The organism is Erythrobacter sp. SD-21 (genome assembly GCF_000181515.1).
Classification (GTDB): domain Bacteria; phylum Pseudomonadota; class Alphaproteobacteria; order Sphingomonadales; family Sphingomonadaceae; genus Qipengyuania.
Window position 1 is genome coordinate 1 of sequence record NZ_ABCG01000012.1, and the last position, 43,404, is coordinate 43,404.

The window sequence follows — 43,404 nt, forward strand, 5'->3', positions numbered from 1 at the left end:
CCCGCCCTTCTTTCGTGCGTTTTGAATATGGTTGAACCTAACTGACACGCGTGTAAACAAGCGCGCAGAGCCTGGCGGTCCCGCTCGAAAGGGACCGCGTGCAAGACAAGGAGAATACGCATGTCCGTAGCCGGTACTTATGACACCGTCGTCAAGAGCCCGATGGGCGACCAGAAGGGCACCTTCACCGTCGTCCCGGGTGACGATGGCAACACCTTCACCGGTTCGATGGCCGGTGGCATGGGATCGATGGACGTCAAGGACGGCAAGATTAGCGGCAACGAACTGACCTGGGCGATGGACATGACCGTCCCGATGCCGATGACGCTCAACTGCAAGGCCACCGTTGACGGCGACCAGCTGACCGGCACCGTCAACGCAGGTGCGTTCGGCGACATGGCGCTGACCGGCGAACGCCAGGGTTAAGCGCACCCAGCGAACGACGATGCAAAAGGGGCCGTCGGAGCGATCCGGCGGTCCTTTTTTCGTGTCCAAAATCACAGACTTGATAATGATGCGAATTGATGATGGCTTTGCAGCCCAACGGGTCAAGTCCTTCACCGGTACCTTACAAAAGGGCCATGGTGATCTTGAGAGGAGCTTCGTCGTGTCCAAAGCAATAACGAAACTTGCCGCCGCCTGCGCCGCTACTGGCCTCGTCGCAACGCCGGTTCTGGCGGAAAAAGCCAGCGAACTGACTTATATCAACGGGTCGCTTGGACGCGACGCCGAGGGCCAGCTTCAAGAACGCGGTTTCGCGCATATCTCCACGCACAAGAACAACATGGGCTATGTTTACAGCTATTGGTGGGATGGGGCCGACGACGATTGCGTCAGCGTCGAGGTATACAATGGCCGCGTCGAGACGATCACGGATGCGAGTGACCAAGATTGCGGTCATCACAAGGGCGATGCCGGCGCCGCCGTCGCGGCCGTCGCCGGCGCGGCGATCCTTGGCGCTTTGTTGACACACAAATCGCATCACCACGAAGACAAAAATCACTTTAGCAACAGCGATGCTGAACAGCTCTACGAGCGCGGATACAAGGATGGTCTGCACAATTACCCATTCCATAATCCGGAGAAAGAACAGGCCTATGTCGACGGTTACCATGCCGGTGTGAACGAACGCACGGCTAACGGCGATCATCACTACGGCCGCGGCGGACACGCGCAGGTTGCGCGTTTCAAAGACCTGAAAGATGCGCGCGCGGCGGGCGGGATGAGCGAGTTGGAACGCCGTGGCTTCCGTCAGGTGGACAATTTCACTTCCGGCAACACGCGCTACTCGATCCAGTGGCAGCCGCAGTCGCGCCAATGCGTGCAGGTGACGATTGCGGACGGTCGCTTTTATGACGTGCGCGACATCGGCAACCATCCGAAGTGCCGCTAAGGCCGGAGGGAGCCATGATTCCGATCCTCATCGTGGCGGGCGTTTCGGCGCTCGCCCTCTCCGCCTGCAGTGAAACGGCCGACGCGGACGCCTCTCCGGAAGGGCCGGACGCTGCCGATACGATGGTCGCGATCCCCGAGAGCCTTGCGCCTTTCGGGGAAGGCTATCCCAACGCCGGCGATCCCTGCCGCAACCTCGGGGAAAGCGCGGCGACTTCGAACTCTCTCAACGACAGCGCGGTCCTTGTCGGCTGCCCGAACGAGGCCTCCGCAGAGGCGCTGGGCGGGACGATCGTCGACACCATCGACGGCGTGCGGCTGGTCAGCGTGCCCATGGGCGATGCCAACGTCGGGATGAGCGAGAATGGGCCCATGTCGTCGAGCGATGCCATGGTTGCCGGTACGGACTACAACGCCACGGCTCCGATCAACTGCGGGTTCGGCGGATCGCCTCCGAACCAGTCCTGCAATGCCGGGGTGAAGCGCAACTGGGGTGAAGACGGCACGAACCTCGTCGAAGTTACCAAGCCCGATGGCCGCAAGCGCGCCATTTTCTTCAACGGAACCACCCTCTATGGCGCCGACGGTGCGCAGGCCGATGGTTCGGCAGGCTGGGACCTGAAGCACACGCGTGACGGGGACCGAGTGACGATCACATTCGGGCCGGAAACCTATGTGATCGTCGATGCGCTTATCGAAGGCGGCTGAGACGGTCTCGCGGCTACTGGCAAGGGGGCTGGCGGCATCGATCTTGCTGGCGCCATGCGGCCTCACGGCGCAAGAGGGGGGGCGCCAAGACGCCATGGGACTTCATCGAGTTCGAAGTGAAGAGCTGGGACTCGCCCATGGCCTCCTGGCGGATCCTCCCGAACGGAGGCGGAAGCTGGGCCGAAGCGGTGCGAGCCGACGGGGATCCGCTCAACCAGCCGGCTGCAACCGAATGGCACGAAATCGCGCCCGACAAGGCGAATTACGCCGCCCTCGTCGCCATTCTCGCCGGGCTGCCCAACCCCGCCCCGGACTTCCACGCCTGCACCAATTTCATGACCGATGCGCCCTACGGCACGCTGTGCCTGACGAAGGGCGCAACGACTACCAAGATCGCGTGGAACTCGGGCTGCATGGATGAGGAATACCGCGCCTTTCTCGACGTGCTGAAAGCCGCTGACCAGCACATGAAGGCGCTGGGAGAGGCCGCGCCGGTTTCGCGGACCGAACCGCCCGCCGGCGGCTGAGCGGCGCTCAGCGCTTCCAGAGCCAGTAGAGGATGCCCGCGTTGATTGCGGGCGCGAGAATGGCGAGCAGCGGACCGCCCAGCCCCAACCGGTCCCCCAGCAGGTTCCACGGCAAACCCAGTGGCATCAGGAACACGCCGGAGAGCGGATCGCGCTCCTGCCCGAACCAGCCGAAGCTCCCGATCGCCAACAGCGAGAGCGCCAGCGCGTAAAGCACGAGGAAAACGAGGAACACCCACTTCATATCGCAATCTCCCCTTGGCGCGCAGCCTAGGCCGGGAATGCACAAACGAAAAGGGCCGCCGGTCGACACCGACGGCCCTTCCTAAAGTCGCATTCGACGTGGCTTATTCGACCACGTCCAATTCGGCGATCAGGCCTTCCGCGCCATCGACTTTGTCCATCACCCACAGCATGTAGCGGGTGTCGACGTGGATCGTGCGCGTGGTGCGCGGGTCGAAGTCCCAGTCCGAATTGACGCTCTCGAACGTGCCGTCGAACAGCAGGCCGACCAGTTCGGCGCGGGCGTTCAAGGTGGCCGAGCCACTGTTGCCGCCGGTGCTGTCGAGATCGGACAGGAAGTTCACCGGCACAGAGCCGACTTCTTCGGAGTAATACTTGCCGTAATCCTTCTCGCGGATTTCCTTAAGCTGGCGCTCCGGAGCGTTGAACGGATCTTCGCCCGTGTCCTTCTCGGTGATGCCTTCCAGTGTGGTGAACGGAAGATAGGCCATGCCGTCCTTGGGCGATCCGCCCAGCACCGTGCCATAGGTCACACGCAGCGTGGAGTTGGCGTCGGGATAAGTCAGCAGGCCCTGGCTCGACTGCCATTCGGTGATCGCCTGCATATAGGCAGGACGCAGCGCGAGGGCACGGCCCGAGCGTGCATCCGAAGCGTCTTCGAGACCGCGCTCGTATTCATAGAGCGCGACGGCCAGCTGCATGAAGGGATCGTCCATTTCTTCAAGCTGCGCAGGCGTGGCGTCCATCAGCGAAAGGCGGGTTTCCGCATCGTCCAGCGTGGTGCCTGCGTAATAGGCGTCGAGCGTGGCCTCGAGGGCGGCATCGCTCATCCCGTCGGTCAGGCCCAGCGCGTTGTCGAAGACGGCAACGCGGTTGTCCTGGTCGAGATAGGTGTCGAGGAACAGCAACCACTGCGCCTTGTCGACGCCCGCGTCATAACGGCGGTCGAGCGCCTGCAGGCCTTGGCGGAAGAAGGTCATGTCGCGCTCCTGGAAGCCGGGCGCGCGCAGCGAGTCTTCCTTCTGCCGCTCGTGCGCAAGCCGATAGAGACGCTGGGCGGCCGACAGCAGGGCCGGACGGGTCGCGAAATTGTACCAGAAGCCCTTGCGTGCCTCGGCAGCGCTTTCCTCGGTCAGCGCCTGCAGCCCGGTGATCGCTTCGCCATAGGCGGCGCGGCTGCGGTCGGCGGCTATCCAGGCGGCAAGGTCGGCCTCGCGCTGGGCACGGCGGTCGACGAGACCCACGCGGCGTGCGCCTTCGAGCTGGCCGCGGGTGTTCTTCTCGAAATTGTTGAGACTGGCGAGCAGCGATTCATACTTCACGCGTGCATCCGAACCTTCGGGCGCCGCTTCCTCGATCGTGTCGATCCAGTCGTTGATGAGCTTGACGTAGGTCGGATAGGTCCAGCTGAAGGTGTTCTCCACCTCGGCCAGCGTGGCATAGCGCGAGGTCGAACCGGGATAGCCGGCCGCCATCACGAAATCGCCTTCCTTCAGACCCGATGCGCTCACCTTGAGGTGGTGCTCGGGCGCGTAGGGAATGTTTTCTTCCGCATAGTCCGCAGCCGAGCCGTCGGGCGCGACATAGGCGCGGTAGAATGCGAAATCGCCAGTGTGGCGCGGCCACATCCAGTTATCGATGTCGCCGCCATACTTACCGATCGAATCCGCCGGAGCGTAGACGAGGCGCACGTCGCGCACTTCGAGACGCTCGATCAGCGTGTATTCCTTGCCGCCGTAGAAGCTGGCGACCTGGCAGCGGTAACCGGCCTTGGCTTCGCACTCGGCGGTGATGTCCTTCATGCGCTGTTCGACCGTGTCGTAACGCTCGGTCGGCTCCATCGCCTCGGTGCCGGCGCGCATGCGCTGGGTCACGTCGGTGAGAGCGGTAGTGACATAGATGCGCGATCCGGGCGCAGCGGGCAGTTCGTCGCCCTTGGCTTTCGCGAGGAAGCCGTTTTCGAGGTAATTGTTCTCGGCGGTCGAATTGTACTGCACCGAACCGCGCGCGCAGTGGTGGTTGGTGACCACGAGGCCTTCGGGCGAGACGAAACTGGCCGAACAGCCGCCCAGCGAGACGATGGCGCCCATTGGGAAACCGGTGAGATCGCTCAGCGCTTCGGGATCGAGTTCGAGACCGGTAGCGCGCAGGTCCTCGGCGATTTCGGGAAGCTGCTGCGGCGTGAACATGCCCTCCTTGGCGGCAAGCGGCGCGGATGCGGCGCACGCCAGCAGGGCGGCGAGAGTAGCGGATTTACGCATAGTGTAAGATGACCCCTTCCAGATGGCGCGAATAGGATTGCGCACAGCGACGGGCTAAGCAGGAATCCGCCGCCGATCAAGCGAGGAGCATGTCGTTGGTCGAGCGGGTAAGTAGCCTGCCTACTGGAAACGGACCTTATTTGAAGCGCGCGTTGTCCATCATGGCGCGCACGCCGGCGATGTAGCGGTCGAAATAGTGAAGGCGCGGCGCTTCGAAGCTGATGAGGTAGAGCTTCTCGTCGATGATCGCGACGCGCGCCTCGCCCAGCCGCGCGACATTGTCCCCGCCGGTGTAGCTGTAGCGCAAATGCACGCCGGGATAGCCGGCCAGCGTCGCAGGCGTGACCTCGACGATCTCGAATAGCGATCCGCCCAGCACGATATTGGCGGTGTCCTCGTACCACTCGACGAGATCGGTGGGCAGCATGTCCTTGTCGAATTCCGGCAGGGGATTGCGCTTGCCCTGGCGGCGCTTGAACAGCGTCTCGCCGTCCTTGATCTTCGCGTAGAAGGTGAGTTCGGACAGGGCGATTCCGTCCTGCGTCCACACCTCGCTGCGGCTGCTGGGACGTTCGGTCGCGCGGTTCCATTCCTCCGGCGCGGTGACCACGAGCGTGCTGCGCGCGACCTTGCGCGTCTCGCCCTGGTCGACGAGCCGCCATGCGGCAGCCGCAGGCACGGGAGCAAGCGCGGCGGCGAGCGCCATCGGCGCGGCCAATTTCAGATAGGTCTTCACGAGGCAGCCTCCCCGGCCATGGATGCGAGCAGCGCCGCGTCGGGCGCTTCGGGGCGCAGCTCGAGGTAGCTGCGCAGCGCCGCCTGACCTTCGGGCTTCTGGCCCGCGCGCATCAGCGACAGGCCGAGCCCGCGCCAGCTTTCCGCCGGGAATTCCCCGGTCGCGATTGCCTGGCGATAGAAGTCCGCGGCCTGCGCGAAATCACCGTCTTCGGCGCGAGCGCGATAGAGCTCTCCGCGCGCGTAGAGGAGATCGCCGGTCCAGCCGAGCGGATCGTCCCCGGCAAGCGTGGCGAGCAGATATTCCGTCCCGCCGAAATCCTTGAGCGCGATCTGGTCCTCGATCAGCTGGGCCCACCAGGGGCCGATGGCCGCGCGGTATTCTTCCGCCCCGCGATAGAGCTCGCCCGCCCCGTCGCCGGCTGCCTCGCGGGCGAGATAGGCTAGCCGCCCCATCCGGTCTGTCGAGCGCGGATGGGTGGCGAAAAGGCCGCCGTTGCGGTTCTTGTCGCTGCGATGGCCGCGCTCTTCGGCGGTGGCGTCCATTTCCGCGCCCAGCTGCGACCAGATCGCCGAGGCTGCGCGCGGATCGTATCCGGCGCGCACCAGTTCCTCGATCGAGCCGGCGTCGGCCTCGCGCTCCATGTCGCGGTTGAAATCGTAGACGCTGCCCAGCACGGCCAGCTGGGTCGCCATACCCGCCGGATAAGGAAGCCGCACGGGCACGACCGAACGCCAGCTCAGCAAATCGGTCTTGGTCCGGATCTGGCGGAAGATGCGCAGCGAATGCTGTTTTTCGAAATGGGTGAACTCGTGTCCCAGAACGGCTGCCAGCTGCGCCTCGTCGCGCATCCTGAGGAGCAGGCCCGAATAAACCAGCACCACCCCGTTGGGTGCCATGCTGGCGTTGAACTGCGGCGTGCGGAGCAGATAGAGCCGCGTCGCGGCGCAGCGCTCGTCTCCTACCGTTTGGCACAACACCGAGCGCACATAGGCGTTGAGCGCCGGCTCCTCGATCAGGAAGCGCGATTCCTTGAGGCTCTTCTCCGCCTCGTCCATTTCGTACCACAGGCCCTTTTCGAGATCGTCCTGCGGCTCGTAACCATGCGCGCTAGGCAGCGGTTTCTCCTCAGGGGTTTCGTCACCGGTCTCCTGCGCAAGGAGCGGCTGGGCGAACAGGCCGATCAGGGCGGCGCTGGCAAGAAGACGCTTCACTGGCCCTCCTCCACATCCTCGGCTGCAGGTTCATCGTCGGGAGGCAGCACGCTACCATCCTCGGCCGTCGGCGGCGGGAGCACGATGACGCGGCCTTCCGGATCCGTACCCGGCTGGCCTGCCGCCTTGCGCGGGAATTCCTCCATCAGCTGCGCCACCCGCTTCTGGGCGCCTTCGACCGTGCGTGGGTCGCCGCCCATCGAAGTATCGACATTGAGCCAGACAAGCTCGCCCGTTTCGAGGTCGACCAGGCCGGCATAGCCGACATGGACGCCCGACGGCACGAAGCCGCCGCCCAGCACCAACGCAAGGCCCTGCAGCACCTTGCGCCCGGTCGAACCATAGCTGTCGTAGGTCAGGAAGAAGAGGCCGTAATCGCCGCCTAGTTCCTTTAGCCGCGCCGCCTCCTCGCCAAGCGTCCAGTCGAACCGGTCCTTCTTGGTCGGCAGGCGATTGCCATAGGTCATCTTGTGCGCCAGCACCGAGCCCGCGACCGTGCCGAACAGGGCGGTGTACTCCTCGACCAGATCGGCCATCTCGCCTTCCTGGTCGGGCACCATGACAAGGTTCGTGCCCTGCGCCCCGTGGACATCCTCCAGCGCGGCGATGAGGTTGGCCTTTGCCGACCCGGTCCATTCCGCATTGGGTTCGTGTATCCCGCCTGTGGTCTGCGCACCCACGCGCACGCTGGGCCGGAAGACCAGGATATTCGTCTCGCCCGCGCGGATCTCGTAGCCTTCCTTGACCTCGGTCCGTTCGAGTCCGCCGAACTGCGCATGCGCCGGCTGGACGCTGACAAGTGCCATCGACATCGCGGCACCAACCGCAAGAAATCTTCGCATGAGGAGCGACCCTCCGTGAATGGGGAGCGAAAACAGTCGCATAATAAGGATGAACCGCCGCTGACACGCGACGGTTCCCCGGTTCGGCGATGCAGGCGCTCCGCAAACGCGGATTGGCTCAGCCGTCGAGCTTGGCCTTAAGCAGCTGGTTGACCACGGCGGGGTTCGCCTTGCCCTGCATGGCCTTCATCGTCTGGCCAACGAAGAAGCCGAACAGCTTGTCCTTGCCACCGCGATATTCGGCCACCTTGTCCTCGTTGGCCGCGATGATCTCGTCGATCTTCGCCTCGATCGCGCCCGTGTCGCTGACCTGCTTGAGACCGCGTTCGTCCGCGATGGCTTCGGGCTCCCCGCCCTCCTTGAGGACGATTTCGTAAATCTCCTTGGCCTGACCGCCGGAGATTTCGCCCTTGTCCTGCATGGCGAGAATGCTGGCCTGCGCCCCAGCCGTGGCGTTGGCCATGTTGGCTTCCTCGCCGAGCGACTTAACCACGCCCGGCGCGACCGAGAGCGCCCAGTTGGCGACCTGCGTAGCGACCTTGGCTTCGGGCTTGCCGATCTTGGCGGCCGTGGCGGCGAGCAGCGTTTCGAAGCGTCCGAAAATCTCGACCTCGGCCGTCAGCTCGCGCGCGTTGTAGGGCGTGAGGCCGAGCTCGTTCTCATACCGGGCGCGCTTGGCGTCGGGCAGTTCGGGAAGCGAGGCGCGGCATTCCTCGATGAAGCTGTCGTCCAGCTCCAGCGGCAGCAGGTCGGGGTCTGGGAAGTAGCGATAATCATGCGCGTCTTCCTTGGAACGCATGGTCCTCGTGGTGCCGGTGTTCGGGTCGAACAGGCGCGTTTCCTGGTCCACCGTGCCGCCGTTCTCGATCACATCGACCTGGCGGTTGGCTTCGTATTCGATAACCTGCATCACGAAGCGCACCGAATTCACGTTCTTGGTTTCGGTTCGCGTGCCGAATTCCTCGCCCGGGCGGCGGACACTGACGTTCACATCAGCCCGCATCGAGCCTTCTTCCATGTTCCCGTCGCACGATCCGACATAGCGCAGGATGCTGCGCAGCTTGCGGACATAGGCGCCCGCTTCCGCAGGGCTGCGCATGTCGGGCTTCGACACGATTTCCATCAGCGCGATGCCGGTGCGATTGAGATCGACATAGGACATGGTCGGATGTTGGTCGTGCATCAGCTTGCCCGCGTCCTGCTCGACGTGGATGCGCTCGATACCGATGACCTTGTCCTCAGCGATACCGGCCTTCTCGTCGGCCTCGATGTGCAGCGCGCCCTCGCCCACAATCGGGTGGTAGAGCTGGCTGATCTGATAGCCTTGCGGCAGATCGGCGTAGAAGTAGTTCTTGCGGTCGAACCGGCTCCACTTATTGATCTGCGCTTCGATCGCCATGCCGGTGCGCACCGCCTGGCGGATGCATTCGCGGTTAGGAACGGGCAGCATGCCCGGCATCGCCGCATCGACGAGGCTGACCTGCGTGTTCGGTTCCGCCCCGAAGGCGGTCGAGGCGCCGCTGAACAGCTTGGCGTTCGAAGTCACCTGCGCGTGGACTTCAAGGCCAATCACGACCTCCCATTCGCCCGTTGCGCCCTGGATGCGGTATTCAGTCATCGGTTTTCTCGCTTTGCGTGACAGTCACGCGCCAATCTTTCTCTTCGACCGGAGGCTCATACGGCGGAATCTGGCCATCGGGGCCGAACCGCGCCTCCCCGTGCTCCACATTGCGGGAGATGTAGAAGGCGAACGCCCCCGTCAGCACTACACCCGCAACGATGATAAGCACCATCAACACTACCACCATTTCTCCGGCTGGGCCTCGAACCCGACGCGCTGCTGGATCGCGAGGCCTGCGTTGAGCACGCCCTGCTCGTCGAACGGACGCCCGACCAGCTGCAGGCCGAGCGGCAGGCCGTCCGGATTGACCGTGGCGGGCACGCTCATCGCCGGGAGACCGGCGAGCGATGCGGGAACGGCGAAGACGTCGTTCAGATACATGGTCAGCGGGTCTTCGTTGAGCGAGCCCAGCGGGAAGCTGGCGGTCGGCGTGGTCGGCGCGAGGATCACGTCGCACTCAGCGAAAGCCTTTTCGAAGTCCTGCGCCACCAAGGTGCGAATCTTCTGCGCCTGCGTGTAATAGGCGTCGTAGAAGCCGGCGCTCAGCACATAAGTGCCGATCAGTACGCGGCGCTTCACTTCGTCGCCGAAACCGGCGGCGCGGATGGCGGCATACATGTCCTGCAGGCCAGCGCCGTCGGGCAGGTCGCGCAGCCCGTAACGCACGCCGTCATAGCGCGCGAGGTTGGACGAGGCTTCGGCAGGCGCGATGATGTAATAGGCGGGCAGCGCGTATTTCGTGTGCGGCAGCGAGACGTCGACGATTTCCGCGCCAGCGTCGCGCAGCATGGCCTTGCCCTGCTCCCAGCTGTCGAGGATCGCCTGGTCGGTGCCGTCCATCCGGTATTCGCGCGGGATGCCGATCTTTTTGCCCTTGAGGTCTGCGGACAGGGTCGCTTCCCAATTGGGCACGTCCATCTGCAGGCTGGTCGCGTCCTTCGGATCGAAACCGGCCATCGCTTCGAGCATGATCGCGCAGTCTTCGACCGAGCGCGCCATCGGGCCGGCCTGGTCGAGGCTGCTGGCAAAGGCGACGACGCCCCAGCGGCTGCAGCGGCCATAGGTCGGCTTGATGCCGCAAATGCCGGTGAAGGCGGCAGGCTGGCGGATCGAACCGCCGGTGTCGGTGCCGGTGGCGGCGGGCGCAATACGCGCAGCGACGGCGGAGGACGAACCGCCCGACGAACCGCCCGGGCTCATCGCGGCGTTGGTGCCGTCCTTCTTCCACGGCGAACTGACGTTGCCGAAGTAACTGGTTTCGTTGGACGACCCCATCGCGAACTGGTCGAGATTGAGCTTGCCGAGCATGCCCGCGCCTGCGTCCCACAGCTTCTGTGAGACGGTGCTCTCGTACTCGGGCTTGAAGCCTTCGAGGATGTGGCTGGCAGCGGTGGTTTGCACGCCCTTGGTGGCGAAGAGGTCCTTCATGCCGATGGGCACGCCGCCCATCTTGCCGAGGTCCTCACCCCTCGCGCGCTTCGCGTCCACCGCGTCGGCGGCGGTCAGCGCATGATCGGGCGTGGTGACGATAAAGGCGTTGAGTTCGGCGGCCGAAGCAACGGCCGCGTTGAAGCTTTCAGCCACTTCGCGCGCGGTAAAGTCGCCGCTGGCCACGCCGTCTCGGATGTCCTTGACACCAAGCTGAGTATAGGCGGTCATTATTCGATCACCTTGGGCACGCCGAAGAATCCGTGTTCGGCCACCGGTGCGTTGGCGAGCACATCCTCGCGGCGGCCGCCCGATGTTTCGGGGATGGCATCGACCACATCGTCGCGCAGGCGCAACGTGTTGGGGATGACCGCGGTCATCGGCTCGACGCCGGAGGTATCGACCTCGCCCAGCTGTTCGACCCAGTCGAGGATATTATTAAGTTCGGGGACCATCCGATCAAGCTCCTCGTCGCCCATCTTGATGCGGGCGAGCGAGGCGATCTTGGCTACTTCTTCGCGTGTGACTGACATGGGCAAGCGCCCTAGCCGCGCGCGGGATTCGCTTCAAGCGGCGAAAGGCAGCTTGGCCCTCTCTATTCGCCCGGAGCTTCGGCTCCGGCTTCCGGCGCGCCCGGTGCACCTTGCGCGCCCATCATCGCCTGAAGCTGCATCATGCGCGCTTCGGCTTCCTGCCGGCTCATCACCTCGACAATCTCGACTTCGAAGACGAGGTCGCTGTTCGGCGGGATCACCGAACCGGGCTGCGGGCTGTCGCCATAGGCCTGGTCGGAAGGGATTTCGATGCGGTACTTGCCGCCTTCGCGCGTCTGGAGCAGCCCGTCGAGGAAGCCGGGGATGACCGCGCCTTCCTCAATCACGAAAGGCGTGCCTTCGGGGAAGAGTTCGGGCGGCAGCGGGCTTTGCTGCGAACGGTCGAACTCCGTACCGTCGGGCAGCGTGCCGACATATTTCACGAAGGCGATATCGCCCATTTCGACCGCATCGCCTTCGCCCTCGACCAGCGTCTCGACTGACAGGCCCTTGGGCACGGCGGCCCATGCAAGGCCTGCGCCCAGCAGGATGGCGACAAGAACGCCGAGCCAGAGCTTGGTCAAGGAGCCCTTCTTGATGGGCTGAAGCGGAACGCGGGTGATCTCGGTCATGCAATTTAGGTCCTGATACGCAAAGGGCGCGGATTTCTCCGCGCCCTCATGGCTTAGCTTGTATGCTGGCGCAACGGGGTTTCCTGTTATCGGCCCGTCCGGGCGCAATACCGGCCCCCGCTTTTGCTAACGGCGCCTTACTTGATGCCGTCACGCTCCATGCGCTTGCGCTCAAGCTTGCGCGCGCGGCGAACGGCAGCAGCCTTTTCACGGGCGCGCTTTTCGCTGGGCTTCTCGTAGTGGCGACGCAGCTTCATTTCGCGATACACGCCTTCACGCTGCAGCTTCTTCTTGAGCGCGCGGAGGGCCTGGTCGACATTGTTATCGCGAACCATGATCTGCATAAACTTCAATACCTCGACTTTACGGGCCAGAGCCCGCCTCTAGCGGGGTATGCCTCCTTGAATTGGGCTTCGCCTGATAAACGAAAAACGCGCCGAATCCGTTCCGGACCGGCTCGAACGGGGGCGCACATACGGATTCGCCTGCAAAAAGGCAAGCGCCAATGGGCGGGTTTCGCAAAGCCGCGCTTGCCGCTAGAGGCGAAACCCATGTCCTCCCTCTCCCCCCTCGTTGCAACCTTGCACGTCGCCATCGGCGGCGGAGTCGGGGCGGCGCTGCGTTACCAGACCGGCCGCGCGATGACGCAGTGGCTGGGGGCGCCAATCATTTCCGCCTTTCCTTTTGCCACGCTGGCGGTCAATGCGATCGGCAGCCTGCTGATGGGCGTCCTAGCCGGATGGCTGGCGCGCCACGGCGGTGAGAGTTCCGAACAGCTGCGCCTTCTCCTTGGCGTCGGCCTGCTCGGCGGGTTCACGACGTTCAGCGCCTTCAGCCTCGAAATGGTGCTGATGATCCAGCGCGGACAGTTTCTCTTCGCATCGCTGTACGCGGTGCTTTCCTTTGCGCTCGGCATCAGCGGTCTGATGGTGGGCCTAGCCATCATGAGGATCGCCGGGTGAAGACCTCCGACGAAGTACGCAATTTCACCGTGGAGGCCGATGACGACGGCATCCGCCTCGACCGCTGGTTCAAGCGGCACCTGCCGCAGATCGGCTTCGGCACGGTCAGCAAATGGGCGCGCACCGGGCAGATCCGTGTCGACGGCAGCCGCGCCAAACCGGACGACCGGTTGGCTCAGGGCCAGCAGATCCGCGTGCCCCCGGGCGGAGACGCGCCGCACAAGAAGCCCAAGCAGAAGCGCGAGCTGACCAAGGCCGAGATCGAGCAGGCCGAGGCCATGCTGATCGAGCAGACCAAGTCGGCGCTCGTCATCAACAAGCCCCCCGGCCTCGCCACGCAGGGCGGCACCAACACCTTCAACCACGTTGACGGCCTGCTCGACGCCTATATGGAAGAGGGCGAGGAACAGCGCCCTCGCCTCGTCCACCGGCTCGACAAGGACACCTCCGGCATCCTGCTGGTGGCGCGCACGCCCGGCAGCGCGGCTTTCTTCTCCAAGCGCTTCTCGGGCCGCTCGGCCAAGAAAATCTACTGGGCGCTGGTGGTCGGCGTGCCCGATATCCGGCAAGGCGTGATCGAGGCCCCGCTCGCCAAGCAGCCCGGTTCGGGCGGCGAGAAGATGCATGTCGACCACGAAGGCGGCGCGCCTGCCAAGACGAAATATCGCGTCGTCGAAAGCGCGGGCAAGAAAGTCGCCTGGCTCGAACTGCAGCCGATGACCGGCCGCACCCACCAGTTGCGTGTGCACTGCGCGGCGATGGGCCATCCGATCGTGGGCGACGGGAAATATGGCGGCAAAGAGGCCTTCCTTACCGGCTCGGTAAGCCGCAAGATGCATCTCCACGCCCGACGCCTGATTATCGACAGTCCGGATGGCGGCAAGCTCGATGTCACCGCCGAACTGCCCGAACATTTCGCGGCAAGCATGGAGCAGATCGGCTTCGACGAAGGCGCGAGCGACGCCACTCCGATGCGCGACGATCCGCCGCCCAACACGCGCGAGGAAAAGAAGCAGAAGGCCCGTCAGCACGCCAAGAACTACCGCAAGGCCCAGCGCGGCCCGCGCCGTGCGCGCGGCGGCACGGGCGGCAAGCCCAAGGGACGCGGCGGAGCGAAGCGCACGTGAGCCGCCTCGTTGTCTTCGATTGCGACGGCACGCTCGTCGACGGGCAGGCGGCGATCTGCGACACGATGGACGAGGCCTTTGCGGCGGCAAAGCTGACCGCGCCCGATCGCAACGCGGTGCGCCGGATGGTCGGGCTCAGCCTGCCGCTGGCGTTGCGCGAACTGGCTCCGCACGCCAGCGAGGACCAGCACGCCATCGCGCTCGAAGCCTACAAGGCCGGTTACCGCGAGCGGCGGGTGACGGGCGTTCTCGAAGAACCGCTTTACGAAGGAATGGCGGCGCTGATCGAGCGGCTGGCCGCGGCCGGCTGGCTGCTGGGCGTGGCGACCGGCAAGAGCGACCGGGGCCTCCACGCCTGCCTCGACACGCATTCGATCAAGCACCACTTCGTTACCCTCCAGACCGCGGACCGCCACCCCTCCAAGCCCCATCCCGCGATGCTGAAAGAGGCGCTGGCACAAGCCGGAGTAGGCGCGGCGGAATCCGTGATGGTGGGCGACACCACATTCGACATAGAAATGGCCCGCGCCGCCAATGTCCGCGCGGTGGGCGTCGCCTGGGGCTATCACCAGCCGCACGAATTGATGGAGGCGGGCGCTGACGGCGTCGCCGAGACGATGGACCAGTTGGAGGAGATGATCCGTGGCTGAAGCCGATCCCGCAATCCGCCGTTTCTACACGATCCAGATGCTGCGCCTCGGCGGTGCGATCCTCGTCGTGGGCGCGATCCTGATACTGACCCACACGGTGGAAGCGCCCGACATCGTCGGCTATCTGCTGCTCCTCATCGGACTGGTGGACTTCTTCGTCGTCCCGATTGTCCTGTCACGCAAATGGAGCAGCCGCGCGCAATGAAGCGTTTCTACAAGGATGTCAGCACAGCAAAGACCGATCTCGGCTGGACGGTCTCGCTCGACGGGCGCCCGATCAAGACCCAAGGGGGCCAGCCGCAGGTCGTCCCGAGCGAGGCGCTGGCCGAGAAGCTCGCCGCCGAATGGAGCGGACAGGGCGAGACGATCGACCCCGCGGCCTTCCGTTTCCGCGACATGACCGATTACGCGCTCGACGTGGTGGCGCGCGACCGGGATAGCCTGGTCGAAAAATTGCTCGGCTACGCGGAGACCGATACGCTCTGCTTCCGCGCCGATCCCGAAGAGGCGCTCTATCGCCGCCAGCAGGAGGTTTGGGAGCCGATCCTCGAGGGGATGGAAGCGCGCGAGGGCGTGAAGCTCCACCGGATCAGCGGCATCCTCCACCGCCCGCAGATCGAGGGCACGCGGGCCCGCCTCGCCGCGCGGCTGGAAGGGCTCGATCCTTTCACTCTCACCGCGCTGGAACAGGTTACCTTGCTCGCCGCGTCGCTCTGCATCGGGCTGGAAGCCTTGCAGCCCGGCGCCGATGGCGAGGCTTTGTGGGATGCCGCCAACCTAGAGGAAGACTGGCAGGCCGACCTCTGGGGCCGCGACGAAGAGGCCGAAGAACGACGCGCGAAACGCAAGGGCGATTTCCTTGCGGCGATGGAATTCCACCGGGCCGCAACCGCTGGCTGAACCTGCCTAAACCCTGCCCGCGCTTTAACCCTGCGCCGCAAGCCTTTGGGCAGACCTTTACTCTATGGTCCCTCCCGTCCGAAAGGTCGATTGGGAGCGTGGACGATGGCTGTGAAGATCCTTGCGAGACTGGCTGCAATCGCGGCCGCGACTGGCTGCCTAGCGCCTGCTGCCTCGGCCACTGAAGACCGCCCATACATCTATTGCGTCGCCTCGGCCTCCAGCCCCGGCGGCAAGGCCTACTTCAGCGGCGTCCATCCCGGCACATGGGACCAGTATCCGGACGACGAGGACGCCTTCTTCCGCCATGTTTCGCAGCGCGTCGACGAAGCGGTCGAGCGCAGCACCACCTATTGCTACGCACTGGACACGTTCGACGAAGCGGGCCTCGACCGTCAGGAAGGCGTCGAGACGCTGCGCAAAGGCGGCTGGGAGCCGGTCGACCTGACCTGGCGGCCTTGATCGGCCTCGGGTTTTACCCAACCCACTCCGCAACCTGCCCGGCCACATCGTTCGCGGCCTGGTTCAGCGCCGGACCGACGCTCGACACATCGGCGGGCACACCGGGAACCACGGCTTCGAAGCGGCGGGTGACGACGGCGCTTCCCTCACCCGGGCGCACGGCGTCGAAGACCACGCGCACGCTGCCGTCGCGCGCGTCGTAGCCGAATGCGCGCAGCGTGCCGGTAAGGCGGTTCTCGGCGAGCGCGCCGGGATCGTCCCCGTCGATCACGACGCGGCTGGAGCGCGTGCGGATAGTCTCGGCCATCAGGCGGCGGAACAGGCGGGCAGGCTTTTCGACCCACACCGCGTCCTGGAGATAGGCGAGCTCGGTGTCGGTCACCTGCACCGGCACGCGGGTCACGTCGAGCGAACTGGGCGCTTGGAATTCCTGCAGCACCAGCGCCGTGCCCGCCGTGCTGGTCCCGCCCGTACCCGCAGGTGCGCTGGCGGTTGGCGTAAGGGTCAGCAGGCTTTCGGGCGGTTCGCTGCCGAAGGAAAGGCAGCCGCCCAAAAGCAGGGCAGGCGCGATAATGGCGAATTTGAAGTGCTTGATCATCGCGTCTTTCCCTCGGCTCACGGCTCGTAATCGGGCAGCGGCTGGCTGTTGAGCAAAGCGCCGGCGCCCTGCTCGTCGATCTTCTCAGTCACGTCGCGTAGCGCCTTGCTGGTGGCGCGCAGGTCGCGCAGCGTGGCTTCGGCAGCGGGCAACGTGCTTTCGGTCAGCTGCTTGGTCGCGGGCCGCGCCTCGGCCAGCACGCCCTGCAGTTCTTCCGAGGCATTCCCGGCCTGCTTCAGGGTCTGGCGCAGCTGGTCGGCCAGTGCGGCGCCTTCCTGGTTGAGCAAGCGGTCGGTCGATGCCGTCACCTGCTCGAACTGGTCGAGCGCCTCGGACGCTTCACGCAAGGTCATCTGCAATTCGGCCATGGTACTTTCGAACTGCGGGGCGGCCTGCGCAAGGTCGGCCGTCATCTGGTTAGTGTTGGCAAGGATGCCGGCGATCTCGCCCTGGTTCTCGTCATCGAGGAGCTGCGTCAGCCGCTCGGTCAGCGTTGCCAGCCGTTCGAGCAGCAGCGGTGCGTTGGAGAGCAGCGCGTTGAGGCCGCCATCCTTGGGCGGGATGATCGGAACGCCTTCGGTACACGCCGTCGTTTCGCAGGAAATCGGCGGCGCGCCGCTGCGCGCGCCGTCCAGTAGGATGGTCGAAACGCCGGTAAAGCTGCCCTGTATGGTGGCCGTGGTGCCGACGAGGATGGGCACCTCGTCCTTCACGCTGATGCGTACGCGGACGAATTCCGGGTCCTTGTCCCAAAGGACGATCTGGCTGACCTGCCCCACGGGAACACCGGCGAACGCGACCTGGCTGCCGTTGGCGAGGCCCGATACGCTTTCCTTGAAGAAGATGTCGTATTCCTTCTGCGCGCCTTCGCCCCAGCGCGCGATCCACACGATGAACAGCGCCAGCGCCGCCAGCACCGCCAGGGTAACCGCCCCCACCCAAACGTAATTCGCCCGTGTTTCCATTGGTTAGGCCTTATCCTTTGTCGCGGCTGCGTTGTCCAACGCTTTGACCGCATGGGCGGCCACCGGCATATCCATGTGCTTGCGCAGTTCGTCCAACGCCTGCGCGGTGAGCGCGGCGCGGCCACGCGGGCCGTTGAAATATTCCTGGATCCAGGGGTGATCGAGTTCCATCAGGTTCGGGACCGTATCCACCGCGATCACCCGCCGGTCCGCGATCACCGCCACCCGGTCGCAGATTTCGTGCAGAGTATCGAGGTCGTGGGTGATGAGGAACACGGTGAGGCCGAGCGTTTCCTTCAGCTCGCGCGTGAGATTGTCGAAGGCGGCCGCGCCGATCGGGTCGAGGCCCGCGGTCGGCTCATCGAGGAACAGCAGTTCGGGATCGAGTGCAAGCGCGCGGGCGAGGCCGGCGCGCTTCTTCATCCCGCCCGAAAGCTCGCTCGGATACTTGTTCACCGCGTTTTCGGGCAGGCCCGAGAGCAGCACCTTGTAGCGCGCGATTTCCTCGCGCAGTGCATCCGATATTTCCGGATAGAACTGCTTGAGTGGGACTTCGACATTCTCGCCAACGGTGAGTGTCGAGAACAGCGCGCCGCCCTGGAACAGTACGCCCCAGCGATTGCGCACGCCGATGGCATCTTCGGGCTCGGTATCGATGATCGATTTGCCTAAAACCTTCACATCGCCCGCCGTGGGCGTCTGCAGGCCGATAATCGAGCGCATGAGCACGGATTTGCCCGTTCCCGAACCGCCGACCACGCCGAGGATTTCGCCGCGGCGCACTTTCAGGTCGAGGTCCTGGTGAACGGCGTGGTCGCCAAATTTGTTCTCGAGCCCCTCGACGACGATCGGGTAATCGCCCCGGAATCGCTCGTGCCGGTCGATGCCTTCGCCTTCGTCCGCCATCAGCCCCACCCCAGTTCGGTAAAGAATACAGCGAAGAAAGCGTCCAGCACGATCACGGCAAAGATCGCCGCGACCACCGAAAGCGTCGTGCGCTTGCCGACTTCTTCCGAATTCCCTTCAACCTGCATGCCGTTGTAGCAGCCGGCCAAGCCTACGATCAGGCCGAAGACGGGCGCCTTGATGAGACCGACCCACACGTCATAGGTCGGCACGACCTCCTGAATCCGCGAGAGGAAGGTCCAGAAGGGAATTCCCAGCATCAGGTCGCCCACAACTGCGCCGCCGATAATCGCCATGCAGGAGGCGTAGAATCCCAAGAGCGGCATCATCAGCACGGCGGAGAGGATGCGCGGGATGACCAGCGCTTCCATCGGAGAAATCCCGATGGTCCGCATGGCGTCAACCTCCTCGGTCAGTTTCATCGTGCCCAGTTGCGCGGCGAAAGCGCTGCCCGAACGGCCCGCGACCATGATCGCGGTCATCAGCACGCCGAGTTCGCGCAGGGTAATGCGGCCCACGAGATTGACGGTCAGCGTTTCGGCTCCGAAGGCGGCCAGCTGCACGGCACCCTGCTGCGCGATGACGATTCCGATGAGGAAGCTCATCAATCCGATGATCGGCAAGGCGGAAACGCCGACCAGTTCGACCTGGTGGACGAGCGCTACCGTGCGGAACCGGCGCGGATTGCGGATCAGATTTCCGGCCGAAATCAGGGCCGCGCCGAGGAAGCTAATTACGCCGATGGCACCGCTGCGGGCGTTGAACATCTTCTCGCCCATGGCCTCTGGCACGCGGCTCCACACGGGGAGGCGCGGCGCGGAGAGAGCCTGTTCGCTGTCCATGCCGGTCAGCGCGCCCAGCAGGCGCGTGGCCCGCTCGCTCGCCCCGGTGATTTCCGCCCCGTGCCGGCTGGCGAGCTGGCAAGCCAGCCACGCGCCGACCGTGTCGATTTCCGAGACCTCCGACAGATCAATCCGCGCCAGCGGTTCGTCGAGGCCCCGCAGGTCCTCGTCCACTGCACCTACGGTAGACACGAGATAAGGGCCGGACAGTGCCAGCACCGAGCCCCCCTCGCCCTGTTGTAATTCGAATTCGGCCAAGCGTGTCATTCGTGCCTGCGGTATGCGGGGAAACGCCTCGCTAAACAAGCGCGTATCACTTCGAACCCCCTACGGCGTTGCATCGCACAAAATCGGCTGGCATGGGCATTTGCCATGAGCACCGAGCTATCCAAGACCTTCGACCCCGCCGAAATCGAGCAGCGCTGGTACACGCATTGGGAGGAAAACGGCCTCTTCCGTCCGGAACGGAAAGGCGCCGAGCCCTTCACCATCGTGAACCCGCCGCCGAACGTCACGGGGTCGCTGCACATCGGTCATGCGCTCGACAACACGCTGCAGGACGTGGTGATCCGCTACGAGCGCCTGCGCGGCAAGGACGCCTTGTGGGTGGTGGGCACCGATCACGCGGGCATCGCCACGCAGATGGTGGTCGAACGGCAGATGGAAGCGAAGCAGGACAAGCGCACGAATTATTCCCGCGAGGATTTCGTCGGCAAGGTCTGGGAATGGAAAGAAGAAAGCGGCGGCACGATCACGCGTCAGCTGCGCCGCCTCGGCTGCTCGATGGACTGGTCGCGCGAACAGTTCACGATGGACGAGCATTTCTCGAACGCCGTGCTCACGACCTTCGTTGACCTTTACAATGATGGCCTGATCTATCGCGACAAGCGGCTGGTGAACTGGGACCCGAAGCTCAAGACGGCGATTTCGGACCTCGAAGTCGAAACGCAGGACGTGAAGGGTGGCTTCTGGCATTTCAAATATCCGCTCGCGGACGGTGTGACGACGGCGGAAGGCAAGGACTATCTCGTGGTCGCCACCACGCGCCCCGAGACCATGCTGGCCGATATGGCCGTGGCGGTGCACCCCGATGACGAGCGTTACAAATCGGTCGTGGGCAAGGACATCCTCCAGCCGATCACCGGCCGCCGCTTCAAGGTCGTGGCCGACGAGCACGCCGATCCCGAACTGGGCTCGGGCTGCGTGAAGATCACGCCGGGTCACGACTTCAACGACTTCGACGTGGGCAAGCGCGCCGGCTTCGCTCCTGCAGAGATGCTCAACATGCTCGATGCGGAAGGCAATGTCTGCCAAACCGCCGACGGGCTGGTGCCGGAAGAATTCCTTGGCCTGCACCGCTTCAAGCGGGACGGTGTCGACGGCGCGCGCGAACTGGTTGTGGCGCGCATGAAGGAGCTTGGCTTCCTCATCCCGCACGTGACCAAGGACAAGGAAGGCAACGAAGTCCTCCACGACGCCGAACCGCGCACCATCGCGACGCCCTTCGGCGACCGCGGCGGCGTGGTGATCGAACCTTGGCTGACCGACCAGTGGTATGTCGATGCCGAAAAGCTTGCCAAAGCCCCCATCGAGGCGGTGAAGGACGGCACGATCGAGATCGTCCCGAAGAGCTGGGAGAAGACCTTCTTCAACTGGATGGAGAACATCCAGCCCTGGTGTGTGTCGCGCCAGCTCTGGTGGGGTCACCGCATTCCGGCGTGGTACGATGCCGAAGGCAAGGCCTACGTCGCCATGACCGAGGACGAGGCGCAGGCGCAGGCCGGTGACGGCGTCGCCCTCACGCGCGATGCCGACGTGCTCGACACGTGGTTCTCTTCCGCGCTCTGGCCCTTCGCCACGCTCGGCTGGCCGGACAAGACCGACCTGCTAGACAAGCACTATCCCAACGACCTGCTGATTTCCGGCTTCGACATCCTGTTCTTCTGGGATGCGCGCATGATGATGCAGGGCATGCACCTGACGGGCAAGGCACCGTGGCCGCGGCTTTACCTCCACGGGCTGGTGCGTGCCGCCGACGGGGCGAAGATGTCCAAGTCCAAGGGCAATGTCGTCGACCCGCTCGGCCTCATCGACCAGTACGGCGCCGACGCGCTGCGCTTCTTCATGTCGGCAATGGAAAGCCAGGGCCGCGACATCAAGATGGATGAGCGCCGCGTCGAGGGCTATCGCAACTTCGCAACCAAGCTCTGGAACGCCACGCGCTTCTGCCAATCGAACGGCATCGGCGCAAGCACCAGCATTGCGGCTCCGAAAGCCACGCAGGCGGTCAACAAGTGGATCATCGGCGACGTGGTCGAAACCAAGGAAGCGCTCGACGCCGCCATGGCCGATTTGCGCTTCGATGCCGCCGCAAACACCATATACCACTTCGTGTGGGACCGGTTCTGCGACTGGTATATCGAGCTCATCAAGGGCAATTTCGACGAGGAAACCAAAGCGGTTGCCGGCTGGGCGCTCGACCAGATCCTCGTCATGCTGCACCCCTTCATGCCTTTCATCACCGAGGAGCTGTGGTCGAAGCAGGGAGACCGTCCGGACTATCCGTTGATCACCGCCAAGTGGCCCGAGCCTAAGGCCGAGGTCGATGCCAAGGCAACGGCGGAGATCGACTGGCTCATCGCCCTCACCAGCGCGATCCGCACGGCGAAGAACGAGCTCGGCATCGCGCCGGGCGCAAAGCTCGAGGCCTATTGCCCCGCCCCGTCGGCGCTGGGCCGCAAGGTCGTCGAAGAGAACGCCGCCGCCATCGAACGCCTCGCGCGCCTCACGCCGGTCCACTTCGCCGAAGCGCCCGGCGGCGCGGCGATGCAGGTGGCTGCAGGCGAAGACGCTTTCATCGTCCCGCTCGAGGGCGTGATCGACATCGAGGCGGAGAAGGCGCGCCTGACCAAGGCGATGGAAGCCTCGACCAAGGGAGCCAAATCGCTGGAAGGCCGCCTCGGCAACGCCAACTTCGTCGAACGCGCCAAGCCCGAAGCAGTCGAGAAGGCCCGCGCCGACCACGCGCACCACGTGGCCGAGATCGACCGCTTGAAGGGCGCGCTCGCACGCCTAGGTTAAAGCCATGAAGCTCGATCACATGGTTGTTCTGGTGCGTTCGCTCGAAGCGAGCCTACCCTGGTACGACGCCTTGCTTGGCCTCATCGGCTTCAGCAAGACCCGCAACCACGTGTGGTCGAGCGACGATGGCCTGAGCGTCGATCTCAAACAGGCCAAACCGGCCACCTCGGACTACGAACGCTACGCTCCCGGCCTAAACCATCTCGGCTTTACGGCGCCCGACGAAGCCGCGCTCGATGCAGTCCGCGACGGGATGGCAAGGGCCGGGTTCGAAGTGCCCGACAAGCAGTATTTTGACGGCGAAACGGCCACCTTCTTCCGCGACCCCGACGGGATGCGCATCGAAGTGACTGTCTACGGCTAGGTCATGCCCCTAGTTCTCGCCACCGATGACACCGGCGGACCGGAAATCTTCGCTTCGGTGCAGGGTGAAGGGCCGAGCGTGGGGCGCCCGGTCGCCTTCATGCGGCTGTCGCGCTGCAACCTTGCCTGCGTCTGGTGCGACACCGCTTACACCTGGCATTTCGAGGGCGACAACCGCCCGCACCGCGACGGCGTGACCTTCGAGCGCAAGGCCAACCAGGTCACGCTCGACGAGGAAGAAGTCGCCGCGCGCATTACACAGCTGGGGCAGGACCGGCTCGTCATCACCGGCGGCGAGCCGCTGTTACAGGCCCAGGCGCTGGCCAAACTGCTCGATTTGCTTCCCGATATCTCGGTGGAGATCGAGACCAACGGAACCACCAAGGCCCCGCCCCGGCTCGATATCCGGATCGACCAGTTCAACGTCAGTCCGAAACTGGCGCATAGCGGCAATCCCGCCGACCTCGCCCTGCTGCCCGAACGTCTCGACGCCTACGCCACCGACCCGCGTGCCTTTTTCAAGTTCGTAATCGCCGATCCTTCGGACGTGGATGAAGTGCTGGCCCTGCGCGACCGCTACCGCTTCAGGTCCGGACACGTCTTTCTGATGCCCGAGGGTACGGACAGCGAGACGTTGCGGGCCCGTGAGAAGTGGCTCGCCGAGCTATGCCTGAAACATGGCTTTCGCATGAGCGACCGTCTGCATATCCACCTGTTCGGCGATACGCGCGGGACTTAACCCTGCGAACGCCACCGCTGGACGGTGCGCAGGACGATGTCCTCCTCGCCGCCGGGCTTGTTCCACAGTTCGACGAAGCTCGGGTCTTCCGAGGCCGGGCGCTTGATTTCCTCGAGGTTGTCGAAGCTCACCCGGATCGGGATGGCGACACCCTCGCCGCAGATGATGCACTCGCGGTTGCGCAGCGCGGGGATCGCATCGAGGAAACCGCGCGCACCTTCGGGCATGGCCGCGCGGACGAATTCCTGGTCGCGGTCGTTGTTGAGACGCATCGAGATGATCGTACCGCACTGCGACAGCACGCCTTCGGCAAGGTCGGAGGGACGCTGAGTGATGAGGCCCAGCGAGATACCGTATTTACGACCTTCCTTGGCGATACGGCCGAGGATCGTGCCGACCGAATTGCCGTCGGCGTTCTTCTCATTGGGTACGTAGCGGTGGGCTTCCTCGCAGACCAGCAGGATCGGCGTGGTCTTCTCGTCGCGGCCCCAGATCGCGAAGTCGAACACGAGGCGGCTGAGCACCGCCACCACGGTCGCGGTAATATCCGAAGGCACACCCGAGACGTCGATGATCGAGATCGGCTTGCCGTTCGACGGCATGCGGAAAATCTTCGAGATGAAGTCGGCCATCGTGTCGGCCACCAGCATGCCCGAGAACATGAACTGGTAGCGCGGGTCGCTCTTCAGCTCGTCCAGCTTGTTCTTGATGCGCATGTAGGGCGCGGAATTGGTCGCCTTGTCGAGCTTGCCCATCTGGTCCTGGATCTCGTTGGAGAGATCGGACAGCAAATAAGGAATCGGCGAATCGACGGTAATCTTGCCCATGGTCTGGGCAAGCTTGCTTTTGCTGCGCGCCTTAAGCAGGCACTTGGCGAGGATGTCGGCATCGACCTGCCGTTCATTGCCATTGCTGGTCAGGATGACCTCGCAATGCTCTTCGAAATTCATGATCCAGTACGGCATCTGTAGGTTGGAGACGTCGAGGATGACACCCGTCGTGCGGAAGGCCGCCGAATATTCGCCATGCGGGTCGATCATGACGATATGGCCTTCGGGCGCGGCCTCGCAAATGCGGTGGAGGATCAGCGCGGCGCTGGTCGATTTACCCGTACCGGTCGATCCCAGCAGCGCGAAGTGCTTGCCAAGCATGGCGTCGACATAGACGCCGGCGCGGATATCCTTGGTGGGATAGACCTTGCCGATAGTGACCGCGCTGCGGCCGTCCGAGGCATAGACCTGCTTGAGATCGGGCGTTGAAGCCGGATAGACCATCGCGCCCGGCACCGGATAGCGCGTCACACCGCGGCGGAAACCGTGCAGCTTGCCGGTCAGCTTCTCCTCGACCCCCTCGCCGAGGAAGTCGATATTGGCGAGGATGCTGCCTGCCCTGCGATCCTGTTTCTGGTTGCGCACGCTGGCGAGCAGCCAGCTGTTGCCGACGCGGATCTTGATCTGCGAACCGACCTGGCCGGCCATGGCGATCGAGGGATCGTCGTCATCGGCGCATTCGGTCAGGCGCTGGGTATCGATGGCGATCATCGAGCCGGAACCGGCGATTTCGAGCACTACGCCGATGGGCTGGAGCGCGTTGTCGCTGGCCGGAACGTCTTCTTCCGGCTCGGACTCCGGCTCGGGGGCCGCCTTGGGCGCGAGATCGGAAGGACGCGGCGGGGCTTCACCCAACTTGAGAGCGGACGGCTCGGGCTGTGCAAGCGGTGCTTCGGCTTCGACCTGCGGCTGGGCAGGTTCCGGATCGGGCTGGAAGCCGGGCTGCGCTTCGGCGTCCGGTTGCGGCTGCGGCGCCTCGGGCTGAGGCTCGACCTGCGGCCGGTGCACGTAACCCGAACGCGAGACGGCCCCGGCCTGCGCCTGTTCGCCCTCGGCCGAACGACGGATACGGTCGCGCAGGGAATTGCTGCGGCCCTCGGGCTGCTCGGCTTCCATCTGGCGAGACGGATCGTGGCTGCCGAAATTACCGTTGCCGAAAGTGTTCATCGTAAAGCCCTGGCCCTTCGCAAATCGCAGACTATTGGTCGCGAAGCCTAATGGACGAAGAAGGGTTAAGATCGGGTCAACGATAGTCGGTGAGGACGCTCTCAGAGCCGTGCGAAGAGACGGCCCGCCCCCCAGCCCATCAGGACCGAAATTAGCACCGCCATCAGACCGTAGAGCAAGCCGTAATCCTGGGAGAAATACTCCACCCGGCGCTCCATGCCGACCTTGCGCACATCCACCTCGGCAACGGCAGAGGCGATCACCCGCCCCTGCGTCACCGCGAAGGTTTCGGCGGTATAGGTGCCGGTGGTGACGTTGGATGGCAGCTCGATACGCGCCTGGTAAAGGACATTGCCGGTGATCTGCACGCCGCGCATGTCTTCCTTGTAGAGGCCCTGCCGCTGTTTGAGATCGACCAGCCCTTCGGCGAATCGCAATTGTTCGTCCGGATCGAAGCTGCCGCTTGGGGAAAGTTGGATGTAGCGTAGGCCGAATTCGTAGATCGCGGCGGTTTTCTGGTCGACGATCCGCTCGATCGGCCGCGAGGAGGCGACGGCGAAAAAGCTCGGCACCGAACGAAAATCGGTGCTGCCTGCATTGGCCCAGATGCCGAGGAAGCGCTCCTTTTCGCGCAGGCGGATCGGCTCGGCCGGCCCCTTCAGCACAACCACGATGTCGTAGCCCTGCCCGGCCCGGCCGCTGGGATCGAGGACCGCGCCGAACAGCAGCAGTTCGGTCCCTGTAAAACCCTGACGCACCTGCACTTCGTGTTGCGAGACTTCGGGCACCAGCACCGGATCGCGCTGGCCCATCAGGAAGAAGGCCGCAAAGAGGATCAGCAGCGCCCTCACAGCGGATACACCGTGTAAATTTCGTCGGGCTGGTAGAACAGGCCGAGCAGCATGCGGAACGCGATGGCGAGCACGATCGCGGCAAGCACGAGGCGCAGCACTTCCGGCTTGGCCCTCACCGCAAGCTGCGAACCGAACTGGGCGCCGGTCACCGAACCGATCAAAAGCAGGCCGACCAACACGATATCGACCGCGCGCGTCGTTAGCGAATGCATGATGGTGGTCGCGATGGTGACGAAGAGGATGTTGTAGAGGCTGGTACCGACCACGACATTCGCGCTCATTCCCAGTATGTAGAGCATGGCGGGAACGAGGATGAAGCCGCCGCCCACCCCCATCAGCATAGTCAGAATACCCACCGCGACACCGACGATGGCCGGCGCGAGCGGCGAGATGTAGAGCCCCGAACCATAGAAGCGCCAGCGCCACGGAAGGTTAGCAACCAGCGGGTGGTGCCTCCGGCGCGCCGCCTGCTTGCCCCCGGTCCCGCGAAGCAATTGAAGCGATTCCTTCGCCATCAGAATGCCGATGGAGCCGAGAAGGACGACGTAGAGCGAGTTGATGACCACGTCGATCTGGCCGATCGAACGGAAGAAGCGGAACAGCAAAGCCCCGATCCCCGCCCCGATGATGCCCCCGCCGACCATCACCGTCCCCATGCGATAATCCACACCCTTGCGCCTGCTATGCGCAAGCACGCCCGAAACGCTGGCGCCCGTGACCTGCGTCGAGGCCGAGGCGGCGGCGACGGTGGGCGGAATCCCGTAGAAAATGAGCAGCGGCGTGGTCAGGAACCCGCCACCCACGCCGAAAAGACCCGACAGGACGCCCGTGAGCGCACCCAGCGCCACGATCCACAATCCGTTCACCGACAAATTGGCGATGGGCAGGTAGACGTCCATGGACCGCCTCTATCGCGGAACGTGTTCACATAAAAGCGGCCGTTCGCGCAAATGCTTCCGCCGATGCAAGAACCAGGGTCTTGCGCGCTCCAAACCTCGGGAAACTATGCATCGGCACTTGCAACGCGCTTGGCTTTGCGAAAAAGAGCGCAGCCGACATGACCGAACGCCCATCTGCCTTCCGCCTCGTTTTTGCCCCCGTCCGCGCGCTATTCGTCAGCGATGCTTCGGCCGGCATCCTGCTCATCCTCGTGGCGATCGCCGCCATGGTCGCGGCCAATTCGCCTTTCGCGGACGAATACCAGCAACTGTTTTACGGCAAGCTGCCCTGGACCCCGATTCCCAAGCTTTACGACCTGCATCTGTGGATCAACGACGGGTTGATGGCGATTTTCTTTTTCGTCGTCGGGCTCGAAGTGAAGCGCGAATGGATCGAAGGGCAATTGAGCACTGCGCAACAGCGCAAGCTGCCGATCTTGGCCGCGGTCGCCGGAATGGCGGTACCTGCCCTCTTCTATGTCGGTGTGGTCGGCGGCGATGCCGAACTGATGCGCGGCTGGGCGATCCCGGCAGCGACCGACATTGCTTTCGCGATGGGCGTTCTCGGCCTGCTCGGCAACCGCTGCCCCGCCTCGCTCCGCCTTTTCCTGCTGACGGTGGCCATCGTCGACGATATCGGCGCTGTCGCCGTGATCGCGGCCTTCTACACCGAAGAAATCAAACTGATGTGGCTCGCCGCGTCGGCGGTCGTGTTAATCGTCATGCTGGCGATGAACCGCATGGGCGTTAGCCGCTACTGGCCCTTCATCCTCATGGCGCTCGTGCTGTGGGTATTCGTGCTGTTCAGTGGCATACACGCGACCATTGCAGGCGTCGCCGCCGCGCTGACCATCCCGATGGTGGGCAAGGACGACGAGACCATGGTCGAGACGATGGAACACAGCCTTGCTCCGTGGAGCGCCTACCTGATCGTGCCAGTGTTCGGCTTTGCCAACGCCGGTGTGCCGCTTGCCGGAATTGGCATCGAGGGTGTCCTCGCCCCGCTGCCGCTGGCGATTGCGGCCGGTCTCTTCCTCGGCAAGCAGGTGGGGATTTTCTCCGGCATCTGGCTGGCCGACAAGTCCGGCTTCGCACCGCGTCCGGACAACGCGAGCTGGCAGGAAATCTGGGGTGTCTCGATCCTGTGCGGGATCGGCTTCACGATGTCGCTGTTTATCAGCGGCCTGGCCTTTGCCGGGCAGGAGTTGCTTATCAACGAGGCCAAGATCGGCATCCTGGGCGGCTCGCTGCTTTCGGCTATCCTCGGCTTCGTAGTGCTGCGCCTGTCGACCGACCATCCGGACGACGCGCGCTCGCCCTACGTGGACTGAGCGCGCTGTCGCCCCGGCGATCCGCTTACCAGCTGCCGGTGTTCTCCATGCTCGCCCAGGGTTCCTGCGGGTCGAGATAGCCATCCTGCAACAGTTCGACGGAGATCCCGTCGGGGGAGCGCACGAAGGCCATGTGCCCGTCGCGCGGCGGGCGGTTGATCGTGTGGCCTGCTTCCATAAGCCGCTGGCAGGTCGCGTAGATATCGTCGACGCGGTAGGCGAGGTGGCCGAAGTTACGCCCGCCGTCATAGGTTTCCGGCGCGCTGCCGTCCTCGGGCGGCCAATTGTAGGTCAGTTCCAGTTCGGCGACGTCCTCCTGACCCGGCGCGGCAAGGAAGATGAGCGTGAAGCGCCCCTTCTCGCTTTCCTTGCGGCGGATTTCCTCAAGGCCGATGAGCTTGAAGAAGGCGACGGCCGCATCGGGGTCGGCGACGCGGATCATGGTGTGCAGGTAATGGGTCATGCGCCTGCAGGTAGGGAGCCGGAGCGCAAAGAAAAGGGGCGCACCTTGCGGCACGCCCCTTGGTACAGCGCCAGTGAATTCTCTAGAAACTGGCGGTGATCGTCGCGACGATGGTGTCGTCCGTGAACCCGTCGATCGCGGGGCCTTCGACCCCGACATAGGCCACGCCGACTTCGAGGATCCCCGAAGACACGCTCGCGCCAAGCGACCAGTCGAGACCGGTGTCGTCGGCCGCGCCGGCGAGGAGCGGCGGAGCAAGCGCGCCGTCGGTGTACCCAAGATGCGCCGAGAGCGAGACCGGCGTGTTTGGCACGGAAAGTCCGAGATCGGTGTAGAGATAAAGATTGTCGTCCCCGCTGAGCGAATCCTGCTCGAAAGCGTAGGCTGCACCCACGGTGGCTTCTGCCGGACCGAGGTTGAACCCGACCGAGGCATAGGGCTCCCAATAGTCGGTATCGGCGCCGGTATCGCCGGAAGGATAGGCGTAATAGAGCAGGCCGACATCGACCGTGACGCCTTCCGCGACATTGCCCGACCAGCCGCCATAAATATCGAGTTCGAGCTCGCCGAAGTCGGGGCCGCCGTCGATCGAGGACGCCCAGGTGCCCACGTAGAAACCGCTGTCATGGGCAACATCGACCCCGCCCTGAATGGCCGGATCGCCGCCCGAAAGCGAGACGCCGCGGAAGCGGTAATCGGTGGTCAGGGCAGCGTTGGCGGAAACGGAAACACCGCTGTCGTCATCCTGGGCCTGGGCCATGGACGGAGCGGCGAGGCTGGCCGCGAGCGCGGCGAGCGAGACGGCAAGCTTGCCGCGAAAGGACGTTAGCATGTTCGAACTCCTGTTGGTTCGGATTGGTGCTTCGTCCCACCTGCGTTTTCGCCGGGTCCCGCTTTATCGAAGGGCTCCTCGGTCGAAATCGAAATAAAGGTGCACGATTCGAATGATCGACGCAAGATCGCTCCATAATGCATTCGCTATCGCAGCAAAAAGCGTGACTATTGTGCAACTGCGAAGGGCGCCGCTTGGGCGCGTGTGGCTTGCCGCTTGCCGCGCCTTCGCCTAAGCGCTCGCAACCCCCTGAAAGCCCTATCGCCCAGATGTTCGATTCCATCCGCCGTATTTTCTCCGCAGGCCAGACCGCCGAACGGTCGACACGCGTGCCCGAAGGCGAGCGCTGGTATGTGATCGGCGACATACACGGCCGCCGCGATCTGCTTGAGGCGCTCAAGCTCGCGATCGAGGAAGACGACGCCGCGCTGGGCGAGGCCGAGACCACGGTCCTGTTCCTCGGCGACCTTGTCGACCGGGGTCCCGACAGCCGCGGGGTGGTTACGCTGGCGCGCAAGTGGGGCAAGGAGCGCAAGGTGCGCTACCTCGCCGGCAACCACGAGGAGATGTTCCTCCAGAGCTTCGAGGATCGCGAGGTCTTGCGCCATTTCCTCAAGCATGGCGGGCGCGAAACGGTGCTGAGTTACGGCATCGACCGAAAGACTTACAACAAGATGAAAATGGGCGAGTTGCAGGAGGCGATGAAGGCCGCCGTGCCGCAAAAGCACCGCGAGTTCCTCGCTTCCTTCGAGGACATCATCATTGCTGGCGACTATGTCTTCGCCCATGCGGGTATCAATCCGAAGCGGCCGCTGGATGACCAAAAGCAATCCGACCTGCGCTGGATCCGCGACCGCTTCCTGAAGCACGAGGAGCCGCTCAGCCACGTGGTCGTACACGGCCACACGATCTTCGAGGACATGGAACACCGTGAACACCGTATCGGTATCGATACCGGGGCCTTTCGAACCGGGCGCCTGACCGCACTCGTGCTTGAAAACATCCGCCGCCGCACGATACAGGCCATCGCCAGCGACGATGGCGCCGTGGCAATTGAAAAGAGAGACGCGTAGATGAAGATTGCAATGGTGGGTTCGGGCTATGTCGGCCTGGTGTCTGGCGCCTGTTTCGCCGATTTCGGTCACGACGTGGTCTGCATCGACAAGGACCAGTCGAAGATCGATCGCCTGCACGATGGCATCATGCCGATCTACGAGCCGGGGCTTGCCGAGCTTGTCGGATCGAACGTCGCTGCCGGGCGCCTCACTTTCACCACCAGCCTTGCCGAGGGCATCAAGGGCGCGGACGCGATCTTCATCGCCGTCGGCACGCCAAGCCGCCGCGGCGATGGCCATGCCGACCTCTCCTTCGTCTATGCCGTGGCCGAGGAGATCGGCGCGAACCTTGCCAATGACGCGGTCGTCGTGACCAAGTCGACTGTTCCCGTAGGCACGGGCGACGAAGTCGAGCGCATCCTCAAGGACAGCGGCACGACCCACAAGTTCTCCGTCGTCTCGAACCCCGAGTTCCTGCGCGAAGGCGCGGCCATCGGCGATTTCAAACGCCCTGACCGCATCGTGATCGGCGCCGAGGACGAGTTCGGCCGCGAGGTCATGAGCGCGGTTTACCGCCCGTTGTTCCTCAACGAATCCCCGATCCTTTTCACCGGTCGTCGCACCAGCGAACTGATCAAATACGCCGCCAACGCTTTCCTCGCGACGAAGATCACCTTCATCAACGAGATAGCGGACCTGTGCGAAAAGGTCGGTGCGAATGTGCAGGATGTCAGCCGCGGCATCGGCATGGACAACCGCATCGGATCGAAGTTCCTCCACGCCGGTCCTGGCTATGGCGGCTCGTGCTTCCCCAAGGACACGCTGGCGCTGCTCAAGACGGCCGAGGATTACGACAGCCCGACCCGCATCGTCGAGGCGGTGGTGAAGGTCAACGAGAGCCGCAAGCGCGCCATGGGCCGGAAGGTGCTCGACGCGCTGGGCGGTGCGGACAAGGCGCGCGGCAAGAAGGTCGCGCTCCTTGGCCTGACCTTCAAGCCCAACACCGACGACATGCGCGACAGCCCGGCCATTGCGGTGGCGCAGACGCTGACCGATGCGGGTGCGGAGGTTGCGGCCTACGATCCCGAAGGCATGGAACTGGCCCGCCCGCTGATGCCGGATGTTGCCATGGTGGATGATCCCTATGCCGCTATCGAAGGGGCCGATGTCGTCGCGATCGTCACAGAATGGGACGTCTTCCGCGCGCTCGACCTGAAACGCGTCAAGGACCTCGCCAAGGCGCCGGTCCTCGTCGACCTGCGCAATATCTACCGCCCGGACGACATGCGGGCGGCAGGATTCGAATATACGAGCATCGGCCGGGGCTGAGGTTGCCTCCCATACCGGCACAGGCTTGCAAACTGGCGCAAGCTTGCGCAGTCTGGCGGAATGGATAGGGGCGCAGCGCAAAGATTGAGGAATGGGCTGCTGACCCTCGCGGCAGGCGCGCTCGCCCTGCCGCAGATCGCGCTCGCCTGCTCGCCCACTGCGGTCATCATAATCGAAACCGACAGCGAAACCGACTGCAAGGCGCTGGCGCAGCAGGCCCGTGACCTTGCGGCAAAAGCGTCACGGGCCGAAGCCTTCAACAAGCTTGTCGATGTCGCGTGGGAACTGTCGAGCGCGTCGGATGAATGCCCGGAAGAAAGCCGCGAGGCAATCCTAGCGCTCGACAAACAGGCAGGCTCCCCGCTGGCGGATCATATTGTCGGCGCGCCGGCGGCCCACCTCCTGCGGCTGGTCTCGCAACTCGAAGACGTTCCTCCCCAGCGCTTGCTCGATATTGCGCTGCGCGATTGGCTGACGAATTCGCGCTACTCGAGAGGCATTTGCAGCCCAGGTCGATACTATTCCGTTCCACCGCAAGGATGGGAAGAGCCTCAGGCTCGCAAAGCGCTGGTCCAACCCGAAAACTGGGCGTTTGCTGTCACCCAACCGGCTGGCAACCCCATGCGAGACTACATGGTTTTCGACATCCTGCTGGATCGCCATTCGCCCCTGTTCGACATCACGAGAGCGCGCGATCTGGCTCTGCAGATGCCTGGCCTTGGTCCGCGCCTGCGTGCCGCCGCCGCAATTACCGATCCGCGTTACGCTGCGCCCGATTACGAAACCGCCGCCGAACTGCTGAAAAGATGGTCGCCCTATGTCGACAACAGCCTAAGCGACGTAGAAAACCTGCAGGCGCGCAGCCTGTGGACACGCATCTCGCAGAGCCGGCTGACAAGCGAGGATGAGAAGCTCCGCAAAGATGCATTGACGCGGCTGGTCTGGGGCGATCCGGCCGCCCGCCATAGTCCAGCATTCGACTTATTCATCGATCGCCCTGTGAACTATCGATGGATGGAGAGCGCCGACCTTGCTCCGATGGATATGCGCGCCGCCCAGCGGATTGTGGAAGATTATCCGGTCAGCGCCTTTCGAAGAGGCCACGGCGGTTCAGTGCGCATCGGGGCCTTCTATGATAAGAATGGCACCTTTGTTGCGCTGCAAGTTCTGAAGGCGGCCGAACCAGTTCTGGTGCAAGCTGCAATGCGGGGTTTTCAGCGCTACTGGCGTCCTAGGCTCACGGAATTGGATGTCGGTGCGACAGCAGGAAAACGCACGATCGTGGTTCTACCGGAAATCGAATACCGCATCGGGAAGCGAGACGATGTCGCAATTTCGCCCAAGCGTATCACAATCACCCGCGCCCCCCCCGCCAGCTACGACCTTACTGAAAGGCCTTCAGCCGAACCAGTGATGGCGGTTGGCCTTAGCCTTAAGGGCCACCACGACGGCGCCGAGCACCAGCAACCCAGCGACCAGCGTAGCCAGCGCGATGGCACCGTTCTCCTGTCCGCCTCGCATATAGATGGCGAAGAGCGCCCAGGCAAAAACCAGTGCATACCACGGATTGCCGCGGCTGCGCGCGACGGCCACAGCTGCGATCACGCCGCCGACGGCGACGATCATCGCGGTGATCATCGGGAACTGCCCCGATCCGCCCACCCCGTGGTACACGATGCTGGCGCTGATATTGACGATGCTCGCCGCGGTGAGCCATGCGGCGAGCGCGCTGAAGGTGATCGCGACGATGGTGCGCTCGGCAAGGCTAAAGGGCCGCTCGAACGCCACCAGCCGGTGCAGGATGACCAGCAGCGCGGCGAGCGAAGTCACGATGATCAGCGCGGAAATCACCGTCAGATTGGCGAACTGCGTGTAGATTGCCCACACGCCCTGCATCGACAGCGCCAGCACTGATGGCCAGCCGATCTGCGCGAGCAAGACATTGTCGCGCTGCGCGGGAAGCGCCTGCCAGATTGCATAAAACGCGCTGCCGAAGAACAGCGGCCCCCAGATGGCGAAAGCCCAGCCCGCCGGCGTGATGAGTGTGCGCACGCTATCCGAGCGGTCGCCAATCGGCTCGCCATAACCCAGTTGCGGCAGGAAGGTCGCGCCGATCTGGACGACGACGGCAAGGATAATGGCGAGGCGCTGGAAGGCGGAGCGCGGCGTGGTGCTTGTCATACCAGAGCCAATCGCCCGGCCCCGCGCCAGTTCCCCTAAGCGCGTCTTTCGGCGGGGTCCCGATAGAGCCAGCCACACAGCGACGCTGGCGGGAACCCACGCTTTCGCCACCTTCAGCGTGCCGAGGATGGTGAAGAGGAGGCCAAAGGTGGCGATTCCCTCGCCCAGCCATTGGCCGCTCCCGGTGCGCGCATTCTCCGACAATTGCCATACGGGCATGTCGAACATGAAGTGCGCCGCCCAGACGCCGAGGATGCCGCCGCCGATCTGCATCAGGACGAAACCCGCTGCCTCGGGCAAGGCGATCTCGCGGCGGATGAGAAAAGCGAGCGTCACCGCCGGGTTGAAATGCGCGCCCGACAGCGGCCCGAGCATGGCTATGAGCACGGCGAGGATCGCGCCGGTCGCCACCGAATTGGCCAGCAGCGCAACGGCGGTGTTCCCACCTGCCAGCGCCTCGCCCATGATCCCCGAACCGACGATGCCGGCGAAGAGGAAGAAGCTCCCGATCGCCTCTGCGGCAAGCCTGCGTGTCACCTTTGGCCTGTGCCTTTTTCGTCGCGCCTCGAGCGCGCGTTCGCTTGCCAAGGTTACACGCGAAAGAAAAGTGCCAGGGGGCCTGTAAGCCGGGTTCTGTTCCGCACGCGGTATGCTTCCACACCAGCCGCGCGGCGGCAGCCATTCGTCTGGGCCCTGGATTGCTCCAGGGCTCGAGCAGCCAACCCGGGCGGTCGATGCGAAACGCACCTGCTGTTGCCAGCGCGCCGCCCCTATTCGGCCTTGCTCCGGGTGGGGTTTGCCATGCGGACCGCGTTACCGAAGCCCCGGTGCGCTCTTACCGCACCCTTTCACCCTTGCCTGATCCCGTGAACGGGCCATCGGCGGTATGCTCTCTGTGGCACTTTCCCTGTGGTTGCCCACGGCGGGCGTTACCCGCCACCCTTGTTTCGTGGAGCCCGGACTTTCCTCGCAATCGAAATCACGCGGCTGCCCGGCCCCCTGGCGGGTGGGGAGATAAGCGCCATCCCTCTCATTGCCAAGCGGTTCTATTGCGATCGGACGGTCCGCAGCGCTTCGTACGAGGGATAAGGAACCGCGAAGAACCCGTTCACCGACTCCTTGTGCACCCAAGAAGGATGGAACTCCGCGTTTTTGAATAGCGATCTGCAAACTCCATTGTCGAGCTCGCTACTGCCGCTTGACTGCATTACGCCGCAACCCGACACATTTCCTTCGGGATCGATCGTGAGGGCATACAAGGCCGTGCCGTTGCCACTTTCCCGCATTCTCGTTTCGAACTCTGCATCGAAAGCGAGTTCGCGCCACCTGTCCATTTCGATAGGCAATGGCGGCATAAAGCTTCGCGCCATGCCGTCGCCGTCAGGCAGGATATAGCGAACCGACTGCGTCGTGCTATCGGCAATCGGCTTGCCCGAATGATCGCGTGCAGGTTCGTAGCGGGCGTAATCGACCATCCCGCGGCATGCGGCTTGGTCGAGAGCCTCGGATTCGCTGGTTTGCGTCACCTCGCAGGATCGGACCCGACCATCGGAGCCAATCACGATCCGCATGATCACGATGCCTTGCTCCGCATTTCGCAGCGCTGCAGCAGGATAGTCCTGCTGTATTTGGCGCGCCCATGCCACGATATCCTTCGGCATGGCCCCGCGCGCTCGGCTTTCATCCTGCGCATAAGCAGGCGTAAGACTTGCGACCAGAATTCCCGCAATAGCGGCGACCCTGGTCAAAATCATTCTTGTCCCTCTATCGTGCGTGTCCCCGGTCGCGGTCCAGCAAAAGCTGGAACAGGATCGCGCGGACCTGGCCGTCGATCACGCCGTCGATCTTTTCCGGGCGCCAGCGGCGCTGGAAGGCCTCGACCGCCTTGTGCCCATCGGAAATGTCGTAGCCGAAGCGTTCGAGGGCGAGGTAGAAACTCGCGTCGTTATCGAAGGGATCGCCGCGTTCGAGCTTGGTCGGGCGCGGCAGGCACAGGCCGTATTCGGCGAGGCGGTCCCAGGGGAAGAGCTCGCCCGGATCGATCTTGCGCGCAGGCGCGACGTCCGAATGGCCGACCACATTGGCGCGAGGGATGTCGTATTGCTTGACCATGCGCGCTACCAGCGGGACCAGCGCTTCGAACTGCGCGTCCGGAAATTCGCAATAGCCGTATTTGTGGCCCGGATGATCGAGCTCGATGCCGATGCTGGCCGAGTTCACATCCTTGATGCCGCGCCAGTAGGACACGCCCGCGTGCCAGGCGCGCTTTTCCTCGGGCACGAGGCGAACGACTTCGCCGCCCTTGCCTATCAGGTAATTGGCGGAAACCTTGGCTTCGGGATCGCACAGCCGCTCGATGGCGAAGCCCTTGTCCTCCATCTCGGTGTAATGGATCACCACCATGGTGATCGGCAGCTTGCGCTCATCATGGTTGGGCGAGAGGATCTTGCGGTCGACCAGCTCGTCCTTTGCTTCGGGAAGCCCCGCACCCAGTTCGCCGAAATCCGAGCTCATCCGATCAGCCCTTCCGCTTCGGGCAGGACCGCGCCCAGCACCAGCGTCTCGTCGGTACGCGCATACTGGAGCCCTCCGCCCGACCCTTCGGCGAGCAGGTGGATCATATGCGCGGCTGCGGTGCGGCTGGAGAGTTCGGAATGCGGCAGGCTGCCGTCTATGGCCTTGCCGATGTTGTCGTCGAACGCGACCTTGGTGCCCGTGGCGCGGACCACGATCTCGCAATTGCCGTCACGCACTTCCGCCCCGATATCGAGCGTGCCGCCGCGCACCAGCGCATCGATGGCGATCTGAGCGAAGTTCAGGAGGACCTTGACCGCCGGCTTGGCAAGATTGGCCGCCTCGATTGCCCAGTGGATCTCGATCTTGTCCTTGTCCGCCACCAGCGCATCGATCAGCGCCCTGGGTTCCTGGACATCCACACGGTCGCCGAAACCCCCGGCCGCGCCGAACGCAAGACGGAAGAACTTGAGCTTGTTGGTGGAGGTGGTCGCGCTCTGTTCGAGCAACGCGATCACGTTCTTGCGCATCTCGGGGTCGTCTTCCATCGCGAGCAGCTCGAGCCCGTTGTTGAGCGCGCCCACCGGGCTCAGCATGTCGTGGCACAGGCGCGAGCACAGCATTGCCGCAAGGTCGATCGATTTACTGTCGTCCATGTATTTCCTGTCGAAACTCGAAATTTACCGCCTTCTAGCGGGGGGAGACCTCATAGGGAAGCGGCGTGAATCCCGCATCCCCTTCGCGCCAGAATGTGACGCGTCCCGCCGCGATTATCGCCCAGACAAGCCCTTGTCCCGTCGCCATGGCCTCATCCGTGGCGGAAGGACGGGCAAGACCGTCGGGATGCGAGTGGTAGTAGCCCAGCACCTGCGGCCCGCCGGACCGCGCTGCGCGGTAGGCGTCGACCAGCGCCTGCGGGTCGATCTCGAAATGGCTTTCCGGCCGGGCATGGATATTGTCCGTCCGAATGGCGGAGGTAATCGCCCCGCCCTCGCCCAACAGGATACCGCAGCACTCGCGCGGATGCGCCCCGGCCGCGGCGGCGAGCAGCGCGTCCAACACTTGGCTTGAGACTTCCTGCGTCATCGCGCATGGCCCTAGCATGTCCTCGGCAGAAGTCCTTACCGGAACACTTTCCAGCGCGGGCCGTCTCGACAAGGCGCTGGCGGACGCGACCGGTTTGTCGCGCGAGCGGGTGAAGGGCCTGATCGCGGACGGCGTGGTGGAGATCGCTGGCAAAGCGGCGAGGTCGGCGTCCGCGAAGGTGGCGGAAGGCGAGCGCTATTTCATTGCCCTACCCCCGCCAGAGCCGCTGGAGACGGTGGCGCAGGACATCCCGCTGGATGTCGTTTTCGAGGACGCGTACCTTCTGGTGGTGAACAAGCCCGCCGGAATGGTCGTCCACCCGGCGGCCGGCAATCCCGACGGAACGCTGGTCAACGCCCTGCTGCATCACTGCGCGGGCCGGCTTTCGGGGATCAACGGCGTGGCGCGCCCCGGCATTGTCCACCGGATCGACAAGGACACGTCCGGCCTGCTGGTCGTCGCCAAGAGCGATGCCGCGCACGAGGGGCTCGCGAAGCAGTTCGCCGACCATTCGATCACCCGCCGCTATCTCGCCGCATGCGCAGGCCACCCCAATCCCCCGAGCGGCACCGTTTCGGGCCGCATCGGGCGTTCGGACCGGGATCGCAAGAAGATGGCCGTGCTTCCCGACGACAGCACGCGAGGCAAGCACGCGGTCACGCATTACGAGACGGTGCGGCGCCTGAACCACGCCGCGCTGATCGAATGTCGGCTCGAAACGGGGCGCACGCACCAGGTCCGCGTTCACTGCGCGTCAATCGGTCATGCGCTATTAGGGGACCCTGTCTATGGACGCACTCCCAAGCCGCTCCGCGCGACGCTCGAGAGCCTCGATTTCCAGCGCCAGGCGCTGCACGCGGCCCGGCTCGGATTCATTCATCCTATCAGCGGCGAAAGCTTGGATTTCTGCGCCGAATTGCCCCCCGATATGAGCGAACTCATGCGGGAACTCATCGACGAAACCGCTCGTTGATATCGATGAAAGTCGATGCAATTTTCGCGTGGGCACGCTATACGTAACGAAGTGGCCCGAACGACCGGATGCCCATTAGGGGTTCGGCGCATGAGGTCGACGCAAGAAAGGTCAGGGACTACGTGAACACTACCAGAAGTTTGAGCGTTCCGGCGCTCGGCGGCGAGCAGAGCCTCAACCGCTATCTTTCCGAAATCAAGAAATTCCCGATCCTCACGCAGGAACAGGAATACATGCTTGCCAAGCGCTATGAAGAGCATGGCGACAGCGAAGCGGCTGCGCAGCTCGTCACCTCGCACCTGCGGCTCGTGTCGAAAATCGCCATGGGCTATCGCGGCTACGGCCTGCCCGTTTCGGATCTCATTTCCGAAGGCAATGTCGGCCTGATGCAGGGCGTGAAGAAATTCGAAGCCGACCGCGGCTTCCGCCTCGCCACCTATGCGATGTGGTGGATCAAGGCGAGCATCCAGGAATATATCCTTCGCAGCTGGTCGCTCGTGAAAATGGGCACCACCGCCGCGCAGAAGAAACTGTTCTTCAACCTGCGCCGCATGAAGAAGAACCTCGATGCCTATGAGGACACCGATCTTCATCCGGACGATGTGCAGAAGATCGCGACCGATCTCGGCGTGCCCGAGCAGGAAGTGGTCAACATGAACCGCCGGATGATGATGGGCGGCGACGGGTCTCTCAACGTGCCGATGCGCAATGGCGAGGAAGGCTCGGGCGAATGGATGGACTGGCTGACGGACGATCGTCCGCTGCAGGACGAGACCGTTGCCGATGCCGAAGAAAAGGAAGTGCGCCACGAAATGCTGGGCGAGGCGATGGAAGCCTTGAACGAGCGCGAGCAGCACATCCTCACCGAACGCCGGCTGACGGAAAACCCGCAGACGCTCGAGGAACTGAGCCAGGTCTACAACGTCAGCCGCGAACGCATCCGCCAGATCGAAGTGCGAGCGTTCGAAAAGCTGCAGAAGGCGATGAAGGCCATCGCCGGCGAAAGGCTGCTGCCGGGCGTGGCCTGAAGCGCTTGAGCTGAATGAAATCGAAGAGGCCCGCGTCGATTACGACGCGGGCCTTTTTCATACCTTCAACCGGCAGAAGTCGGCGGAAGTGGCAATGTCGAGGATATCGGCAGCGAGGCGGCCCGATCCGGTCTCGAGCGGATGGACGCCGGGGTCCAGGTCTGAAAGCTGGTCGGCGGGGACGAATGCCACGGGCGAGGACACCGGTACAAGCTGCGATCCGACACCGACCTGAAGGCTAGTGAGAAGTCCGTACATCCGCCCGTCATGCGTTGCGCGGCCGAGGACTATCATGCGGTATTGCCCTGCGGTGCCGGTCATCAGATAGGCATGCCCGCTCAGGTGCGGCATCGACACGAAACCCGCCTGTTCGAAGCTCTCGTCGATCCGGTCGCTCTCAGCGAAAACGAGATGGCCCTTGCGTTCGCTCCAGCGGATCAGCGTGCGATAGGCGTATATTGCATCGGGCCGATCGAAACTGGCACGCAGCGTCAGATATTCGCCCTCGATCCATTCAACGGCCGGTCGTGCGTAGGATCCCATTTCGGGAGGAGCGAGCATGGGGGCCTGAAGGTGCGGCTCGTCCGTTTCGCGCAACGAGGAACCGAGCGCCTCTTCCAGTCTCACGATGGTAGCCAGCGTAAAGCGCCGTCTTCCGGCAAGCGCTTTCTCCAGCGTCGAAAGGCTTAGCCGCGCATTTTCGGCCAGCGTCTGCCTGGACATTCGGCGGCGCGCGATCTCTTCCCTCAGCCGCAGACCGACTGCGTGATCGTCGAAGGCTTCCTGTGTCACCGCGAGTGTCATTCTCTCTCCTTTTCCGCACGGTTCCGGACAAAACCGCACAACGCTGCACCCGTCCTCAATTTGGCTGCCACGAGTGGCCGAAACTGGCCGATCTATCCCGTGGCGGTGCGCCGTTCCCTCGATCTATCGCTTAGGCGAATCAAGATGAACGGAGACTTACATGAGACGAATCGTTGACGCTTTCGCCCCCGAACGGTTCCTCTCGGCCCTGCTGATTGTCCTGTTTTTCGCATGCCTCCTGTGGACAGGGGACGCCCGCGCCGAAGAGCCGCAGCCTCCCGAAGGTGGCCTCATGTTCGTCGGCAAGGGCAGCACGGCCCAAGTGCCCGCCATGCGCTTGGGCACCGACATCAAGGCCAAAGTCTCCGGCCAGGTCGCCCGCGTCATTGTGACTCAGGCCTTCCGCAACACCTCGGATGAATGGATGGAGGCCACCTATCTCTATCCGCTGCCCGACAATGGCGCGGTCGACACGCTCAAGATGGTGGTCGGCGAACGGATTATCATCGGCCGGATCAAACCTCGCGAGGAGGCGCGCGAGATCTACGAAGAGGCGATGGAGAGCGGCAAGAAGGCGGGCCTTGTGGAACAACACAGGCCCAACATGTTCCGCAATTCGGTCGCCAATATCGGTCCGAGCGAAACCGTGCTGGTGCAGATCGAATTCCAGGCGCCCATCGAACAGGTCGAGGGCCGCTATTCGCTGCGCCTGCCGTTGGTCGTCGGTCCACGCTACGTCCCTGCACATACGATCACGGGCAAGGCGAGCATCAGGGACGCGCGAGCGATCACCGCGCCTGTCGCCGATCCCGCAATTGCCGATGGCCTCAACCCAGTCTCGATCTCGGTCGCGCTGGCTCCCGGTTTCGAACCGACCGGTATCACAAGCCCCTATCACGCCATCGCCGTCACCCGGACCGCACGGACGGCGAGCGTCCAGCTTGCCAAGGGCGAGGTGCCGGCGAACCGCGACTTCGTGCTGCGCTGGGGAGCCGCGGACGCTGCCCCTTCGGTCGGGCTGTTCCGGCAGGCATACGAGGGCAAGGAATACGTCATGGCGACGGTCACGCCGCCCGCGGCCGCAAAGGTCGAGAAGCTTCCGCCGCGCGAATTGATCTTCGTCATCGACAACAGCGGCTCGATGTCCGGAGAATCGATGCGGGCGGCGAGCAAGAGCCTGGTCTACGCGCTCTCGACCCTGCGCCCGGAGGACCGCTTCAACATCATCCGCTTCGACCATTCGATGACCATGCTCCATCCCGACGCGGTCGCAGCCGATCGCACCAACCTCGCCAAGGCGCGCCGCTATGCCGAAAGCCTGCGCGGTCAGGGCGGGACAGACATGCTGCCCGCGCTTCGTGCTGCGCTGCGCGACCGCGATCCCGACGGGAAGCGCTTGCGGCAGATCATCTTCCTGACCGACGGCAACCTCTCCAACGAGCGCGAGATGATGTCCGAAATTTCGATCGCGCTCGGCCGCAGCCGCGTGTTCATGGTCGGCATAGGCTCGGCCCCGAACAGCCACTTGATGCGGCGCATGGCCGAGGCGGGCCGCGGCACCTTCACCCATGTCGGGCAGGATGCGGAGGCGGTCAGCGAAATGCGTCGGATGCTGAACCGGCTAGCAAAGCCGGTCGTAACCGGCCTTTCGGTAAGGGTCGAAGGTTCGGACCTCGAACTTACACCGGCGGTTTTGCCCGACCTCTACGCGGGAGAGCCGCTGGTCCTGCGTGGCCGGACGGAAAGTCTTAAGGGCGAGATTGAGGTATCGGGCCTGATCGGTGGCAAGCGCTGGCGCATCGCGCTCGACCTCGACAGCGCGAAGGACAGCCCATCGATCGCCCGCCTCTGGGCGCGGCGGAAAATCTCCGACATCGAGGCGCAGCGCTGGTCCTACCAGATCGACGGCGTGGAAGCGGACAAGCAGGTCGAGGCTCTTGGGATGGCGTTCCACATCGTCACCGACCTCACCAGCCTCGTCGCGGTCGACGAGACGCCCTCGCGCCCCGAGGGCCAGCGGCTGACCCGTGAGGAATTGCCGTTGCTGCTGCCCGCAGGCTGGGATTTCGACCACCTCTTCGGTCATCAGAATACGGCCCGTCGCGCTGCGCCCGACACGGCAAGTGTGGAGCAGGAGCAGATCGACCTGCCGCGAGGCTCGCTCGATTACCGAAACGCACTGTTTCAGGGCCTTGCGCTAATGATGGTCGGCCTTTTGCTGCTGCTGTGGCGGCGCAGGCTGCGGTTCGCATGATTGGAAACGCTTCCCCCGAAGCGGGAGGGCGCG

The 43,404-nt window shown here is 63.9% G+C and carries 46 protein-coding genes and 1 other RNA gene; 19 read left to right on the plus strand and 28 right to left on the minus strand.

Translation table 11 applies throughout. The features are described 5' to 3' along the window. The first annotated feature begins 120 nt into the window (after window positions 1-120). From ED21_RS13950 to ED21_RS13965, 4 genes are all read left to right on the plus strand, one after another. The gene (locus ED21_RS13950; RefSeq protein WP_006834577.1) at window positions 121-426 is read left to right on the plus strand and encodes a hypothetical protein; all 306 of its coding nucleotides are present in this window, start codon (window positions 121-123) and stop codon (window positions 424-426) included. A gap of 61 nt (window positions 427-487) precedes the next feature. After that, complete coding sequence (locus ED21_RS13955) at window positions 488-1,393, plus strand: hypothetical protein (RefSeq protein WP_233995774.1); 906 nt, start codon at window positions 488-490, stop codon at window positions 1,391-1,393. Window positions 1,394-1,407: 14 nt separating this feature from the next. After that, on the plus strand, window positions 1,408-2,100 hold the full coding sequence (locus ED21_RS13960; RefSeq protein WP_006834579.1) for a hypothetical protein: 693 nt from the start codon (window positions 1,408-1,410) through the stop codon (window positions 2,098-2,100). Window positions 2,101-2,237: 137 nt separating this feature from the next. After that, window positions 2,238-2,627, plus strand: a complete 390-nt coding sequence (locus ED21_RS13965; protein WP_006834580.1) for a hypothetical protein — start codon at window positions 2,238-2,240, stop codon at window positions 2,625-2,627. Between the two features lie 7 nt (window positions 2,628-2,634). Here the strand turns inward: ED21_RS13965 and ED21_RS13970 are convergent, their stop codons facing one another. From ED21_RS13970 to rpsU, 11 genes are all read right to left on the minus strand, one after another. Next, on the minus strand, window positions 2,635-2,871 hold the full coding sequence (locus tag ED21_RS13970) for a hypothetical protein (RefSeq protein ID WP_006834581.1): 237 nt from the start codon (window positions 2,869-2,871) through the stop codon (window positions 2,635-2,637). Window positions 2,872-2,974: 103 nt separating this feature from the next. Next, complete coding sequence (locus tag ED21_RS13975) at window positions 2,975-5,131, minus strand: S46 family peptidase (protein ID WP_006834582.1); 2,157 nt, start codon at window positions 5,129-5,131, stop codon at window positions 2,975-2,977. A gap of 136 nt (window positions 5,132-5,267) precedes the next feature. Further along, on the minus strand, window positions 5,268-5,867 hold the full coding sequence (locus tag ED21_RS13980; protein WP_006834583.1) for a hypothetical protein: 600 nt from the start codon (window positions 5,865-5,867) through the stop codon (window positions 5,268-5,270). Then, window positions 5,864-7,081 (minus strand): M48 family metallopeptidase, encoded by a 1,218-nt coding sequence (locus ED21_RS13985; RefSeq protein WP_006834584.1) that lies wholly within the window; start codon window positions 7,079-7,081, stop codon window positions 5,864-5,866. The genes ED21_RS13980 and ED21_RS13985 overlap by 4 nt, the downstream gene beginning before the upstream one ends. After that, the gene (locus tag ED21_RS13990; RefSeq protein ID WP_198005870.1) at window positions 7,078-7,887 is read right to left on the minus strand and encodes a hypothetical protein; all 810 of its coding nucleotides are present in this window, start codon (window positions 7,885-7,887) and stop codon (window positions 7,078-7,080) included. The genes ED21_RS13985 and ED21_RS13990 overlap by 4 nt, the downstream gene beginning before the upstream one ends. A gap of 154 nt (window positions 7,888-8,041) precedes the next feature. Beyond that, a complete protein-coding gene (gene gatB, locus ED21_RS13995) occupies window positions 8,042-9,541 on the minus strand; it encodes an Asp-tRNA(Asn)/Glu-tRNA(Gln) amidotransferase subunit GatB (protein WP_006834586.1) in 1,500 nt (499 codons plus the stop codon). Next, a complete protein-coding gene (locus tag ED21_RS15710; RefSeq protein ID WP_198005871.1) occupies window positions 9,534-9,716 on the minus strand; it encodes a hypothetical protein in 183 nt (60 codons plus the stop codon). The genes gatB and ED21_RS15710 overlap by 8 nt, the downstream gene beginning before the upstream one ends. A 5-nt stretch (window positions 9,717-9,721) precedes the next feature. Further along, complete coding sequence (gene gatA / locus ED21_RS14005; protein ID WP_006834588.1) at window positions 9,722-11,203, minus strand: Asp-tRNA(Asn)/Glu-tRNA(Gln) amidotransferase subunit GatA; 1,482 nt, start codon at window positions 11,201-11,203, stop codon at window positions 9,722-9,724. Further along, window positions 11,203-11,505 carry an Asp-tRNA(Asn)/Glu-tRNA(Gln) amidotransferase subunit GatC gene (gatC, locus tag ED21_RS14010; RefSeq protein ID WP_006834589.1) on the minus strand — a complete coding sequence of 101 codons (303 nt, stop codon included), beginning with the start codon at window positions 11,503-11,505 and terminating at the stop codon, window positions 11,203-11,205. Before gatC ends, gatA begins: the two co-directional genes overlap by 1 nt. Before the next feature lie 62 nt (window positions 11,506-11,567). Next, entirely contained in the window at window positions 11,568-12,137 is a 570-nt protein-coding gene (locus ED21_RS14015) for an FKBP-type peptidyl-prolyl cis-trans isomerase (protein ID WP_006834590.1), read from the minus strand. Window positions 12,138-12,274: 137 nt separating this feature from the next. Then, window positions 12,275-12,481 carry a 30S ribosomal protein S21 gene (rpsU, locus tag ED21_RS14020; protein WP_006834591.1) on the minus strand — a complete coding sequence of 69 codons (207 nt, stop codon included), beginning with the start codon at window positions 12,479-12,481 and terminating at the stop codon, window positions 12,275-12,277. 207 nt (window positions 12,482-12,688) lie between these two features. Here rpsU and crcB point away from each other — a divergent pair, with 207 nt between their 5' ends. From crcB to ED21_RS14050, 6 genes are all read left to right on the plus strand, one after another. Next, a complete protein-coding gene (crcB, locus tag ED21_RS14025) occupies window positions 12,689-13,099 on the plus strand; it encodes a fluoride efflux transporter CrcB (protein WP_006834592.1) in 411 nt (136 codons plus the stop codon). Continuing rightward, window positions 13,096-14,226 carry an RluA family pseudouridine synthase gene (locus tag ED21_RS14030; RefSeq protein ID WP_006834593.1) on the plus strand — a complete coding sequence of 377 codons (1,131 nt, stop codon included), beginning with the start codon at window positions 13,096-13,098 and terminating at the stop codon, window positions 14,224-14,226. The genes crcB and ED21_RS14030 overlap by 4 nt, the downstream gene beginning before the upstream one ends. Next, a complete protein-coding gene (locus ED21_RS14035) occupies window positions 14,223-14,876 on the plus strand; it encodes an HAD-IA family hydrolase (protein WP_006834594.1) in 654 nt (217 codons plus the stop codon). Before ED21_RS14030 ends, ED21_RS14035 begins: the two co-directional genes overlap by 4 nt. Continuing rightward, entirely contained in the window at window positions 14,869-15,081 is a 213-nt protein-coding gene (locus ED21_RS14040) for a hypothetical protein (protein ID WP_006834595.1), read from the plus strand. Before ED21_RS14035 ends, ED21_RS14040 begins: the two co-directional genes overlap by 8 nt. Then, window positions 15,078-15,776, plus strand: coding sequence for an ATP12 family chaperone protein (locus ED21_RS14045; RefSeq protein ID WP_034922890.1), 699 nt, complete (start codon window positions 15,078-15,080; stop codon window positions 15,774-15,776). Before ED21_RS14040 ends, ED21_RS14045 begins: the two co-directional genes overlap by 4 nt. A 105-nt stretch (window positions 15,777-15,881) precedes the next feature. Beyond that, on the plus strand, window positions 15,882-16,238 hold the full coding sequence (locus ED21_RS14050; RefSeq protein ID WP_006834597.1) for a hypothetical protein: 357 nt from the start codon (window positions 15,882-15,884) through the stop codon (window positions 16,236-16,238). Between the two features lie 13 nt (window positions 16,239-16,251). Here ED21_RS14050 and ED21_RS14055 read toward each other — a convergent pair whose 3' ends face one another. The 4 genes from ED21_RS14055 to ED21_RS14070 are packed head-to-tail and all read right to left on the minus strand — an operon-like array spanning window position 16,252 to window position 19,816. Further along, window positions 16,252-16,836: an ABC-type transport auxiliary lipoprotein family protein gene (locus ED21_RS14055; RefSeq protein ID WP_034922893.1), complete on the minus strand. Its 585-nt coding sequence runs from the start codon at window positions 16,834-16,836 to the stop codon at window positions 16,252-16,254. A 17-nt stretch (window positions 16,837-16,853) separates the two neighbouring features. Next, complete coding sequence (locus ED21_RS14060; protein ID WP_034922875.1) at window positions 16,854-17,801, minus strand: MlaD family protein; 948 nt, start codon at window positions 17,799-17,801, stop codon at window positions 16,854-16,856. Between the two features lie 3 nt (window positions 17,802-17,804). Beyond that, window positions 17,805-18,707, minus strand: coding sequence for an ABC transporter ATP-binding protein (locus ED21_RS14065; protein ID WP_006834600.1), 903 nt, complete (start codon window positions 18,705-18,707; stop codon window positions 17,805-17,807). Further along, entirely contained in the window at window positions 18,707-19,816 is a 1,110-nt protein-coding gene (locus ED21_RS14070) for an ABC transporter permease (RefSeq protein WP_006834601.1), read from the minus strand. Before ED21_RS14070 ends, ED21_RS14065 begins: the two co-directional genes overlap by 1 nt. Window positions 19,817-19,921: 105 nt before the next feature. On the opposite strand from ED21_RS14070, the gene ED21_RS14075 reads away from it, so the two are divergent. From ED21_RS14075 to ED21_RS14085, 3 genes are read left to right on the plus strand one after another with little or no spacing between them, the layout of a single operon-like run. Further along, entirely contained in the window at window positions 19,922-22,630 is a 2,709-nt protein-coding gene (locus ED21_RS14075) for a valine--tRNA ligase (protein ID WP_006834602.1), read from the plus strand. A gap of 4 nt (window positions 22,631-22,634) precedes the next feature. After that, window positions 22,635-22,994 carry a VOC family protein gene (locus ED21_RS14080; protein WP_006834603.1) on the plus strand — a complete coding sequence of 120 codons (360 nt, stop codon included), beginning with the start codon at window positions 22,635-22,637 and terminating at the stop codon, window positions 22,992-22,994. A gap of 3 nt (window positions 22,995-22,997) precedes the next feature. Continuing rightward, window positions 22,998-23,732: a 7-carboxy-7-deazaguanine synthase QueE gene (locus ED21_RS14085; RefSeq protein WP_006834604.1), complete on the plus strand. Its 735-nt coding sequence runs from the start codon at window positions 22,998-23,000 to the stop codon at window positions 23,730-23,732. Here the strand turns inward: ED21_RS14085 and ED21_RS14090 are convergent. The 3 genes from ED21_RS14090 to ED21_RS14100 form a co-directional block, all read right to left on the minus strand. Then, window positions 23,729-25,729, minus strand: a complete 2,001-nt coding sequence (locus ED21_RS14090) for an ATP-binding protein (RefSeq protein WP_006834605.1) — start codon at window positions 25,727-25,729, stop codon at window positions 23,729-23,731. The genes ED21_RS14085 and ED21_RS14090 overlap by 4 nt on opposite strands. Window positions 25,730-25,830: 101 nt before the next feature. Beyond that, window positions 25,831-26,580, minus strand: coding sequence for a TIGR02186 family protein (locus ED21_RS14095; protein WP_006834606.1), 750 nt, complete (start codon window positions 26,578-26,580; stop codon window positions 25,831-25,833). Beyond that, a complete protein-coding gene (locus ED21_RS14100) occupies window positions 26,577-27,482 on the minus strand; it encodes a sulfite exporter TauE/SafE family protein (protein WP_006834607.1) in 906 nt (301 codons plus the stop codon). The genes ED21_RS14095 and ED21_RS14100 overlap by 4 nt, the downstream gene beginning before the upstream one ends. 158 nt (window positions 27,483-27,640) lie before the next feature. Here ED21_RS14100 and nhaA point away from each other — a divergent pair, with 158 nt between their 5' ends. Beyond that, a complete protein-coding gene (gene nhaA, locus ED21_RS14105) occupies window positions 27,641-28,852 on the plus strand; it encodes a Na+/H+ antiporter NhaA (protein WP_006834608.1) in 1,212 nt (403 codons plus the stop codon). 25 nt (window positions 28,853-28,877) lie between these two features. Here the strand turns inward: nhaA and ED21_RS14110 are convergent, their stop codons facing one another. Further along, entirely contained in the window at window positions 28,878-29,315 is a 438-nt protein-coding gene (locus ED21_RS14110; protein ID WP_006834609.1) for a VOC family protein, read from the minus strand. 82 nt (window positions 29,316-29,397) lie between these two features. Next, a complete protein-coding gene (locus ED21_RS14115) occupies window positions 29,398-30,147 on the minus strand; it encodes a TorF family putative porin (RefSeq protein WP_006834610.1) in 750 nt (249 codons plus the stop codon). 269 nt (window positions 30,148-30,416) lie between these two features. On the opposite strand from ED21_RS14115, the gene ED21_RS14120 reads away from it, so the two are divergent. Continuing rightward, entirely contained in the window at window positions 30,417-31,220 is an 804-nt protein-coding gene (locus tag ED21_RS14120) for a metallophosphoesterase family protein (RefSeq protein ID WP_006834611.1), read from the plus strand. Then, window positions 31,221-32,531: a UDP-glucose/GDP-mannose dehydrogenase family protein gene (locus ED21_RS14125; RefSeq protein WP_006834612.1), complete on the plus strand. Its 1,311-nt coding sequence runs from the start codon at window positions 31,221-31,223 to the stop codon at window positions 32,529-32,531. A gap of 333 nt (window positions 32,532-32,864) precedes the next feature. On the opposite strand, the gene ED21_RS15715 is transcribed toward ED21_RS14125, so the two are convergent. From ED21_RS15715 to ED21_RS14160, 7 genes are all read right to left on the minus strand, one after another. Next, a complete protein-coding gene (locus ED21_RS15715; RefSeq protein WP_006834613.1) occupies window positions 32,865-33,194 on the minus strand; it encodes a hypothetical protein in 330 nt (109 codons plus the stop codon). Window positions 33,195-33,929: 735 nt separating this feature from the next. Further along, window positions 33,930-35,249 (minus strand): aquaporin, encoded by a 1,320-nt coding sequence (locus ED21_RS16020; protein ID WP_369766096.1) that lies wholly within the window; start codon window positions 35,247-35,249, stop codon window positions 33,930-33,932. Between the two features lie 69 nt (window positions 35,250-35,318). Beyond that, window positions 35,319-35,715: RNase P RNA component class A (rnpB, locus tag ED21_RS14910), an RNA gene on the minus strand. A 43-nt stretch (window positions 35,716-35,758) separates the two neighbouring features. Beyond that, window positions 35,759-36,460: a TonB family protein gene (locus ED21_RS14905; protein ID WP_233995775.1), complete on the minus strand. Its 702-nt coding sequence runs from the start codon at window positions 36,458-36,460 to the stop codon at window positions 35,759-35,761. A 16-nt stretch (window positions 36,461-36,476) separates the two neighbouring features. Next, the gene (locus ED21_RS14150; RefSeq protein ID WP_006834616.1) at window positions 36,477-37,226 is read right to left on the minus strand and encodes an N-acetylmuramoyl-L-alanine amidase; all 750 of its coding nucleotides are present in this window, start codon (window positions 37,224-37,226) and stop codon (window positions 36,477-36,479) included. Then, window positions 37,223-37,882: a histidine phosphotransferase family protein gene (locus ED21_RS14155; RefSeq protein WP_006834617.1), complete on the minus strand. Its 660-nt coding sequence runs from the start codon at window positions 37,880-37,882 to the stop codon at window positions 37,223-37,225. The genes ED21_RS14150 and ED21_RS14155 overlap by 4 nt, the downstream gene beginning before the upstream one ends. A gap of 34 nt (window positions 37,883-37,916) precedes the next feature. After that, window positions 37,917-38,312, minus strand: a complete 396-nt coding sequence (locus tag ED21_RS14160; RefSeq protein ID WP_006834618.1) for a M67 family metallopeptidase — start codon at window positions 38,310-38,312, stop codon at window positions 37,917-37,919. 16 nt (window positions 38,313-38,328) lie between these two features. Here ED21_RS14160 and ED21_RS14165 point away from each other — a divergent pair, with 16 nt between their 5' ends. After that, on the plus strand, window positions 38,329-39,285 hold the full coding sequence (locus ED21_RS14165; protein ID WP_006834619.1) for an RluA family pseudouridine synthase: 957 nt from the start codon (window positions 38,329-38,331) through the stop codon (window positions 39,283-39,285). Between the two features lie 122 nt (window positions 39,286-39,407). Then, window positions 39,408-40,313, plus strand: a complete 906-nt coding sequence (gene rpoH, locus ED21_RS14170) for an RNA polymerase sigma factor RpoH (protein WP_198005872.1) — start codon at window positions 39,408-39,410, stop codon at window positions 40,311-40,313. Window positions 40,314-40,370: 57 nt separating this feature from the next. Here the strand turns inward: rpoH and ED21_RS14175 are convergent, their stop codons facing one another. Further along, on the minus strand, window positions 40,371-41,117 hold the full coding sequence (locus tag ED21_RS14175; protein WP_006834621.1) for a helix-turn-helix transcriptional regulator: 747 nt from the start codon (window positions 41,115-41,117) through the stop codon (window positions 40,371-40,373). Window positions 41,118-41,277: 160 nt separating this feature from the next. Between ED21_RS14175 and ED21_RS14180 the strand changes: the two genes are divergently transcribed. Beyond that, complete coding sequence (locus tag ED21_RS14180) at window positions 41,278-43,371, plus strand: marine proteobacterial sortase target protein (protein ID WP_006834622.1); 2,094 nt, start codon at window positions 41,278-41,280, stop codon at window positions 43,369-43,371. Window positions 43,372-43,404: the final 33 nt, after the last annotated feature.

Bases quoted from the DNA above. Each gene is read 5' to 3' on its own strand.
- ED21_RS14015 (WP_006834590.1), bottom strand. From the start codon at position 12,137: ATGACCGAGATCACCCGCGTTCCGCTTCAGCCCATCAAGAAGGGCTCC.
- ED21_RS14085 (WP_006834604.1), top strand. From the start codon at position 22,998: ATGCCCCTAGTTCTCGCCACCGATGACACCGGCGGACCGGAAATCTTC.
- ED21_RS14150 (WP_006834616.1), bottom strand. From the start codon at position 37,226: ATGAGCTCGGATTTCGGCGAACTGGGTGCGGGGCTTCCCGAAGCAAAG.
- ED21_RS13950 (WP_006834577.1), top strand. From the start codon at position 121: ATGTCCGTAGCCGGTACTTATGACACCGTCGTCAAGAGCCCGATGGGC.
- ED21_RS14155 (WP_006834617.1), bottom strand. From the start codon at position 37,882: ATGGACGACAGTAAATCGATCGACCTTGCGGCAATGCTGTGCTCGCGC.
- ED21_RS14125 (WP_006834612.1), top strand. From the start codon at position 31,221: ATGAAGATTGCAATGGTGGGTTCGGGCTATGTCGGCCTGGTGTCTGGC.
- ED21_RS14120 (WP_006834611.1), top strand. From the start codon at position 30,417: ATGTTCGATTCCATCCGCCGTATTTTCTCCGCAGGCCAGACCGCCGAA.
- ED21_RS14065 (WP_006834600.1), bottom strand. From the start codon at position 18,707: ATGGCGGACGAAGGCGAAGGCATCGACCGGCACGAGCGATTCCGGGGC.
- ED21_RS14080 (WP_006834603.1), top strand. From the start codon at position 22,635: ATGAAGCTCGATCACATGGTTGTTCTGGTGCGTTCGCTCGAAGCGAGC.
- nhaA (WP_006834608.1), top strand. From the start codon at position 27,641: ATGACCGAACGCCCATCTGCCTTCCGCCTCGTTTTTGCCCCCGTCCGC.
- ED21_RS14180 (WP_006834622.1), top strand. From the start codon at position 41,278: ATGAGACGAATCGTTGACGCTTTCGCCCCCGAACGGTTCCTCTCGGCC.
- gatB (WP_006834586.1), bottom strand. From the start codon at position 9,541: ATGACTGAATACCGCATCCAGGGCGCAACGGGCGAATGGGAGGTCGTG.
- ED21_RS14055 (WP_034922893.1), bottom strand. From the start codon at position 16,836: ATGATCAAGCACTTCAAATTCGCCATTATCGCGCCTGCCCTGCTTTTG.
- ED21_RS13975 (WP_006834582.1), bottom strand. From the start codon at position 5,131: ATGCGTAAATCCGCTACTCTCGCCGCCCTGCTGGCGTGCGCCGCATCC.
- ED21_RS13990 (WP_198005870.1), bottom strand. From the start codon at position 7,887: ATGGCACTTGTCAGCGTCCAGCCGGCGCATGCGCAGTTCGGCGGACTC.
- ED21_RS14090 (WP_006834605.1), bottom strand. From the start codon at position 25,729: ATGAACACTTTCGGCAACGGTAATTTCGGCAGCCACGATCCGTCTCGC.
- rpsU (WP_006834591.1), bottom strand. From the start codon at position 12,481: ATGCAGATCATGGTTCGCGATAACAATGTCGACCAGGCCCTCCGCGCG.
- ED21_RS14115 (WP_006834610.1), bottom strand. From the start codon at position 30,147: ATGCTAACGTCCTTTCGCGGCAAGCTTGCCGTCTCGCTCGCCGCGCTC.
- ED21_RS14070 (WP_006834601.1), bottom strand. From the start codon at position 19,816: ATGACACGCTTGGCCGAATTCGAATTACAACAGGGCGAGGGGGGCTCG.
- ED21_RS14165 (WP_006834619.1), top strand. From the start codon at position 38,329: ATGTCCTCGGCAGAAGTCCTTACCGGAACACTTTCCAGCGCGGGCCGT.
- ED21_RS14175 (WP_006834621.1), bottom strand. From the start codon at position 41,117: ATGACACTCGCGGTGACACAGGAAGCCTTCGACGATCACGCAGTCGGT.
- ED21_RS13960 (WP_006834579.1), top strand. From the start codon at position 1,408: ATGATTCCGATCCTCATCGTGGCGGGCGTTTCGGCGCTCGCCCTCTCC.
- ED21_RS14050 (WP_006834597.1), top strand. From the start codon at position 15,882: ATGGCTGTGAAGATCCTTGCGAGACTGGCTGCAATCGCGGCCGCGACT.
- ED21_RS14045 (WP_034922890.1), top strand. From the start codon at position 15,078: ATGAAGCGTTTCTACAAGGATGTCAGCACAGCAAAGACCGATCTCGGC.
- gatA (WP_006834588.1), bottom strand. From the start codon at position 11,203: ATGACCGCCTATACTCAGCTTGGTGTCAAGGACATCCGAGACGGCGTG.
- ED21_RS13970 (WP_006834581.1), bottom strand. From the start codon at position 2,871: ATGAAGTGGGTGTTCCTCGTTTTCCTCGTGCTTTACGCGCTGGCGCTC.
- ED21_RS15710 (WP_198005871.1), bottom strand. From the start codon at position 9,716: ATGGTGCTTATCATCGTTGCGGGTGTAGTGCTGACGGGGGCGTTCGCC.
- ED21_RS14160 (WP_006834618.1), bottom strand. From the start codon at position 38,312: ATGACGCAGGAAGTCTCAAGCCAAGTGTTGGACGCGCTGCTCGCCGCC.
- ED21_RS14110 (WP_006834609.1), bottom strand. From the start codon at position 29,315: ATGACCCATTACCTGCACACCATGATCCGCGTCGCCGACCCCGATGCG.
- gatC (WP_006834589.1), bottom strand. From the start codon at position 11,505: ATGTCAGTCACACGCGAAGAAGTAGCCAAGATCGCCTCGCTCGCCCGC.
- ED21_RS13965 (WP_006834580.1), top strand. From the start codon at position 2,238: ATGGCCTCCTGGCGGATCCTCCCGAACGGAGGCGGAAGCTGGGCCGAA.
- ED21_RS14100 (WP_006834607.1), bottom strand. From the start codon at position 27,482: ATGGACGTCTACCTGCCCATCGCCAATTTGTCGGTGAACGGATTGTGG.
- ED21_RS14060 (WP_034922875.1), bottom strand. From the start codon at position 17,801: ATGGAAACACGGGCGAATTACGTTTGGGTGGGGGCGGTTACCCTGGCG.
- ED21_RS15715 (WP_006834613.1), bottom strand. From the start codon at position 33,194: ATGGCGATCCAGCAGGATGTCGAAAACCATGTAGTCTCGCATGGGGTT.
- crcB (WP_006834592.1), top strand. From the start codon at position 12,689: ATGTCCTCCCTCTCCCCCCTCGTTGCAACCTTGCACGTCGCCATCGGC.
- ED21_RS14075 (WP_006834602.1), top strand. From the start codon at position 19,922: ATGAGCACCGAGCTATCCAAGACCTTCGACCCCGCCGAAATCGAGCAG.